Below are 57,671 nucleotides of genomic sequence, written 5' to 3' on the forward strand. Positions count from 1 at the left end.
TTGAGCCCAAGCTAAAAAATGTCAATATTGACGTAGAAAACACTGCTGAGCTTGTTGCATTTGCGAAAGAGAACGCCATTGCGCTGACCATCGTTGGCCCTGAAGCACCACTTGTTATCGGTGTTGTGGATGCGTTTAATGAAGCGGGTCTACCTATTTTTGGTCCAACTCAAGCAGCGGCTCAGTTGGAAGGCTCAAAGGCATTTACGAAAGACTTTTTGGCTCGCCACAAAATCCCAACAGGCGCCTACGCTAACTTTACCGAAATTGAGCCAGCGTTGGCTTATGTACGTGAGCAAGGCGCACCGATCGTAGTAAAAGCAGACGGTTTAGCCGCGGGTAAAGGCGTTATTGTCGCCATGACGCTAGAAGAAGCGGAAGACGCAATCAAAGACATGCTGGCAGGCAACGCTTTTGGTGACGCAGGGAGTCGCGTCGTTATCGAAGAATTCCTAGACGGAGAAGAAGCAAGCTTCATCGTTATGGTTGATGGTGAGAACGTATTGCCTATGGCTACTAGCCAAGACCACAAACGTGTCGGTGACCAAGATACAGGTCCAAACACGGGCGGCATGGGCGCATACTCTCCAGCTCCAGTCGTAACTCCAGAGATTCATAACCGTATCATGGATGAAGTCATCTATCCGACGGTACGTGGTATGGCGGCTGAAGGTCATCCATACACAGGTTTTCTTTACGCAGGTCTGATGATTGATAAAGATGGCACACCTAAAGTGATCGAATACAACTGTCGATTTGGTGACCCAGAGACTCAACCTATCATGATGCGAATGCAATCAGACTTGGTAGAACTTTGTCTGGCCGCTGTTGACAAGAAGCTGGATCAAATCGAATCGAAGTGGGATCCTCGTGCATCGATTGGCGTCGTTCTTGCTGCCGGTGGTTACCCAGCCGCGTACAACAAAGGTGATATTATTTCTGGCTTACCCCAAGCAGAAGTAGAAGGCGAAAAAATCTTCCATGCAGGTACGGAAAACAAAGAGGGCCATGTAGTAACGAATGGTGGCCGCGTACTTTGTGCAACAGCATTGGGTAACAGCGTTTCAGAAGCCCAGCAACGTGCCTATAAGCTTGCACAACAGATCAGCTGGGATGGTATGTTCCATCGCAACGATATCGGTTACCGTGCTATTGCTCGTGAAAAGCAGAAATAAAAACATCTGAGTAAATTAAGTTAAGAAGGCGCATCATGCGCCTTTTTTTATCGGTACATTCCCAATACCCAGATGCGTAGCTCGGCTGGAATGATGAAGCGAGCGCTAATCTAGGTATTATTCAGAAATGAACTTAGGACGCGGCAAACAATCAAAGTTTTCATCATGGAGCAACAATAGTTCATCTATCGTAGCTTGGTTCCGTGACTCTTTACCAATAAATGCCAAGTAGCTTTCTATTGACGACAAACGGTCAATGACCACTTTTGGTAAAGCTTGACTCACCTCTAGCCTTTCGAGTTTGTCTCCCGAACACGTTTCAAATACGTCTCCGTCCCAATGCCCCTGTATTAAATGTTGTCCATTACGAGACTGCTCTTTACTCAATGCGATGACATGATTTGCTTCAGATTTGTATTTTTCTAACTGCTCGCGCTGTAAAGGCAGCACTTTATTGTTGACACGATACTGTTGATATACGGCGTCACCATCTTTGTTAAAGCGAATGTGGACTTGAAAAGGCACCAAGTTATCCTGATGAAAGTCGGCTTGTTCACCCTTTCGAATCAACTCTCTTAACTCGCCTTGCTCCCAGCGATAATCGCTTTCATACCTGCCTTGCGCCCCCATAGAAACATGGTCAGCTGCCGAAATTGCTCGGTTAAATCGTTCGGTCGTCCAATATAAACTGCTGGTATCCCCCGCACTATTCCCACCAGAGAAATGAGTTAATGGTTCTAGGTTTTGTGTTTCAACAGATGAACAACCAAATAAGGAAAGACTAGAGAAAAGAACAGAAGTGAGTAGATGTTTTTTCATAAAATTGCACCGAGGCAGGATACCTCGGTGCATTTTAGCTTAGTTTACTGATTCTTTCAGTGCTTTACCTGCTACAAATGCAGGAACATTTGCTGCTGCAATTTGAATCTCATCGCCAGTCTTTGGATTACGACCAGTACGTGCAGCACGGTGGTTTACTTTGAATGTACCAAAACCAATTAGTTGAACTTGGTCACCCTCTTTTAGTGCGCCAGTTACACCTTCAAGAGTCGCTTCAAGAGCAGCTTTTGCTTGTGCTTTTGATAGGTCTGCTTTCTCTGCGATAAAGTCGATTAATTGGGTCTTGTTCATTAGGTTTCCCTTCTCATAGGTTATCGAATTCGTCTCACTCTAAAACATAAATGCCCCATCTGGCAAAGGTTTGTAGTCGATCTTTCGATTTTATGACGTACTTTTAGCCATAATATGAGTATTAACTCACAGTTTGTTACCAATTGAACTCCGAAACCCCTTGCTTTCCAAGCCTCTAGGACCAATTTATAAGACTGTTTTACAGCGATTATCGCGGTAAATTCATACTACATGAGGATATTCAAAGGCTACTATGCTGCTGCTATTTTTTTATATTTCGATTGCGATTGGCGTTTCGTTTATCTGTTCAGTATTGGAGGCTGTACTCCTCAGTATCAGCCCAAGCTATATTGCACAGCTCAAACAACAAGAGCACCCTGCGGCTGAACAACTGTCTAAGCTCAAGTCCGATATTGATCGGCCGCTCGCCTCAATTCTAACGCTCAACACTATTGCTCATACGATTGGAGCGGCAACAGCTGGTGCCCAAGCTGCTGCCGTTTTTGGTAGTCAAGCGCTCGGAATTTTCTCGGCTGTACTTACGTTTGCTATTTTAGTTTTTTCTGAAATCGTCCCTAAAACGATTGGTGCGACCTACTGGCGACAACTGGCTCCTACTGCCGCTATCTCATTACGCTGGATGGTATGGGCTTTAACTCCTTTCGTATGGTTTTCAGAACAAATAACCAAACGTCTGTCTCGCAATCACGAAGCACCGAAGATGCGTGATGAATTGTCCGCAATGGCTATTCTTGCTCGTGAAAGCGGTGAGTTTGCAGAAGGGGAATCTAAAATCCTTAGCAACCTTCTGGGAATTCAAAACGTACCCGTGACACAAGTTATGACTCCACGTCCCGTCGTATTTCGTGTCAATGCGACCAAAACGATTGATATGTTTTTAGAACAACATAAGGATACCCCGTTCTCGCGTCCACTGGTTTATAGTGAACAAAAAGATAACATCATCGGTTTTGTCCACCGCCTAGAACTGTTCAAGTTACAGCAGTCAGGTGAGGGGCATAAGCAGTTAGGTGCGGTCATGCGACCTATACAGGTGGTACTCAACAATACTTCACTACCAAAGGTTTTCGAGCAGATGATGACACATCGATTACAACTCACGCTTGTTGTCGATGAGTACGGTACGGTACAAGGGCTTGTCACGCTCGAAGATATCTTCGAGCACCTAGTGGGTGAGGAAATCATCGACGAAGCGGATAAGAGCACCGATATGCAAGAGCTAGCTTATCAACGCTGGGAAAAGTGGAAAGAGAAACACGGCGTCATAGAAAGTCGTGATGACGACGAGGAAAGCAACGTCGAGCCCGCCGAAAAAGAGCAAGACGAACAAGAGTCAATAAAGACAGGAACACAATAGTCGGAATCTATCTCGGCTAAGCGAACACAAAAAAGGCATCCAACCGGATGCCTTTTAACATTACAGCGCAACACCAATGTTGCTGACACCTTCCTCACGCAGTTCTTCACGCAAGTCTTTAATTAAATTGATGTCACGCTCCGTCGTTTCACGCAATGGACGGAAAATAGCCCACTGAATATCCCACTCGTCACACACTGCTTGGTTTTCTTTTTGGTTTTCGTTGGTGATCGGCTCACTGCCTTGCATCTGTTCGAGATCGACAACGGTTTGTATCGACTGCTGGCTCACTTTGAGCATTGAATCGAATAGGTAATCGCGATCCAACAGACCATGCAAGAGAGTAGATAGAGCTTGGCATGCATCCATTGCTGGATATACGCCATAAAAATCAAACTCATCAGCGCTAGGAAATAACTCTTCTAACTTTTCTAACTGACGTTCAAAGTTCACTTTTGCACTCTTAACTGTCAGAATTTCCCATACACTATCAAGAATCGCTCGGTAAGCACGCGGTTCAGCAAATTCTGTAGTGTCACAAAACATCGCATAATTCGGATACATGCGTTCACACAGACACGCCATAAAGGTAATTTGTTGCCAAGGTTCTAGTTTTTCCAAACGAACCTGAAGAGGATTCTTAAGCATAGTTACTCAATCATTGAAGAAAAAAAGCAGCGAAAGTGTACTTGATTCATCACAGGGAAAAAAGTTAATGCCGCAGCCAAATAAGATTTTCCTGCTCTCTGAGCATCGTGACACCTACGAAACATTACTGACAGAAAAAAAACTGCCAGATCTTTGTATTACAGACAAGCCGTATGAAGCTCAAATTATACTGGCCGATCCTCCTTTGCTATCACAAAGGTTAGACGAATTTTCGCAACTTGAGTGGGTACAATCCACTTTTGCTGGGGTTAATGCCCTCATGTCTCGGGACTTACGTCAAGATTACACGTTAACCAACGTAAGAGGTATTTTTGGTCCTTTGATCGCTGAGTATGTGCTTGGGTATAGTATTGCACATTATCGTCACTTTCATCGCTACCATCAGCAACAGCAGAATAAACAATGGCAACCACACCTCTACACTTCATTGCGCGGCAAAACCATGGTGATTCTGGGCACGGGCAGTATTGGTTGTTATCTCAGTACTGCTGTGCAGTCGATGGGGATAAACACTATTGGAATCAATAGCACCGGCATTCCCACTGCTGGAGCAGAGTTTGGGCAAACATTTCACATCAATGAACTGACAAGTGCATTTAAACAAGCAGATATCGTAGTCAATACATTACCCAGTACACCACATACTCACCACCTATTGAATGAATCCACGCTAAGTCATCTCGAGCGGGCGTTACTGTTTAATGTTGGTCGAGGCGATGTATTGAACAATGAGGAGCTGCTTCTTGCTCTTGACAACTGCTGGGTAAAGCATGCTTTTCTCGATGTATTTGAACAAGAGCCCCTCGCAGAAACCCACCCTTTCTGGAGCTCGCCACAAGTGACCATCACACCACACATTGCGGCCCTAAGTTTCCCAGAACAAGTGAGCGAGATATTTGCCGATAATTATCTCGCTTGGCGAGATGGCTTCTCACTAAAACACCAGGTTGATTTCAACAAAGGATATTAGACCCTACATGTCACTCGCAGCATTGCTAAAACAAGTTAGAGCCTGTCAGATTTGCGCCAACGAGTTACCGTTGGGGGCAAATCCGGTCATTCAAGCAGGAAAAGAAGCCCGTCTACTGATTATCGGTCAAGCCCCAGGAACTCGGGTACATAAAACATCAATACCTTGGAATGATCCCAGCGGTGATCGACTGCGTCAATGGCTGGATATGGATAGAGAAATCTTCTATGACAAAAATAAAGTTGCCATTATACCCATGGGCTTCTGCTACCCTGGCAAAGGCGGCTCGGGTGATCTACCGCCACGTAAAGAATGTGCACCAGCTTGGCATCAAAAACTTCTGGAGCAGTTGCCAAATATTGAACTGACACTATTGATTGGCCAATATGCGCAGCAGTATTACCTGCCAAACCGTCCCAAAACCCTTACTCAGACCGTTCAACAATGGAAAGACTGGGAGCCAGACTTTATTCCGCTTCCCCACCCCTCTCCACGCAATACGTTATGGCTGAAGAAGAATCCTTGGTTTGAAACCGATGTGGTTCCCTATCTTCGACAACGAGTCCATTCGATGTTTTAGGTCACCAATGATCCAATTGCATCTTTATCTGTACAGGATAAAAAACACATAAAACAAAACACATTAACCGATTGTTAAATATAAAGTTATTATAAAATCGTGCAGCTCTATAAGTAATTAGATCATGGTAGGCCAAATACTGTAAGAACTGTACACAAATAACTTTTAGGTAAAAAAATACCGACAATAAATGCCGGTATTGGATTTCGAATCATGTAAATTATTTGTGGTATGGTTTTGATAACTCGTGCACCGCTTCCACAAATACACCTGCATTTTCTGGTGGCACATCCAAATGAATCCCATGACCAAGATTAAATACATGGCCAGTGCCAGTATCGCCAAATCCTTCTAAAATACCCGCCACTTCTTCACGAATACGCTCAGGTGCAGCGTACAGCATGGATGGATCCATATTCCCCTGCAGAGCCACTTTATCACCGATACGTGCTTTAGCGTCGGCAATATTAATGGTCCAATCTAACCCAACCGCATCACAGCCTGTTGCGGCAATCTGCTCTAGCCACATACCACCATTCTTAGTAAATAGCGTCACAGGCACGCGGCGACCATCGTTTTCACGGATTAGACCATCAACAATTTTATGCATGTATTGCAGTGAGAATAGGTTGTAGTCACGAGGAGTCAGAACACCACCCCAAGTGTCAAATATCATGACAGATTGTGCACCTGCTTTAATTTGCGCATTGAGGTAATCAATCACGCTGTCTGCAAGCTTATCAAGCAAAAGGTGCAGAGTTTGCGGCTCAGCGTACATCATCTTCTTAATCTTAGTGAAGGCTTTGGAACTGCTCCCCTCTACCATATATGTGGCTAATGTCCATGGACTACCAGAAAAGCCGATCAATGGAACTTCACCTTGCAAGTCTTTACGAATTTGACGTACCGCATTCATAACATATTGCAACTCACCTTCAGGATCGGGCAAGCCAATTTTCTCTACGTCCGCCTTACAAGTGATTGGGTTGTCAAACACTGGCCCTTCACCTGCAGCAAAGCGCAAGCCAAGACCCATTGCATCTGGGATGGTTAAGATATCAGAGAACAAGATCGCAGCATCAAGCGGAAAACGGCGTAGTGGCTGAAGGGTTACTTCAGAAGCCAGTTCCGCGTTCTTACACAAAGACATGAAATCACCGGCTTGCGCACGTGTCGCTTTGTATTCAGGAAGGTAACGACCAGCCTGACGCATCATCCATACTGGCGTGTAATCCACAGGCTCTTTAAGCAGTGCGCGTAGATAACGATCATTTTTTAATTCAGTCATTCCGTATTTCCAACTAGTTAGGCTTTCTGAGAAAGCCACCATTCTATCACTGATTTAAGGTCAATAGCTGTGTGCTTTGCAACCTGGATCAAGTTATTAACTTTTAAATCAATGCTTAATTTGCACCCAATCCATAACAGTGTTAAAAATTTGTTCGCTAGCGAAAACTACAATTATAAACTGAGTACCCAGTACTCAGCATCTCATAACGACATCTTACTTACCCCCTCCCTCTCGGAGGGTTTTTTTTACTTATTTTCCAAGACACCCATTTCGATATCTTGCAAAGTTCGTTCGATCAGCGCGCGTGCAATGGTGCCCTCTGGCGCTACAGGAGGCATTTCTTCGGTGCTAAACCACTGAGCATCAGATAGCTCAGTATAATCAGGACTTAACTCTCCCGATTCATAGTCCGCTAAGAAAGCCATCATCATATTCGTTGGGAATGCCCACGGCTGACTACCAAAATAGCGTACGTTTTTTACCCTTACGCCCGTTTCTTCGTGGATTTCACGTGCAACGCACTCTTCCAGTGTTTCCCCAACCTCAAGAAAACCAGCGATAACCGTATACATCCCACTACGGTGCCTAGGGTGTTGAGCCAATAGGATTTTATTCTCTTTACGCACTGCAACAATGATGCATGGAAAGATCCGTGGGTAATGTAATGTACGACATTCTCCGCATTGCATCGCTAGCTGGTTATTATTGAGAAAATTTCGTCCCCCGCACAAGGGGCAAAAACGAAGACTTTGCGTCATATGCCCATATTGAACGGCTTTGCTCAATAAGAGGAACAATGGCTCAGGAAAATGTAAACACTCTCGCAGCGAGACCAAGGGCAGGTCATGTTCAAGATCAGAAACATTAACCCACATCACTGGATATTGTTGATATTCCCCAATTTTCTGTGCGCTTTTTTCCGGCAACGATAACTGGTTCGCAGAACCAAATGGCAAAGTGTCATCCACCAGCCACAGATCACTTCCCATCACAACACACCAGTAGGCATTCTCTACACGGTTTACATCACCTTTTCTTACCATGACACTATCCCTTTGCTTGAAGTTCATTCATTTTACTGGCAATCTAATTTCACACTAGATTTTATCGTTACTCAAATTAACAATGATAAATTCTCGTAAGGACAAGAGTTTGTAACTATTTTACTAACTTTGCGAAGCAAAGGACACGTTCGCCACAGGCGATGAGATCATGAGGGCATGGTCATGCTAAAAAAATTCAAACAAACACAAGACCAGTGGGGCGGCTCAAGTGACGTCATTGATCATTGGTTAGAAACTCGACAATCACTGATAGTCGAATACTGTAAGCTTGCAGCACTGCAACCTTGTTCGAAAACCAATGTAATTGAATTGCCGACGCCAGCAGAATTACAAAACTTCTGCCAACACTTAGTTGACTACATCTCTGAAGGGCATTTCAAAATATACGATATGGTCATGGATCGTTGGAAAGCCACTGGCTTTATCGTCACTGATGATATCAATCAAACTTATGGTCAAATCGTCTTAACTACAGACCCTCTACTGAACTTTAACGATAAGTACTCTGAAGTAAGTGAAGAGGATGAACTGGATGAATTCGATTCGGATATGTCGCTCATTGGAGAAATTCTAGAAACGCGATTTGAAGTGGAAGATCAATTGATCCAACAAATTGCTGAGAGTCTGTCGATGCCACCTGGGGCATAGTGATTCCCTATACGTGCGTATTGATATGAAATAGACTGACAGGTAACCGTCAGTCTTTTTTTTACCGTTAATCCGGTGAATATGGTTAACAAGATAACACTGGATCAAACGGTATTAAAAAAGGCACCCTAAGGTGCCTTTTTAGCTTTTCACGATAAACTCGTTCGACTTACTCTTCTGAAGAGAAGCCTGCGTTTAGAAGTGCAGCTAGGTTATCTGTTGCTTGTTCAGCAGAAGGACCTTCTTGCGCTTCAGAACGTTTCGCTTGACGCTCTTGGTGGTATGCGAAACCAGTACCAGCTGGGATCAGACGACCAACAATAACGTTCTCTTTCAGACCACGTAGATCATCACGCTTACCAGAAACCGCAGCTTCAGTTAGTACGCGAGTTGTCTCCTGGAACGATGCCGCAGAGATGAACGATTCAGTCGCTAGAGATGCTTTAGTGATACCTAGAAGCTCACGCTCGAAACGTGCAGGCTCTTTGCCTTCTGCTTCTAGATTACGGTTAGCAATCTTAACTTGTGAGTATTCAATTTGCTCACCTGGTAAGAACTCAGAATCACCAGAGAAAGTAATCGTACACTTACGTAGCATTTGACGAACGATAGTTTCAATGTGCTTATCGTTAATCTTAACGCCTTGCAGACGGTAAACTTCCTGTACTTCGTTTGCGATGTACTGAGTCACTGCGTGCACGCCACGTAGACGAAGAATGTCATGTGGAGACTCTGGACCATCAGCGATCACATCACCGCGCTCAACTTTTTCACCTTCGAAGACGTTAAGCTGACGATGTTTAGGGATCATCTCTTCGTATGCTTCACCGCTTTCGCGAGTGATCACTAGGCGACGCTTACCTTTCGTCTCTTTACCAAAGCTCACTGTACCAGTGTGCTCTGCAAGGATCGCAGGCTCTTTAGGTTTACGAGCTTCGAACAAGTCAGCAACGCGTGGAAGACCACCGGTGATATCTTTGTTACCGCCAGACTTCTGAGGAATACGTGCTAGTGTCGCACCTACGCCTACTGCTGCGCCATCTTCGATATTTACAATCGCTTTACCCGGTAGGAAGTAGTGAGCTGGCATATCAGTACCAGGGATCATTACATCGTTACCTTGCTCGTCAACAAGTTTGATAGCTGGACGCATATCTTTACCTGCTGATGGACGAGCGGCAGGGTCAGTTACTTCGCTTGAAGATAGACCTGTTAGGTCATCTGTTTGACGAGATACTGTTACGCCGTCGATCATGTCTACGAACTGGATACGACCTGCTACCTCAGTAATGATAGGTAGTGTGTGCGCTTCCCAGTTTGCAACTGTTTCGCCAGCTTGAACGGTATCACCATCGCCTTTGCTTAGTAACGTACCGTAAGGCAGTTTGTGTTTCTCTTTAGTACGACCAAACTCATCAATGATAGTTAGCTCTGTCGCACGAGAAGTGATAACAATCTTGCCGTCATCTGCCACTACTGACTTAGCGTTGTGTAGCTTGATAGAACCGTTGTTCTTAACTTGAACACTGTTCTCAGCCGCCGCTGTCGATGCTGCACCACCGATGTGGAACGTACGCATGGTAAGCTGTGTACCCGGTTCACCGATAGACTGAGCAGCGATAACACCTACAGCCTCACCTTGGTTCACTAGGTGACCACGTGCAAGGTCACGACCGTAACACTGTGCACAACAACCGAAGTCAGAATCACAAGTAACTACAGAACGCACTTTCATGCTGTCTACTGAGTTCTCTTCCATGATTTGACACCACTTCTCATCGATCAGGGTGTTACGTGGAATAAGAACATCGTCAGTACCAGGTTTTAGAACGTCTTCAGCAACAACACGGCCAAGTGCTAGCTCAGACAGTGCAACTTTAACATCACCACCCTCGATATGAGGCATCATGTCAACACCCTCATGAGTGCCACAGTCATGTTCAGTTACAACAACGTCTTGAGCAACGTCTACTAGACGACGAGTTAGGTAACCCGAGTTCGCTGTTTTCAGTGCCGTATCCGCAAGACCCTTACGAGCACCGTGCGTTGAGATAAAGTACTGAAGTACGTTTAGGCCTTCTTTAAAGTTCGCTGTGATCGGCGTTTCGATGATTGAACCATCTGGACGCGCCATCAGACCACGCATACCAGCAAGCTGACGAATCTGTGCTGCAGAACCACGAGCACCTGAGTCAGCCATCATGTAGATGCTGTTGAACGACTCTTGCTGTTCCTCTTCACCGTCACGGTTAACTACCGTTTCAGATGATAGGTTCTCCATCATTGCTTTCGCAACGCGGTCGTTGGTCGATGCCCAGATATCGATAACTTTGTTGTAGCGCTCGCCCGCAGTAACAAGACCTGATTGGTACTGTTCCTGGATTTCACGTACTTCTTCTTCCGCTTCAGCGATTTCAGTGTACTTAGCTGGCGGTACAACCATATCGTCGATACCAACAGATACACCAGATAGTGCCGCGTAAGCAAAACCTGCGTACATGATTTGGTCAGCGAAGATAACTGTGTCTTTAAGACCTAGCTTACGGTACGCCTCGTTAAGTAGGTTAGAGATTTGCTTCTTACCTAGCTTTTGGTTAACGATGCTGTACGGTAGGCCAGATGGGACGATTTGCCATAGCATTGCACGACCGATAGTGGTATCAACCATACCAGTATTTGTTGTGCTATTGCCGTCTTCGTCAACTACTGTTTCAGTAATACGTACTTTAACGCGTGCATGAAGTTCAGCTTGTTTAGTGCGGTATGCTTTCTCAGCCTCTGCTGGGCCAGAAAGGTACATGCCTTCACCTTTCACGTTGATCTTTTCACGAGTCATGTAGTACAGACCCAATACAACGTCCTGAGAAGGTACGATGATCGGATCACCTGACGCTGGCGACAGAATGTTGTTTGTCGACATCATCAGAGTACGAGCTTCAAGCTGTGCCTCTAGCGTTAGAGGTACGTGAACCGCCATTTGGTCACCATCGAAGTCCGCGTTGTACGCCGCACACACAAGTGGGTGTAGCTGAATCGCTTTACCTTCGATTAGTACTGGTTCAAACGCCTGGATACCGAGACGGTGAAGTGTCGGTGCACGGTTCAATAGTACTGGGTGTTCACGGATGACTTCGTCCAAGATATCCCAAACAACCGCTTCTTCACGCTCTACCATTTTCTTCGCAGCTTTGATTGTAGTCGCAAGACCACGAGTCTCTAGCTTGCTGTAGATGAATGGTTTGAATAGCTCAAGTGCCATCTTCTTAGGAAGACCACACTGGTGCAGACGAAGGTATGGACCTACTGTGATTACAGAACGGCCAGAGTAGTCTACACGTTTACCTAGAAGGTTCTGACGGAAACGACCTTGTTTACCCTTGATCATATCAGCAAGAGATTTCAGAGGACGCTTATTCGAACCTGTGATCGCACGACCACGACGACCGTTATCTAGTAGCGCATCAACAGACTCTTGCAGCATACGTTTTTCGTTACGTACGATGATGTCCGGAGCTGCTAGCTCTAGAAGACGCTTCAAACGGTTGTTACGGTTGATCACACGACGGTATAGATCGTTTAGATCAGATGTTGCAAAGCGACCGCCATCTAGAGGTACTAGAGGACGTAGATCTGGCGGAAGTACAGGCAGTACTGTCAGGATCATCCACTCAGGGTTGTTGCCCGAAGAGATGAACGCTTCTACCAGCTTAAGACGCTTAGTGACTTTCTTACGCTTAGTTTCAGAGTTTGTCGACTCTAGCTCTTCGCGCATTTGCTCTACTTCAGCGTGCATGTCCATAGAACCTAGTAGGTCCTTGATAGCTTCTGCACCCATCTTAGCAGTGAACTCGTCGCCCCACTCTTCTAGACGGTCTAGATACTCTTCTTCAGTTAGCATCTGACTTTTTTCTAGATCAGTCATACCTGGCTCAGTTACTACGTACATTTCGAAGTAAAGAACACGTTCGATATCACGTAGCGGGATATCCATTAGTAGACCGATACGAGACGGTAACGATTTTAGGAACCAGATGTGAGCTACTGGCGAAGCAAGTTCAATGTGGCCCATACGGTCACGACGAACTTTAGTTTGTGTAACTTCTACACCACACTTCTCACAGATAACACCACGGTGCTTCAGGCGCTTGTATTTACCACAAAGACACTCGTAGTCTTTAACTGGACCAAAAATACGCGCACAGAACAGACCATCGCGTTCAGGTTTGAACGTACGATAGTTGATCGTTTCAGGTTTTTTAACTTCACCGAAAGACCATGAACGAATCATGTCTGGTGAAGATAGACCGATTTTGATTGCATCAAACTCTTCGGTCTTATGCTGTGCTTTTAGAAAGTTTAATAAGTCTTTCACAATCAGCTCCTGTAAGGAGTTAAAAGCAGCCAGCCAAGCGCTAGCTGCTTTCTACCAGATAATCACTTTTCTCAAATGAGAAAGGGATTACTCTTCGTCTTCTAGCTCGATGTTGATACCTAGCGAGCGGATCTCTTTCAACAATACGTTGAACGATTCTGGCATGCCAGGTTCCATGCTGTGGCTTCCGTCTACGATGTTTTTGTACATCTTAGTACGGCCGTTAACGTCATCCGACTTAACAGTTAGCATTTCTTGTAGAGTGTAGGCAGCACCGTATGCTTCTAGTGCCCATACTTCCATCTCACCGAAACGCTGACCACCGAACTGAGCTTTACCACCAAGTGGTTGCTGAGTTACTAGGCTGTACGAACCAGTTGAACGAGCGTGCATCTTGTCATCAACAAGGTGGTTCAGTTTCAGCATGTACATGTAACCAACAGTTACAGGACGCTCAAACGCATCACCTGTGCGACCATCAAACAGCGTTAACTGACCTGATGTTGGTAGGTCTGCTAGCTCAAGAAGTGCTTTGATTGACTCTTCAGGAGCACCATCAAACACAGGCGTCGCAATTGGTAGACCGCCACGCAAGTTCTTAATCAGCGTACGCACTTCATCATCAGACAGAGAAGCAATATCTACTTTCTGGCGAGTATCGCCTAGATCGTAAACTTTCTGTAAGAACTCACGGAATTTCGCTAGCTCTTGCTGCTCTTTAACCATCTGGTTGATCTTGTCACCGATACCTTTCGCTGCCAGACCTAAGTGAACTTCTAGGATCTGACCGATGTTCATACGCGAAGGTACACCCAGTGGGTTAAGTACGATGTCTACAGGCTGACCTTTTTCATCGTATGGCATGTCTTCAACAGGGTTGATCTTAGAGATTACACCCTTGTTACCGTGACGACCCGCCATCTTATCACCAGGCTGAATGCGACGTTTAACCGCTAGGTAAACCTTAACGATCTTCAGTACGCCAGGTGCGAGATCATCACCTTGAGTGATCTTACGACGCTTAGTTTCGAACTTCTTATCGAAGTCAGCTTTTAGCTCGTCCCACTGCTCAGCAAGTTGCTCTAGCTGAGTTTGCAGTGCATCATCTTCAAGTGTTAGCTCTAGCCACTTCTTGCGCTCTGTAGACTCTAGCTTCGCTTCAGAGTAACCGCCGTCGATCAATACAGCTTTCACGCGGTTTAGAAGGCCACCCTCAAGAATCTGGAACTCTTCAGTTAGGTCTTTCTTCGCTTCTTTCAGCTGCATTTGCTCGATTTCAAGCGCACGCTTGTCTTTTTCTACGCCATCGCGAGTAAAGACTTGGACGTCGATAATCGTACCTGATACAGAGTTAGGTACACGCAGTGAAGTATCTTTAACATCCGATGCTTTTTCACCGAAGATCGCACGTAGTAGCTTCTCTTCAGGCGTTAGCTGAGTTTCACCTTTAGGCGTTACTTTACCAACTAGGATGTCACCACCCTTCACTTCAGCACCAATGTAAACGATACCTGACTCGTCTAGTTTAGACAGAGCAGACTCACCTACGTTTGGAATATCCGCTGTGATTTCTTCGGAACCCAGCTTCGTATCACGCGCCACACAAGTCAGTTCTTGAATGTGGATCGTCGTGAATCGGTCTTCTTGCACTACGCGCTCAGATACTAAGATCGAGTCTTCGAAGTTGTAACCGTTCCAAGGCATGAACGCGATACGCATGTTTTGACCAAGCGCTAGCTCTCCAAGGTCTGTTGAAGGACCATCAGCAAGTACGTCACCACGTGATACAGGTTCACCTGGCATCACACATGGGCGCTGGTTAATACATGTGTTCTGGTTAGAACGGGTGTACTTAGTCAGGTTGTAGATGTCGATACCTGCTTCACCAGGAACAAGCTCTTCTTCGTTGACTTTCACCACGATACGAGAAGCATCTACAGACTGGATGACACCACCACGTTTAGCAACGGCAGTTACACCTGAGTCAACCGCTACGTTACGTTCGATACCAGTACCTACAAGCGGCTTATCCGCTTTCAGTGTTGGAACGGCCTGACGTTGCATGTTCGCACCCATCAATGCACGGTTCGCATCATCGTGTTCTAGGAACGGGATAAGCGATGCAGCGATAGATACAACCTGGTTTGTCGCAACGTCCATGTACTGAGCGTGCTCACGAGGGTGTAGACCAGATTCACCTTTCTGACGAGCTGTGATCAGTTCATCGGCAAACGTGCCTTCTTCAGTCAACGCAGCGTTAGCCTGTGCGATAACGAATTGGCCTTCTTCGATTGCAGATAGGTAATCAACTTCGTCTGTTACAACGCCATCTACAACGCGACGGTATGGCGTCTCTAGGAAACCGTACTCGTTACAACGCGCAAACGCAGATAGAGAGTTGATCAGACCGATGTTTGGACCTTCAGGCGTTTCGATAGGACATAGACGGCCGTAGTGAGTTACGTGTACGTCTCGAACTTCGAAGCCAGCACGTTCACGAGTCAGACCACCAGGACCCAATGCAGAAATACGACGCTTGTGCGTAACTTCTGATAGCGGGTTGTTTTGGTCCATGAACTGTGAAAGTTGTGAAGAGCCAAAGAATTCTTTAACAGCTGCAGAAATTGGCTTCGCATTGATCAGATCTTGCGGCATAACAGCATCCAGATCGCCTAGACTTAGACGCTCTTTAACTGCACGCTCGACACGAACTAGACCGACACGGAATTGGTTCTCAGCCATTTCGCCTACAGAACGGATACGACGGTTGCCTAGGTGGTCGATATCATCAACTTCACCAATGCCGTTACGGATCGCGATCAGCTTCTTCATCACTTCGATGATGTCTGTTTCATCAAGTGTGCCTTGCTCTAGAGCATCTTCACGACCGATAGAGCTGTTAAACTTCATACGACCTACAGTCGATAGATCGTAACGCTCTTCAGAGAAGAATAGGCTTTCGAATAGTGCTTCTGCAGCTTCTTTTGTTGGCGGCTCACCAGGGCGCATCATGCGGTAGATTTCTACCAATGCAGAAATACGATCAACAGTGCTGTCAATGCGTAACGTTTCTGACATGAATGGACCGTGGTCTAGATCGTTCGTAAATAGAACTTCTAGCGCTTTGTGACCGGCCTGAGATAGGTTCGCTAGTGCCTCCAGGCTGATTTCCTGGTTAGCATTAACAATGATCTCGCCCGTTGCTTCGTTGATGTAATCTTTCGATGCAACTTTACCAACGATGTACTCAACGGGTACTTCGATGTGATCAACGCCATCTTTTTCTAGCTGACGAATATGACGAGCCGTTACACGACGACCTTGCTCAACGTAAACTTTACCGTCCGCTTCGATATCGAATGACGCAGTTTCACCACGTAGACGGTCTGGAACCAACTCCATCAGTAGAGTTTGGTCTTTCACTTCAAAGTTCACTTTTTCGAAGAAGAGCTCAAGGATTTCTTCAGTCGATTTACCTAGTGCACGAAGGATGATTGATGCTGGTAGCTTACGACGGCGGTCGATACGAACGTACAGGTTATCCTTAGGATCAAACTCGAAATCAAGCCATGAACCACGGTAAGGAATAACACGCGCGTTGTATAGAACTTTACCTGATGAGTGGGTCTTACCCTTATCGCTGTCGAAGAACACGCCTGGGCTTCGGTGCAGCTGGGATACGATAACCCTCTCGGTACCGTTGATTACGAAGGTACCATTGTCTGTCATGAGCGGAATTTCACCCATGTAGACTTCTTGTTCTTTAATGTCTTTTACAGTACCTGCTGGTGCGTCTTTATCAAAGATAACTAGACGTAGTTTTACGCGTAGTGGCTTTGAGTAAGTTACACCGCGGATTTGACATTCTTTAACGTCAAAAACTGGCTCACCAAGACGGTAGCTAACGTATTGCAGCTCAGAATTGCCGTTGTAGCTCTGAATTGGAAATACAGAACGGAAAGCAGCTTCAAGACCGTATTGACCTTCAGGATCCTGTTCGATGAATTTGTCGAACGAATCGAGCTGGATCGATAGCAGGTATGGAATGTCCAAAACTTGTGGACGAGTACCAAAGTCCTTACGGATGCGCTTTTTCTCGGTATAAGAGTAAACCATGGGGTTCCTCAGCTCGCTGATAAGTGACCCAAACTGTCCGCCCACACCTAGTTACTTAAGGGGGGTAAGGGACAGTGACTAATATAGCTGTTTACTGTAGTGACATTTCATTTCGTAAGAATGAAATGTTTTTTGCATGGGTAAAAGGCGCTTAAACAGCGGGAAAATTCGCCTATACCCTACAGCGCAAAAAGGCCGGTGGTTAAAAAACCACCAGCCAGTTAGCCGTTAGGCTAAGAAACTATGCAATAATTACTTAACAGCAACAGTTGCACCAGCTTCTTCTAGCTGAGCTTTAAGAGCTTCAGCTTCTGCTTTTTCAACACCTTCTTTAAGAGGTGCTGGAGCGCCGTCTACAAGAGCTTTAGCTTCTTTAAGACCTAGGCCAGTTGCGCCACGTACTGCTTTGATTACAGCAACTTTGTTACCGCCAGCAGCTTCTAGGATTACGTCAAATTCAGTTTGCTCAGCAGCAGCTTCGCCACCAGCAGCGCCGCCAGCTACAACAGCAGCTGCAGCAGAAACACCGAATTTCTCTTCCATTGCTTCGATTAGTTCAACAACTTGCATTACAGACATTTCTGCAACTGCGTCTAGGATTTGCTCGTTAGTAATAGACATAACAATTCTCTTTTAAGTCAACAATAAGTTTATTAAGCAACCAGTAAAAAGCAAGGCTTATGCCGCTGCTTCTTGTTTTTGATCGCGGATAGCTGCGATAGTACGCGCCAGCTTGCCAGCAGAAGCTTCTTTCATGCACATCATTAGGCGTGCAATTGCTTCGTCGTAAGTTGGTAGTGTTGCTAGTACTTCAGCGTCAGTTAGAGCGCCTTCAAATGCAGCAGCTTTGATCTCGAAATCTTTGTTCTCTTTAGCGAAGTCTTTAAAAAGACGCGCTGCGGCACCTGGGTGCTCATTAGAGAATGCGATTAGCGTAGGACCAGTGAAAGTGTCAGTTAGACACTCGTACTCAGTACCTTCAACCGCACGACGAGCAAGAGTGTTACGAACAACTCTCATGTAAACACCCGCTTCACGAGCTTGTTTACGTAGAGAAGTCATCGCGCCAACTTGAACGCCACGAGAATCAGCTACAACTGCAGAAAGTGCACCACTGGCAGCTTCGTTGACTTCAGCAACAATTGCTTTTTTGTCTTGAAGGTTTAAAGCCATCTTGGATTTACTCCTGGTTGTCGTTACACCACTCACTATCATCACGACAGTGAGAGCTATTGAGGTGCTTCCCCAGAAGAAAGTTAACTATATTACATAGAGCTTTCTGTCAGTTCGGGCACCATCTACGTAGGATAATTAAGCTTGTTTTTACACAAACACCTACGGTCTTGGACGGAGACTGGGTCTTAATTCATTTCGAACTAGGAGACAGTTCAAAGAACCAAAGTTCAGCCCCAACCACAAATATTAGGCGCAAAATTATACACAAATTTTGCGCCTAAGCAAATAAATTATGCTTGAGTGTTCAGGCTAGCCTGATCAACAGCAACACCAGCACCCATCGTAGTAGAGATGCTTACTTTCTTCAGGAAAGTACCTTTCGCAGAAGATGGCTTAGCTTTCTTCAGAGCAACTAGAAGTGATTCTAGGTTCTCTTTGATCTGCTCAGCAGAGAAGTTTGCTTTACCGATAGTAGTGTGGATGATGCCGTTTTTGTCGTTACGGTAACGAACCTGACCAGCTTTAGCGTTTTTAACTGCTTCAGCAACGTTAGGAGTTACAGTACCAACTTTAGGGTTTGGCATAAGACCGCGAGGACCTAGGATAGTACCTAGTTGACCTACAACGCGCATTGCATCTGGAGAAGCAACAACTACGTCAAAGTTCATTTCGCCTTTCTTAACTTGCTCAGCAAGATCTTCCATACCTACGATGTCTGCGCCAGCTTCTTTAGCTGCTTCAGCGTTAGCACCTTGAGTGAACACTGCAACGCGGATTTCGCGGCCAGTACCGTGAGGTAGTACAGTTGCACCACGCACGTTCTGGTCAGATTTACGAGCATCGATGCCTAGGTTAACAGCAACATCTACAGACTCAACAAATTTAGCAGTTGCAAGCTCTTGAAGAAGAGCAACAGCTTCGTTGATTTCGTATTCTTTAGTTACGTCAACTTTTTCGCGAATAACGCGCATACGCTTAGTTAGTTTTGCCATCTTATTAACCCTCTACCACTAGGCCCATTGAACGAGCAGTACCTGCGATAGAACGCTTCATCGCTTCGATATCAGCACCAGTCATATCGGCAGCTTTAGTTTCTGCGATTTCTTGGATTTGAGCGTCAGTTACAGTGCCCACTTTTTCAGTGTTTGGACGACCTGAACCAGACTTAACGCCAGCAGCTTTCTTAAGAAGAACAGCAGCAGGTGGAGTCTTAGTTACGAACGTGAAAGAACGGTCGCTGTATACAGTGATAACTACTGGAGTTGGTAGACCTTTTTCGATAGATTCTGTTTTTGCGTTGAACGCTTTACAGAATTCCATGATGTTCACACCGTGTTGACCTAGAGCAGGACCAACTGGTGGACTTGGGTTCGCAGCGCCAGCAGCAACTTGTAGCTTGATGTAAGCTTCAACTTTCTTAGCCATGATATTTCCTAAAGTTTGGGTTCTAACGCTAGTCTGCTGACCAGCTCCCCGTTTACGTAAAAACTTTTCACTTCACGATAAGCAAAAAGGCGCGAAATTATAGTCATAATCCGCGCCTTATACAACCCTAAAAAGGTGATTTTTTATACTCTTTAAACAAGAGTCTTAGTCCAGCTTTTCAACCTGACCAAATTCAAGCTCAACTGGCGTCGCACGACCAAAGATCGAGACAGACACTTTCAAGCGGCTCTTCTCATAATCCACTTCTTCAACGGTACCGTTGAAATCAGCGAACGGACCTTCGTTAACACGTACCACTTCACCCGCTTCGTACATAGTACGTGGACGAGGAGCTTCACTCGCTTTTTCAAGACGATTAAGAATCGCATCCGCTTCTTTATCGGTGATAGGTGCAGGGCGGTCTGAGGTACCACCAATGAAGCCCATGACACGCGGCACACTACGTACTAGGTGCCATGATTCATCGTTCATAATCATCTGAACAAGGACGTAGCCAGGGAAGAACTTACGCTCAGATTTGCGACGTTGGCCCGCACGCATTTCTACCACTTCTTCAGTCGGTACCAGTACTTCACCGAAGAACTCTTCCATGCCGTGCATTTTGATATGCTCGCGCAAAGATTGAGCCACACGACCTTCAAATCCAGAGAAGGCTTGAACCACATACCAGCGTTTTTTTGGAGCTTCACTCATGAATTAAAACCCTCTATACCCCAGTCGCTAGAGCTACTAGACGAACCATAATTCCGTCAATACCCCATAGCACTAGAGCCATTACAATACTTACAGCTAAAACGATCAGTGTTGTTTGCATGGTTTCTTGACGCGTAGGCCAAACAACTTTACGAACTTCCATACGAGATTCTTTTGCAAAACTGATCGCTGCTTTACCTTTAGTCGTTGTTGCTGCAACGCCAAGAGCGGCGGCAATCAAAACAACAACGCCTGCAGCACGAATTACTACAGACATTTCACCATACAGGTAATTACCCACAACAGCGGCAGCTGCCAATACGAAAGCGGCAATCCACTTAAACGTATCTGCTGCGTTTGAGCTATCAGGAGTTTCAGCATTATTCGCTTTCATAAACCAACCTGTTACAAGTCTTAATATAGACGACAACAACCCCGCTGTTGCAGGGCAAACTCCATATCGCTGAAAAAATCAGCGAACTCCTCTTAAGATTAAGCCGCTTTGGCTCATCTTGCTCTACACTCAACCCACTTATGAGTAATAAAACAGCAAAAATTATGTTGAGTGCAGAAAAAGGGCATCAAATGATGCCCTTTTTGCTACTGGTTCGTCAAATCTAATTCAAGATTTTCCGAAAGCATTCGCTAATTCGCTATGAATTAGTCGAAGATCTTAGCAACAACACCAGCACCTACTGTACGGCCACCTTCACGGATCGCGAAACGTAGACCTTCGTCCATTGCGATTGGTGCGATTAGCTCAACAGTCATCTGTACGTTGTCACCAGGCATTACCATTTCTACACCGTCTGGTAGCTGGATGTCACCAGTTACGTCAGTTGTACGGAAGTAGAATTGTGGACGGTAACCTTTGAAGAATGGAGTGTGACGACCACCTTCATCTTTAGACAGTACGTATACTTCTGATTCGAACTTAGTGTGTGGAGTGATTGAACCAGGCTTCGCTAGTACTTGACCACGTTCAACTTCATCACGCTTAGTACCACGTAGAAGTGCACCAACGTTCTCACCCGCACGACCTTCGTCTAGAAGCTTACGGAACATCTCAACACCAGTACATGTAGTCGTTGTAGTATCTTTGATACCTACGATTGCTACTTCATCACCTACTGATAGGATACCACGCTCGATACGGCCAGTTACTACTGTACCACGACCTTGGATTGAGAATACGTCTTCGATTGGCATCAGGAATGGTTGATCAACTGCACGCTCTGGCTCTGGGATGTAAGTATCTAGAGCTTCAGCTAGTTCAACAATTTTCGCTTCCCACTGCTCTTCGCCGTTTAGTGCGCCTAGTGCAGAACCTTGGATAACTGGTAGGTCATCACCTGGGAAGTCGTATTCAGAAAGAAGTTCACGAACTTCCATTTCTACTAGTTCTAGTAGTTCTTCATCATCAACCATGTCACATTTGTTCATGAATACGATGATGTATGGGATACCAACCTGACGGCCTAGTAGGATGTGCTCACGAGTTTGTGGCATTGGGCCATCTGTCGCAGCAACAACTAGGATACCACCGTCCATCTGTGCAGCACCAGTGATCATGTTCTTAACGTAGTCCGCGTGTCCTGGACAGTCAACGTGTGCGTAGTGACGAGATGGAGTATCGTACTCAACGTGAGAAGTTGCGATTGTGATACCGCGCTCACGCTCTTCTGGAGCGTTATCGATAGAAGCAAAGTCTTTTGCAACACCGCCGTATACTTTAGCAAGAGTAGTACAGATTGCAGCAGTTAGAGTTGTTTTACCGTGGTCAACGTGGCCGATAGTACCAACGTTAACGTGCGGTTTCGTACGTTCAAATTTTTCTTTAGACATGAGTGGTCCCTCTAGGTACGGATTTTGGTGGCCCAAGTTGACCACGCAACCAAAAAAGATTATTGGTAAATCTAATATCAAAAGGAAATGCGCTTGAGAGCTGGTGCTGATAGGCAGACTCGAACTGCCGACCTCATCCTTACCAAGGATGCGCTCTACCACCTGAGCTATATCAGCACTCAAATTAGAGTGGAGCGGGCAGCGGGAATCGAACCCGCATCATCAGCTTGGAAGGCTGAGGTAATAGCCATTATACGATGCCCGCAACACGTAACTCTGAGAGCTATTTCCTAAAGAATATGGTGGAGGGGGACGGATTCGAACCATCGAAGGCAGTGCCGGCAGATTTACAGTCTGCTCCCTTTGGCCACTCGGGAACCCCTCCAAAATTTCTAGTCATTCTCACTACTAATTGCTTCAAGAGAAACAGGAGAGAATGGTGCCGACTACCGGAATCGAACTGGTGACCTACTGATTACAAGTCAGTTGCTCTACCTACTGAGCTAAGTCGGCATAAGTGGTGCGCATTCTATTGAATGATTTTCTAGGTTGCAATAGTAATTTAAAAAAAAATCATAAAATTCGATTTTTTATATCTATTCGCTGAAAAAACATACAAACCTTACTTTTTTCAAACAAACTTCGACCTTGGTCGTTTGCTTTAACGCATCCTTGATGTATGTTCTTGCTCTTAATGCAACTAAGGATAAACGAGACCCATGAGTCCATTTTTGTCATTTGACCGTGCAAATTGGGCAGAATTACGTAACTCTGTGCCAATGACACTCTCTGAAGATGACTTGATAGCGCTTCAAGGCATTAATGAAAATCTAACTATGGAAGAAGCAGTAGAAATCTACCTTCCTTTGTCTCGCCTATTGAATTTATATGTGCAAGCCCGTCAGAGTCGCAATACTGTGCTGCAACAGTTTTTGAACACAGCAGAACATGCTCCCCCTTTTGTCATCGGGATCGCTGGTAGTGTTGCAGTAGGAAAAAGTACAACTGCGCGGATAATGGAAGCACTTCTCTCCCGATGGGAAAATCATCCTAAAGTATCGTTAGTAACTACAGATGGCTTTCTTTACCCTAAAAAAGTGTTAGAAAAAAAGGGAATTATGCATCGCAAAGGCTTTCCTGAATCGTATGACATGAAACGTTTGGTCGAATTTATGTCAGATGTGAAAGCCGGGAAACCCAACTTAGAGGTTCCTGTCTACTCTCATATTACCTACGATATAACCGATGAACTGAAAAAGGTGGATAGACCTGACGTGCTGATCATCGAAGGGTTAAATGTGCTGCAGAGTGGCATGGACTACCCACATGACCCACATCGCGTGTTTGTCTCCGATTTTTTAGACTTTTCCATTTATGTCGATGCGGAAACAGAAACAATACAACAATGGTATGTGGAACGGTTTTTAAAATTTCGTCGGGGTGCTTTTACAAAGCCAGGGTCTTATTTCAGCCACTATACGGAGCTCTCTGTTAGCGAAGCGAAAAACAAAGCAAAAGAGATTTGGGAAAAGATCAATGGACTCAATTTAGAACATAATATCCTACCTACGAGAGAAAGAGCCCATTTGATTTTACACAAAGGTGTTAACCACCTAGTTGATAGGGTATCTTTAAGAAAATGAGAAGGCGCTAGTCACTCTTGCGCAAGGAAATCTCACCGCCAATAAAAGTCTCTCCCCCTCTTTCTGTCTCGAGCAGTATACCGCCTTGTTGATCAATTCCCTGCACAACGCCATATACTTCTCTTGACCCAATTAATAACTTAACCTTACGGCTAATAAAGTTATCCAGTCGGTTCCAACGTTCAACAAACCCTGCAAGCCCCATGAATTCATAGTCAACAAGAGCTGCTTTCCAATGTTCAATAAACGTAAGAGCGAGCCGTGTTCTATCTATCCTCTGCTCTTTACAAACTTGGTTGAGACTTGTCCATGGCTGATCGATATTAGGCTGTTGCTCGGGCATACCTATATTTATCCCCATACCAATGACTAGGTTAGCCGCTCCTCCTGCCTGACCTGACATCTCAACTAAAATTCCGGCTAACTTTTTATCCTGATGATAGAGATCGTTTGGCCACTTAAGCTTCACTCCATCAATACCCATTTCTTCCAATGCTTCCACGGCAGCGATTCCAATCACCAAGCTGAGCCCCATCGCCGCAGCCATACCAGCATCTAAACGCCAGTACATGGATAAGTATAAGTTTGAGCCAAACGGTGAAATCCACTGCCGACCGCGACGACCACGGCCTTGGGCCTGATATTCAGCTAAACAGACACGACCCTTTTCAGATTCTGTAACCCTTTCAAGCAGGTATTGGTTGGTAGAATCAATTACAGGAATCAGCTCTATCGGAGTTGTTGACGCTGCTTTTAGTACAGCTTCATCTAAAAGCTGCAATGGATGAGCCAATTGATAACCTTTCCCTTGAAGTCGATGTATATCTATTCCCCAGTCACTGAGCCCTTGTATGTGCTTGGCAATAGCAGCTCTTGAGATATTGAGTTCTCGGCCCAAGGTTTCACCCGAATGGAAGTTACCATCACTGAGCGTTTTCAAAATATGAAACTTTGTAGAGTGCTCTTTCCTCATGATTTCGCCTCAATCTCTGTCAGGTTGGTTTCCCCCAGACGATTGATAAAACGCACTTCATGTTCTAGTTCAATTTGGTACTTATCCCAAACTGTTTTTTTTACTAATGAAGCTAATGCCAACACATCTTGGGCCGTACAATTATCTACGTTAGTAAGAACTAACGCTTGAAGTGGATTAACTTGAGCGCCATTGACTGAACGTCCTTTCAAGCCGCACTGATCTATCAACCAGCCTGCAGCGATTTTCATGCCCTCATCTACAGGATAAGCAACCAAGTTAGGGTGAGACACAACAAGGCGATCATAATGATCGTTTGAGATCACCGGATTTTTGAAAAAGCTGCCTGCGTTCCCTACTTTATTCGGGTCAGGGAGTTTCTCTGTACGTACCTGACACACGCGTTCAAAAATAGTCACCGGACTTAACTGTGCGTCAGGGATATCTCGGAGAGGCCCATATTGATTGATAGGCTGCCACTCTTTAGTTAAGCTCAACCCAATCGCGACGATAAAACACTTCTCGTACAAGTCATGTTTAAAAATCGAATCACGATAACCAAAGTTGCACTCTTCAGCGGTCATCCTTTTCACGGTAAGGGTTTGAAGATCCAGAATATCAACATAATCACATATATCTTTAAACTCTAAACCATAAGCTCCAATGTTCTGGATAGGAGCCGAACCTGCACAACCTGGGATTAAAGCTAAGTTCTCAACGCCTCCGATTCCTTGTTGAACACACCACTTAACCAGTTCAGGCCAGTCCTCACCTCCAGAAATATGCAGAGAATAATGATCAGTCGTCTCTTTGACTACTTTACCCGTTAGTCGATTTACAATGACAAGACCATCAAAATGCTCTGTAAACAGGACATTGCTCCCTTTACCAAGAAACAGCTTCGGTAGCTCGGCGAAAAATGGGTCTCGGAAAAGTTGAACAATATCATTCTCTGATTCGACAACCGCTAAGTAAGAACAGGTTTGTTCAATACCAAAAGTGTGATAGGCCTTAAGGCTTGCATTTTCTTTAATTTGCATAGTGTGTTTGCAACGCTAGGTAAAGTTCTCTTAAACTGACAACATTCTACATTAGATATCTATGAACCGCAGTGGCAATGACTCAATCATTAACCATCGAAGTGTTAAATCCTGTCAAGCTTCCATTAATAAAAAAGCTCTACAAGGAGCACTACCCCTCTGGGCGTGCCAAAAGTGATGAACTGATCATCACTGCCAACCGTTATGGGAACATCGTTGCTTTATTACGCCTAAAAAATGTCGATACCACACGCTTGTTGACAGGAATGTTGGTAATACCAGAGCTGAGAGGAACGGGAGTTGGACACACTTTACTTAAGCATTGTGAGAACAACGTTTTCACAGTTGACGATTATTGCTTCGCTTTTCGACATTTGGAAAGTTATTACTCAGACCACGGTTTTAAAACCATCAATAGTTCAGAGCTGCCCCATTGCTTAAAACAAGCATTCCAACGTTATGTACAAAGCGGCAAAGATCTCATTCCAATGCAATTCCTCTCTTCTGAAACGGTAAAGTGAGGACTTTTGTAGCCAGATAAATCATATCTTTGATAAAATATCAGGTTCGCAATATTGCATTAAAATAAGGTACTCACACCGATATGATAGTAAGTAGGAATCCATTCGAACGCTTGCCTACCCTCGCGGTTAATTCCGAGGACTTTGATGTTCTGTATTCTGCAGAAACATTCAGACTTCGCCTCCTAGATGCGATAAGCAAAGCAACGTCACGAATTTACCTAGTCGCTCTATATCTGGAAGATGATGAAGCCGGACGTGAAATACTCACTGCTCTTTATGAAGCAAAGCAGCGAAACCCTGGATTGGATATAAATATTTGTGTTGATTGGCATCGAGCGCAACGTGGGCTGATCGGAGCAGAAAGCTCAGAAGGCAATTCAGCATTATATAAAGCGTTTGCACATAAATATCAGTACTCAATCCCTGTTTACGGAATACCCGTAAGAGGAAAAGAAGTTTTTGGAGTTCTGCACCTTAAAGGCTTTATTATTGATGACTCTGTTATCTACAGTGGTGCTAGCCTAAACAATATCTATCTCCAATATAATGACCGTTATCGATTTGACCGTTACCATGTAATCCAGCATGAATCTCTCGCAGACTCCATGGTTAATTTTATTCAAAATGAAATGATTGCGCACCCAGCAGTTAATGATCTTACAGCTCAAGACAAGCCAGAAACCAAAGATATTAAATCTGCAATTAGGCAACTACGCGCCTCACTCGCTCAAGCCAACTATACGTTTACTCCAGAAGTAACAACCGAAGATAGTGTCAAAGTGACCCCACTTGTTGGCTTAGGTAAGCGCCGCAATCTCCTCAATCAGCAAATCGTACAACTTCTAGCAAGCGCTAAGAATGAAATCTTCATTTGCACCCCTTACTTTAACTTCCCCAAGGCAATACATCGTGAGGTAAAACGCGCCATGAGACGAGGTGCCAAGGTCACTATCGTCGTGGGAGACAAGACAGCGAATGACTTCTATATAGCGCCAGAGGAAGAATTTAAGACGATCGGCGGGTTGCCCTACCTTTATGAAGTTAACCTGCGCCGATTTGCTAAAGCAAACGAAGCTAATATCGCAGCACGTAAACTATCTATCTACTTATGGAAACATGCCAATAACAGCTTCCATCTAAAAGGTATCTGGGTGGATAAGCGATACATGCTACTCACAGGAAATAATCTAAATCCAAGAGCTTGGTCGCTCGACCTTGAAAATGGTCTGCTTATTCAAGATGATTACGCTAAATTAGTCGAAAAGTTTGAAGAAGAAATCACGAGAATTCTTGAACATACTCAACTGATCTGCACTTACAGGCAGCTAGAGAAAGTTGAAGATTATCCTGTTGGTGTTCAAAAGCTAGTAAGAAAGATTACTCGCTTAAAAGCCGATGGTGTTTTAAAGCGCATTCTTTAGTCACCTCATTTATATAAAATCCCAAGCCCAACATATGTTTGTTGGGCTTTTTGTTTTCTTGTTATTCTTCTGAGCACAAACCTACAGCTAACAACTTATATTGACGGATAAATGATATTTGGCATTGTAACCAGCTAGAATTGTCAATTTTTACTACAATTGGACTCATTCGTCCAAAGGACGAAACATGCTCATATAAACGCAAAAAAGCCCCTGTCTTTCGACTGAGGCTTCGTATAAGTGGCGGAGTGGCTGGGGTTGCACACAACCGGGACTCATTCGTCCAAAGGACGAAACATGCTCACATGAACGCAAAAAAGCCCCAGTCTTTCGACTGAGGCTTCGTATAAGTGGCGGAGTGGACGGGACTCGAACCCGCGACCCCCGGCGTGACAGGCCGGTATTCTAACCAACTGAACTACCACTCCGCAGTGGTATTTTTTACTAAATAAAGTCTTATGGTTAGCTCGCTTTATTTAGTTTTGCCTTTAGATTTTTCAAAATCTAAAAACAAGGAAGCAAGCCTGGCGATGTCCTACTCTCACATGGGGAAACCCCACACTACCATCGGCGCTATTTTGTTTCACTTCTGAGTTCGGAATGGAGTCAGGTGGGTCCAAAACGCTATGGTCGCCAAGCAAATTCGGTTTAAACTCGCTGCTTAAGCAAGTTTAATAATCTGGAAAGCTGTTTGTATTTCTCGTTATCACACATTCAATGTTCTTTCATTGAGCCCATCAAAACCCCTTGGGTGTTGTATGGTTAAGCCTCACGGGCAATTAGTATCAGTTAGCTCAACGCCTCACAACGCTTACACACCTGACCTATCAACGTCGTAGTCTACGACAACCCTTTAGGATACTTAAAGTATCAGGGAGAACTCATCTCAAGGCTCGCTTCCCGCTTAGATGCTTTCAGCGGTTATCAATTCCGAACTTAGCTACCGGGCAATGCGTCTGGCGACACAACCCGAACACCAGAGGTTCGTCCACTCCGGTCCTCTCGTACTAGGAGCAGCCCCTTTCAATTCTCCAACGCCCACGGCAGATAGGGACCGAACTGTCTCACGACGTTCTAAACCCAGCTCGCGTACCACTTTAAATGGCGAACAGCCATACCCTTGGGACCGACTTCAGCCCCAGGATGTGATGAGCCGACATCGAGGTGCCAAACACCGCCGTCGATATGAACTCTTGGGCGGTATCAGCCTGTTATCCCCGGAGTACCTTTTATCCGTTGAGCGATGGCCCTTCCATTCAGAACCACCGGATCACTATGACCTGCTTTCGCACCTGCTCGAATTGTCATTCTCGCAGTCAAGCGGGCTTATGCCATTGCACTAACCTCACGATGTCCAACCGTGATTAGCCCACCTTCGTGCTCCTCCGTTACTCTTTGGGAGGAGACCGCCCCAGTCAAACTACCCACCAGGCACTGTCCTCATCCCCGATAAGGGGACCAAGTTAGAACATCAACACTACAAGGGTGGTATTTCAAGGTCGGCTCCACCAACACTGGCGTGCTGGTTTCAAAGCCTCCCACCTATCCTACACATGTAGGGTCAATGTTCAGTGCCAAGCTGTAGTAAAGGTTCACGGGGTCTTTCCGTCTAGCCGCGGGTACACTGCATCTTCACAGCGATTTCAATTTCACTGAGTCTCGGGTGGAGACAGCGTGGCCATCATTACGCCATTCGTGCAGGTCGGAACTTACCCGACAAGGAATTTCGCTACCTTAGGACCGTTATAGTTACGGCCGCCGTTTACCGGGGCTTCGATCAAGAGCTTCGACCAAAGTCTAACCCCATCAATTAACCTTCCGGCACCGGGCAGGCGTCACACCGTATACGTCATCTTACGATTTTGCACAGTGCTGTGTTTTTAATAAACAGTTGCAGCCACCTGGTATCTGCGACTCCTAGTAGCTCCATCCGCAAGGGACTTCACCGCCAGGAGCGTACCTTCTCCCGAAGTTACGGTACCATTTTGCCTAGTTCCTTCACCCGAGTTCTCTCAAGCGCCTTGGTATTCTCTACCCGACCACCTGTGTCGGTTTGGGGTACGATTCCAACTTATCTGAAGCTTAGAGGCTTTTCCTGGAAGCATGGCATCAATGACTTCACATCCGTAGATGCTCGACGTCGTGTCTCAGCCTTAAAAAGAGCCGGATTTACCTAACTCTTAAGCCTACGCACTTGAACCTGGACAACCGTCGCCAGGCCCACCTAGCCTTCTCCGTCCCCCCATCGCAATAAGTTGAAGTACGGGAATATTAACCCGTTTCCCATCGACTACGCCTTTCGGCCTCGCCTTAGGGGTCGACTTACCCTGCCCCGATTAACGTTGGACAGGAACCCTTGGTCTTCCGGCGAGGGGGTTTTTCACCCCCTTTATCGTTACTCATGTCAGCATTCGCACTTCTGATACGTCCAGCATGCGTTACCACACACCTTCAACCGCTTACAGAACGCTCCCCTACCCAATATACAAAAGTATATTGCCGCAGCTTCGGTTTACTACTTAGCCCCGTTACATCTTCCGCGCAGGCCGACTCGACCAGTGAGCTATTACGCTTTCTTTAAATGATGGCTGCTTCTAAGCCAACATCCTGGCTGTCTGAGCCTTCCCACATCGTTTCCCACTTAGTAGTAATTTGGGACCTTAGCTGGCGGTCTGGGTTGTTTCCCTCTCCACGACGGACGTTAGCACCCGCCGTGTGTCTCCCGGATAGTACTTACTGGTATTCGGAGTTTGCAAAGGGTTGGTAAGTCGGGATGACCCCCTAGCCTTAACAGTGCTCTACCCCCAGTAGTATTCGTCCGAGGCGCTACCTAAATAGCTTTCGGGGAGAACCAGCTATCTCCAGGTTTGATTGGCCTTTCACCCCTAGCCACAAGTCATCCGCTAATTTTTCAACATTAGTCGGTTCGGTCCTCCAGTTGATGTTACTCAACCTTCAACCTGCCCATGGCTAGATCACCTGGTTTCGGGTCTATATCCAGAGACTGAACGCCCAGTTAAGACTCGGTTTCCCTACGGCTCCCCTAGATGGTTAACCTTGCCACTGAATATAAGTCGCTGACCCATTATACAAAAGGTACGCAGTCACACCACGAAGGTGCTCCTACTGCTTGTACGTACACGGTTTCAGGTTCTATTTCACTCCCCTCACAGGGGTTCTTTTCGCCTTTCCCTCACGGTACTGGTTCACTATCGGTCAGTCAGTAGTATTTAGCCTTGGAGGATGGTCCCCCCATATTCAGACAGGATATCACGTGTCCCGCCCTACTCGATTTCACTGAATGTGCGTTGTCAACTACGGGGCTATCACCCTGTATCGCCGGACTTTCCAGACCGTTCGTCTAACGCATATAAAGCTTAAGGGCTAGTCCAATTTCGCTCGCCGCTACTTTCGGAATCTCGGTTGATTTCTTTTCCTCGGGGTACTTAGATGTTTCAGTTCCCCCGGTTCGCCTCGTTATGCTATGTATTCACATAACGATACTTACTTATGTAAGTGGGTTTCCCCATTCGGAAATCCCAGACTCAAGTGGCTTTTACTGCCTAATCTGGGCTTATCGCAAGTTAATACGTCCTTCATCGCCTCTGACTGCCAAGGCATCCACCGTGTACGCTTAGTCACTTAACCATACAACCCGAAGAAGTTTCGAATTGACGTTAAACAACCAAAGTTTGTCTCTCATTATTTGAATGAGCGAGAGACATTTCGATTTTGCCGGACTCAAATATGAACAACATCTAAAGATGTTATTCCCAAGAACACTTGAATGTGTTTTTAGTTGTATTCCCTTAGGAATACTTTGAGAACTTTACAAACAACAATAAATTGTTGTTTTGTCAGCTTTCCAAATTGTTAAAGAGCATAGTTAGCCCCAAGCTTGCGCTTGTGAACTATCAATCTGTGTGGACACTCATCACGATAATCATCGTATAAGGAGGTGATCCAGCGCCAGGTTCCCCTAGCGCTACCTTGTTACGACTTCACCCCAGTCATGAACCACAAAGTGGTAAGCGTCCCCCCGAAGGTTAAACTACCTACTTCTTTTGCAGCCCACTCCCATGGTGTGACGGGCGGTGTGTACAAGGCCCGGGAACGTATTCACCGTGGCATTCTGATCCACGATTACTAGCGATTCCGACTTCATGGAGTCGAGTTGCAGACTCCAATCCGGACTACGACGCACTTTTTGGGATTCGCTCACTCTCGCAAGTTGGCTGCCCTCTGTATGCGCCATTGTAGCACGTGTGTAGCCCTACTCGTAAGGGCCATGATGACTTGACGTCGTCCCCACCTTCCTCCGGTTTATCACCGGCAGTCTCCCTGGAGTTCCCGACATGACTCGCTGGCAAACAAGGATAAGGGTTGCGCTCGTTGCGGGACTTAACCCAACATTTCACAACACGAGCTGACGACAGCCATGCAGCACCTGTCTCAGAGTTCCCGAAGGCACCAATCCATCTCTGGAAAGTTCTCTGGATGTCAAGAGTAGGTAAGGTTCTTCGCGTTGCATCGAATTAAACCACATGCTCCACCGCTTGTGCGGGCCCCCGTCAATTCATTTGAGTTTTAATCTTGCGACCGTACTCCCCAGGCGGTCTACTTAACGCGTTAGCTCCGAAAGCCACGGCTCAAGGCCACAACCTCCAAGTAGACATCGTTTACGGCGTGGACTACCAGGGTATCTAATCCTGTTTGCTCCCCACGCTTTCGCATCTGAGTGTCAGTATCTGTCCAGGGGGCCGCCTTCGCCACCGGTATTCCTTCAGATCTCTACGCATTTCACCGCTACACCTGAAATTCTACCCCCCTCTACAGTACTCTAGTCTGCCAGTTTCAAATGCTATTCCGAGGTTGAGCCCCGGGCTTTCACATCTGACTTAACAAACCACCTGCATGCGCTTTACGCCCAGTAATTCCGATTAACGCTCGCACCCTCCGTATTACCGCGGCTGCTGGCACGGAGTTAGCCGGTGCTTCTTCTGCAGCTAACGTCAAAGATATGCGCTATTAACACACACCCCTTCCTCACTGCTGAAAGTACTTTACAACCCGAAGGCCTTCTTCATACACGCGGCATGGCTGCATCAGGCTTGCGCCCATTGTGCAATATTCCCCACTGCTGCCTCCCGTAGGAGTCTGGACCGTGTCTCAGTTCCAGTGTGGCTGATCATCCTCTCAGACCAGCTAGGGATCGTCGCCTTGGTGAGCCCTTACCTCACCAACTAGCTAATCCCACCTAGGCATATCCTGACGCGAGAGGCCCGAAGGTCCCCCTCTTTGGCCCGAAGGCATCATGCGGTATTAGCCATCGTTTCCAATGGTTATCCCCCACATCAGGGCAATTTCCTAGGCATTACTCACCCGTCCGCCGCTCGACGCCGTTCACGTCCCCCGAAGGTTCAGTTAACTCGTTTCCGCTCGACTTGCATGTGTTAGGCCTGCCGCCAGCGTTCAATCTGAGCCATGATCAAACTCTTCAATTTAAAGTTTTGTTCGGCTCAATGAATACTGACTTCAAAACTACTAATGTAATTTTAAAGCTATTATCGTTCCAACAGAACGATAATGAATTGACTGTGCTGAATCCGAAGATTCAATGGTCACTTCGTATCATTGAAACCTAATTTGAAACCGAAGTTTCTAATTGGATTATCATCAACGAGTGCCCACACAGATTGATAGGTTCTTATTTTTAAAGAGCTATTCTGACTTACTCGATGCTTTCGCATCTCGCTGTCAGGGGTGCGTATCTTACGCTTCCCGTTTTAAGAGTCAAGGTTTATTTTAAATAATCTTTTTCTCTCATTCCGACTCGCTATGTGACTCTCGTCTCACTCCGTGTCGGTGATGCGGCATTATAGGGAGATGCGTTAAGAGAGCAACTCTTTTTTTATAAAACCAGCTCAACCGGTCACTAATCAACCAAAAGAAGAGAAATAGCATATTTCTTCAACACATTTGAGACATATCACAGCAATTGGTTGGAAAAACGCCAACCATAGACGTAAGATTCATGTGTCTATTCTGTTAAATAGACACACTTTTTCTTTATCATCTATGTGTAGTAATCAAAATGACTTCAAATAAAAATCTGATCTTATGCTCCGGATTAGCGGTAATTGGAGGAGTAGTCTTCTCTCAATGGGCCATTCATCCTGCATTGAGCTTTATCATCGGTGTTGCCGCTACTGCTTTTCTATTTTCATTTTCTGGCCAAGCACCCATCACCCAATCTAACGACAACGATCCATCAACGAAGACCTTGTATGTTGGCAATCTCCCTTACAAAGCAAACGAGAGTCACGTCCGTGATCTGTTTTCAGAGTATGGTCAAGTCTATGCTGTCCGCTTAATGAAAGACAAACGCACGGGTAAACGGAGGGGCTTTGGTTTTGTGGTAATGGCAGCTTCAGATGTTAAACCAGCCATCTCCAGTTTAAATGAAAAGGAATATATGGAAAGGACATTGAAGGTTCGTATTGCCAACGATCCTAAACATCCGGACAACGGAAAATTTGAACAGGACTAAATCCCAACGTCGTTAAACAACGATTCAGTGCATCTTCTTGCCAAGGAGATGCACTGGCATAAATCGACTTCGTCCCCTCACTTTTCTTCTCTCCAACAGAATCCTCAAAGAGTAATGTTTTGACTCTACGCGCGATTGCCGCTCCCGAATCAACGAGTGTCACTTCACCACCCAACGCTTTGTGAATTTCTTCTTTAATCAAAGGAAAGTGCGTGCAGCCGAGCACAGCGACATCAACTTTATCTTTCAGCGGCAGGAGAATATGCTCTAACTCGTTGAGCGAAACACATTTACCCCGTAATTTCTCTTCTGCCATATCAACCAACCGAGTCGAACCCAAAAGCTCGACGGGCTTGCCCTGAGCAAAATCCCGAATCAATTCGTGGGTATATTGGCGTGTAACTGTCGCCGGTGTTGCAATAAGGCCGACCCCTTTTGATGCTAAAAGAGAAGCTGGTTTAATCGCAGGAACAACACCAACGACTGGAATCGATAAGCTCTCACGCAAAGAAGGAAGCACTATGGTACTTGCCGTATTACAGGCGATGACCACTATGTCTGCTTGATGCTCTTTCGCCAATGTAGCCACAAGCTTATTAACGCGAGTGATCAGCACATCCTGTTCTAGCTCACCATATGGATAAGCTTCGTTGTCAAATAGATACAAGTAATCCATGTGTGGTAACAATCGGTGTATTTCTTGGAATACGGATAAACCACCAACGCCAGAGTCAAATACTAGAACTTTTTTCTTACTTGCTACTCGCACGAGCTTTACCTACAGAATAGAAACGTTGCGATCATACTGCTTAGATTTGTTTTGGCAATGTTTTGGCAATGTTTTGGCATGGTATCTTTGATGACTAAACCGCTCTCCAGTTTCTACATTAAGCGTTATCAGCTCGATATGTCCTTGAAAAGATGGCGCAGATGTGACCAATGTATGGAATTCCCCATTCTCACCACAAGGGTCAACATTTCTCGGTAATGAATCAATGAGTGATTTGTCATACCAACGACCACACCAATCCGACTCCAGAATATTACCATCGGTGGTAATTAGCATCGTTTGAATACCACGTTCGATGATTTCGAGAGCCAATGTTTTACTTTCTTCGCCTAATAAGGGGAATACGCACTCCCAGCCAGCTGGCTCGATATAACTGCGTCGATAATCAGCAATGCCATTGCAAAACATGTCGCCAAACGCGACCGCTTCCACATTCAACCCACTGTTTTGTAATCCGTTGACGATAGTCGATTGATAAATGTCGTTGCTCGGGAAGGTTTCAGGAAGCTCGATCGTGATCAATGGAAGACCAAGTAAGTCCGCTTGCATTTCTACCACTTCAAGTGGCGTAGCTTGAAAGGGAACCTCACTACCAACGTAAGTCGTGTAGAGGCCGACAACTTGATAGTTTGGGTCTTCTTTCAACCTTTCTAGCGTCAATGTGGAATCTTTTCCGCTCGACCAACTGATGACTACGCGTTTAAGTTTACTCATGATAATTCCATTTAACTCGTAAAAACAAAAACCGCCCGGAGGCGGTTTAATGCTCAGCTAACAATTAGAATTGGTAACCAACACTGAGATAATAAGCTCGCTCTGCTGCTGGATAACCTAACGCTGTTTCATATTCTTCGTCCAATAAGTTATCTACACGCGCACTAATGGTCGTGGACTCATTTGGATAGTAACTTATCGCCGTATCGATCAATGAGTAAGAAGATAGGTAGACATCTTGAGATGGCCATGAGTTGTAGTCAACATCGGGGCGTTTACCGATATATTGATAGCTGATGCTCCAATCGACTTGATCAAAATTCACCAACGCGTTCCACTTATACATTTCCTTCGCACGGCGCTGAAGTTGGTGTCCCTGATCATCTTCTGCATCTTTGTAATCTGCGCTTAATTGATGCTGAACTATTCCAGTATCAAACTCAGCAACTAATTCAACGCCTTGAATATGCGTTTCCCCATCGACATTCATGTATTTATACGTTGTTGGATGATAATCGATAAGATTAGTGATCTTGTAGTCGTAACCTGTTAACGACCAGAATACACCTTGGACATCACCGCTAAAGCTGATCTCCCATGCATCAGACTCTTCAGGCTTTAGATTTTTCTCTCCATAGGTTGGGTCATATTGCTGATAAAGGTTCGGAGCTTTAAAAGCAGTACCAAAAGAGGCCTTCGCACCAAGCTCTGGAATAAACTGGTATCCTGCCCCTAAGCTGTAGGTGAACTCACTGCCATACTCTTCATTGTCATCAACACGAGCACTACCTTCTAACGTCGCTTTATCTATACTTGTCGTGACCAACCCAAACACGGCGCCATTGGTGCGATCAAAAGTTTTATTCGCATTCTTATCTAGATACGACTCATTACGCCAATCAACACCGCCAGCAAGAGTAGTATTGCTGTTTAACAAGTAACTATTTGTCCATTGAACATTTTGCTGCTCTAACTCGTCCTCTCGGCCTGAATGTTTACCAGCAGACTTCTCATAGTCCCATGATTTTTGCTTCTGAGCTGTCACTTGCAGTTCTGATATCAAGTTGCCCGAGTGGTATTTCCCTCCCACCGTAGCAGAAAAATCATCTTTTTCAGCCTCATAATATGCACGACTACCATAACTGTTGTCGTATTGGTACACATTTTCGTAGGCACGAAAGTTACCAAACGCTGACCACTGATCATCAAAATTATGTACGTAGCCAATCAAACCATTCTTTGTTTCAAAACCATGGCGATCACCATCGTTAACACCAGCAACGGGACGAACATTGTAGCCATCATCACTTTCAGTGCCTAAAGCTAGATTCACCTGCCCGCTCTCTCCGACTTTAATACCAGACGCGACACTTAACTCCTGATAATCAAGACTGCCTAAGCCTGCACTCAGCTTGGTGCTTTCGTCCTCGGCGCGCGCCACTGTAATGATATTAATAACACCACCGATAGCTTCTGAGCCATAAAGGGATGCGCGCGCTCCACGTACGTACTCAATACGTTGGACATAAGTTAATGGGATTTGATTAAAATCCACTGCGCCTTTCGCAGCACGAGCAAAACGGACGCCATCTACCAGCACCAGCACTTGGTCTGAACTCGTTCCACGAACAAACAGAGAGGCGAGTTGACCACGACCACCATTTTGGGTGACTTGGATACCCGTAAGGCGACGCAGTACATCAGGTAGAGTCTTTGCTTGAATGCGCTCAATATCTTGACGTGTAACAACTTCAACATCAGCAAGAGTATTACTTTGTGCTTGCTCAAATCGATTCGCTGTCACTATCATCGTTTCGTCAGCGGAAATTTCTTGGGCCTGTAGAGAAGACACAGGTAAAAGCAGCGATGCCAGAGTGATCGCCAGTGCAGATTTTTTCATTATGTTGTCCTAAGTCGCGTAATTCCTTCGAGCCCTGCCCTTAGTCAGTAATTGGCATTCTAGTGTCATGGCTCGCTTACTGGCAGGTATTCGGACTTAAGAGCAAAATAATCATGTTTCCTACTCACTCGACTTCCCACATAAACTCATGCAGTGTCTTATTGAGCTTTCGTTCTCTTTTACCGCTGCGCGTCAGTTCTGGACTTTCACCAGATTCCCTTTTCAGCCGTCTAGATTTCTAAACAGCACCAGCTTGAGGCAGATACTATTCAGCAATCGATTATTTGTCCAGTCTATATTGATGGTGAGTATTGAAATGAATGATGCAATTTTCCATTCAATTTAGCTTGTACATACGATGTTTCGGACAATTCAGGCACAAAACTGGACATAACGTAGAGATTGACTAAAATCTGCGCTCTTAAATTGAATGCACCACACAAAGGTAAGAACATGGCTACTCTTGATGTCAATCCACAACGCTACCCAGAACAACTGGCTGAAAAAGTCGAACGTCTCACTGATATGTTCGCGCCGTACAATGTGCCAGAACTGGAAGTGTTTGAATCACCAGAGCAGCATTACCGTATGCGTGCTGAGTTTCGCGTATGGCATGAGGGGGATGACCTCTACTACATCATGTTCAACCAAGAAACTCGTGAAAAATACCGTGTGGACCAATTCCCAGCGGCCAGCCGTCTGATTAACGACTTAATGCCACTGTTAATTGATGCAATGAAAGACAATGACTCACTGCGCCGTAAACTGTTCCAAGTGGATTTCCTATCAACACTAAGTGGTGAGATCCTGGTTTCGCTGCTTTACCACCGCCAGCTTGATGATGAATGGATTGAAAACGCGAAAGCACTGAAACAACGTCTAAATGATGAAGGTTTTAACCTAAACATCATTGGGCGTGCACGTAAGATGAAAATCGTCCTAGATCGTGACTACGTAATTGAGAAGCTAGACGTGAATGGCCAAAGCTACATATACCAACAAGTCGAAAACAGCTTCACACAGCCAAACGGTAAAGTGGCAGAAAAGATGCTGGAATGGGCCGTTGATTGTACTCAAGAGAGCACAGGCGACCTACTAGAACTTTACTGTGGTAACGGTAACTTCTCTCTGGCGCTAGCACAAAACTTTGACCGTGTTCTGGCAACAGAACTGGCGAAGCCTTCTGTGGTATCTGCGCAATACAATATCACCGCAAACGAGATTAAGAACGTGCAGATCCTACGCCTATCTGCAGAAGAGTTTACGCAAGCAATCGAAGGTAAACGTGAATTCCGTCGTCTACAAGATGCAGGTGTGAACCTGAAGAGCTACAACTGCAACACCATCTTTGTCGATCCACCACGCTCAGGTATGGATGTCGATACATGCAAAATGGTTCAAGGTTACGAGCGCATCATGTACATCTCGTGTAACCCAGAAACACTCAAAGAGAATTTAGATATTTTGAGCGAAACACACCATATCACTCGTTTTGCTTTGTTTGACCAATTCCCTTATACCCACCATATGGAAGCGGGTGTTTTACTAGAACGTAAAGCATAAGCCACCAGCGTCAGGCATAAAAAAAGCGAGCTGTATTTAGCTCGCTTTTTACATCATGCTGAATTTACTCTGCTTCTGGAGAAGCTTTCTTCTCCATAAAGCCAAGCTTCTTACCAATCCATGCAAGCAAAACCATCGAGACTAATATGGCAAAGAAGTTGGAGCCTGCTTCTGGGTACTGCGCCTTAACAAAAGCGGAGTGGCCGAACGCCCCAACAAAGAAACATGCCAAGCCAACCAAAGGGATGTCCTCTGATACTGGATTGTTCAAATATTCTTGGTAAAGCGCCTGTACTGCTAGCACAAGCGCAATCAGTGGAAAAATGGAGAACGACACTTCACTCATGGTCAACCATGACAATAAAGCATCACCACAAACACCGGCAACCACAGCTAAAATCAGCGTTTTCTTTTCAGATTTATTTCCATTCGTCATTACTCTATTCCGCCCTTCAATCGGTTACGTTCACGTTCTTTGCGATACCAAAAAGCACCTTTGGCTATCATTCGCAACTGCATGATCAATCGCTCGGCAAGTTCATCGCGCTCACGTCGATCTAAATCTAAAGCTTCAGCTCCCGAACTAAAAACCAAAGTCACCGACGCTTCTGCTTGAGTAAACGCCTCTTCTTTGGTTGTTCCGGTACTCATCAAATATTCGGTTAATTCTGCTGCAAAATGTTGTATCTCTCGAGCAACTGCGGTACGAAATTCAGAAGAGGTACCAGAACGCTCACGCAGTAATAGGCGAAAAACGTTAGGGCTACTCTCAATGAACTCCATAAAGGTTTCAACCGAAGTGCGTATCACACTGCCTTCTTTGACTATACGTTGACGCGCTTGCCGCATCAACTGTCTCAGCAACAACCCACCTTCATCAACCATGGTCAGGCCTAGCTCATCCATATCTTTGAAGTGGCGATAAAAAGAAGTAGGAGCAATACCCGCTTCTCGGGCAACCTCGCGTAAACTGAGGTTAGAGAAACTGCGATCCGCACTAAGTTGGTTAAAGGCCGCATCAATTAATGATCGACGTGTTTTTTCTTTTTGCTGTGCGCGGATTCCCATCGACTTCATTCTTAAACTGCTCATTGATTCTATTAAGTGAGAAGGCCTAAATATAACGCATATCCTCACCGCATATAAAGCGACGTTATTCGTCGACAGACCTACATAACGTTACTACTGGCATGCCTCTGATTGCAATCGAATCACATCAATTTATAGACATTCAACGTCGCAATTAGTTCTTTCAAAGAATTCTACGTGATCACATCCACTCTCTCACTGCTGCAGCATGTTCCCACTTCCATTAATGAGTTAACATTGCGCTAAAGCAATGTTAAGTATTTATAACAAGGAAGGCATCATGGCGGATGTTAATCACTATGACGTGATCGTAATTGGTAGTGGCCCTGGCGGAGAAGGGGCGGCAATGGGATTAACTAAAGCGGGACTGAACGTCGCCATCGTTGAAAAGGAAAGCAGCGTCGGTGGTGGATGCACCCACTGGGGAACCATACCATCCAAAGCACTTCGCCATGCTGTTAGTCGCATTATTGAGTTCAATAGCAACCCTCTTTTTTGTGGTAATAACACCAGCCTGCATGCGACATTTTCTGACATTCTAGGTCATGCAAAGTCCGTCACCGACAAGCAAACGCGCCTGCGTCAAGGTTTCTACGACCGCAATCAATGCACGCTACTTTTTGGTACGGCCCGCTTTATCGACAATTACTCTATTGCCGTAATGCAAAAAGACGGCACGGAAGAAGTTTATTCCGCAGACAAGTTTGTGATTGCAACAGGATCTCGTCCCTACCAACCTAACGATGTGGACTTCTTACACGAACGCATTTACGACAGCGACTCTATCCTAAGCCTGAAACATGACCCTCGTCATATCATCATTTATGGTGCGGGCGTGATTGGTTGTGAATACGCCTCGATCTTCCGTGGTCTAGGGGTCAAAACCGATTTGATTAACACCCGAGATCGCTTGCTGTCTTTCTTAGATAACGAAGTTTCTGATGCTCTGTCATACCATTTCTGGAACAGCGGCGTCGTCATTCGTAATGATGAGACTTACGAGAAAATTGAAGGTACAGAAGATGGAGTGATCATTCACTTACAGTCTGGCAAGAAAATGCGTGCTGACTGTCTACTATATGCAAACGGACGGACTGGCAACACAGACAAACTCAACCTAGGGGCTGTAGGCCTAGAATCGGACTCTCGTGGACAATTAAAGGTAAACCGCAACTACCAAACTGATGCGGAGCACATCTATGCTGTTGGAGATGTGATTGGCTACCCTAGCCTAGCAAGCGCTGCATACGACCAAGGACGCTTTGTCGCTCAAGCCATTACCAAAGGTCAGGCGGAAAATTACCTCATCGATGATATTCCAACGGGTATTTACACCATCCCAGAAATAAGCTCGGTGGGGAAGACAGAGCAAGAGCTCACCGCGGCGAAAGTGCCTTATGAAGTTGGGCGCTCTTCGTTCAAACATTTGGCAAGAGCACAGATAGCGGGTAAAGATATCGGCAGTTTGAAAATCCTGTTCCACCGTGAAACCAAAGCAATCCTTGGCATTCATTGTTTCGGTGAGCGAGCAGCAGAAATCATTCACATCGGTCAAGCAATCATGGAGCAAAAAGGCGAAGCGAACACGATTGAATATTTCGTCAATACCACGTTTAACTACCCTACCATGGCAGAAGCTTATCGTGTCGCCGCTTTAAACGGCTTGAACCGCTTGTTTTAATCTGAAAGACAACCAGCACATAAACAACAGCAGACGTTGAGTCTGCTGTTGTTTTATCTCGAAAGTTAAGCCAGAAACGTGTCCTTGCGCCACTGATAAATAAAGATCAAACCTAACCCGATACCACGCATTAGCATAAAGCTGGTCATCGCCAACCAAAGTGCGTGGTTTTCCCAACCAGAAAACAAATAGAAAACCACAAAAAAGACACTGGTCGCGACAAACATGCTGTTGCGCATATCTTTTCCCTTAGTCGCTCCCACAAATACCCCATCTAACAAAAAACACCACATAGAAACGAGGGGCATTGCGACCAACCAAGGTAAATACTCTTCAGCTTGCTGTTGAACTTGAACTATCGAGGTGATCATGGCGATCAACTGCGATCCGGCCAAACTAAATACCACCGTCAGTCCCAAACAAATAATGAAACTCCAGAAGAAAGTGCCCACCAGCGAGGCGCTCAACTGTTGCCTATCTTTGGCACCAATGGCTTTACCAACCATCGCTTCCATCGCATAGGCAAAACCATCCATCCCGTAAGAAATGATCATCAGAAAGCTCATCAACACCGCATTGGCGGCAACGACATCATCGCCAAAACTCGCGCCCTGAAAGGTCATAAAGCTAAAGGCAGCTTGCAGGCACAATGAGCGTAAGAAAATATCTCGGTTGAGTTTAACAAAGCGCCCCAACCCATTCTGGGTTTCCACGAGTAACGTTTTCGGTGATGGTAACTGCTTTTCCTGCCATGTTTTCCACACACAAACCAAGCCAAACCCCATGCCCGAATAGTCTGCGATCACGGACGCCAATGCCGCCCCTTCGACCTTCCAGCCCAAGCCCATCACAAATAAGACATCAAGCGCGATATTAATGAGGTTAGTGATGATCACCATCCACATCGGTGCTTTGGAATTCTGCGTTCCCAACAACCAACCTAATAATACAAAGTTCAAGAGCGCCGCAGGCGCACTCCAGACTCGCACAGAAAAATACTGCATGCCGTAATGTTTTACTTCAGGGCTGGCATCACTCCAGGTAAAAATCACATCAGCAATCGGATTATGAGCAATCAAAAACAACAGTGCAAAAAGCAGTGCCATCAATGTGCCTTGCATGAACACTAACGCCAATTGTTTACCATCGTCACGTCCATATGACTGGGCAGCCAGCCCTGTTGTGGACATGCGTAAAAAACCCAGCAACCAGAAAGTCACACTGATCATAGTACTGCCTAAAGCAACACCGCCTAAGTACCAAGCATGTTCGAGATGACCAATCACCGCCGCATCAACTAATCCAAGCAACGGGACGGTAATATTTGATAGCACCATAGGGATAGCCAGTGCTAACACCTGACGGTGTACCAAAGGATTAGATAAAGGAGAGAAAATGGAATTTGTCACAGGCACCTCATATTGATTAGATAGCGAGTGTACCTGAGGGATGAATAATTAAACAATCACCATTTTAAATGCACCAATATTGGAGTGAGACGATACTTCAACATCGGAATTTTGTTCAACCAACGCTGCCATATTTTCCAACGCGAACAAAATCGGTCGAATGGTGAAAACACATGTACCCACTGCGCCCAAGGTAACCACTTAAGTACTTGTTCACTCGGTGCTTCCAGCCCATGAGCATAATGATCAGAACCAAGCTTTTGTCCCCACTTACTCCCAGTCCGATCGCCAGCGAGAACCATGCACGCTTCCGCGGAAACAAAATGATGCCCTAAGGTTTGAATAAACCTCGCAATAAGCTGTTTAGGACAATCCAGCAACGCCATTTCGCATACCACCAATACTGGTGCATTGTCTGGAATATCTATTGATTCAAGCCATGACATTTCTTCCACACTGCCAATACGGTGTTGGTAGCGTTCATTGTTATGAAAAAGCCTTTGACGCCACACCAGATTTTCCGTCACGTCCAGCTCAATCCAATGACAACGTCCGTTATCTAACCGATAAAACCGAGTATCTAGGCCCGCACCAACGTTGATCACCCAAGCATCTGGATACTGCTGTAAAAAATGCGTAACTCGAGCATCACACAGTTGAGTCAAAGTGACGTGTAACAGCTGCTTTTGCGCCACATCGCCGCTGAGGCAGTCTGGCGCCATTTTACAACTTAAACAGGCTTTCGCTGCGATCGGGTCATACACTAAGCCATCATCGATCATGCTTTCACGGCTACGCAGCAATAATGGTTTCAATAGATGATTGGGGACTTGATGCTTAGGTTGAGACATGGGCACTTCCTGCGCCAATAATAAGTCATGACAATACTTAATGATAATAAATATCAATTGCATTATCAAGAGAAAGGAAGTGACAAGATTTGAGCGAAATACCAGTAGAGAATGAGTGCGTAAAAATCAAAAGCCATCAGAAAGTGAATACATAATAGCCCAGAAAAATTGGGCTATTATGGCTGACTTACATTACATCCAATCGGTATTGCGGATAATACCTACCGCTAAGCCTTCAATCGTTAAGTGTTGAGAAGTTAAATCGACTTGGATTGGGGCAAACTCTTCGTTCTCAGCATGCAACAATACTGTGGAGCCTTTACGCTCTAAACGCTTCACTGTCACATCATCATCTACGCGAGCAACAACCACTTGACCATCACGCACATCTTGAGTCTTGTGCACCGCCAGTAAGTCACCATCCATAATGCCGATATCTTTCATACTTTCACCATTTACACGGAGAAGAAAATCAGCTTGTGGTTTAAACATTCCCGGGTCGACTTGGTAATGCGCTTCTACATGTTCTTGCGCTAAAATGGGTTCACCTGCAGCAACCTGACCGATCAGAGGTAAGCCTTCATCGTCATTGGCAGCGTCTTCGAGCAGAATTCGAATCCCTCGAGATGCACCTGGAATAATCTCAATTGCTTGCTTACGCGCAAGCGCTTTTAGGTGTTCCTCTGCAGCATTTGCAGAGCGGAAGCCAAGCTCACGCGCAATCTCTGCACGAGTGGGTGGCATTCCGGTGTCATCGATTTTACTTTTAATCAAATCGAAAACTTGTTGTTGGCGTGGCGTTAACGGCTTCATGTCTCACCTGTCTTTTTATACAGTTAACTGTGAGTATATCCAGTAAATGGTCAAATGAAAACCCAATTGATTGTTTTTTAGTTTATTTGCTTTGAGTAGTGAAAGTCTGCACTCATCAAATGACAAAATTGCTTAAAACAGTCGTCTCATGCCACTAACCAAGGAACAAATGCAACCGAACACTCAATCCACAATTTAAGATTGCGCCTTATTGATGTTCAATAAAATTAAAAGGTTTGACCAGTTTCTGGTATCCTTGCCGCGCTTAAATTTTATCGCCTAGGCTTATTTCTACTGCCGTGCTTATTTTGGCTCTGAGAAGATGAGCCTTCCGGACACTGAAATAAGGTTAGGCTTGTTTGAATATCTACGAGGCTGTGAACTTTATGTCTTCTGGACAATCATTTTCACGTTCATTACTAAAACTACCGCTATCGGTATTGGTAAAGAGCACCGCAATCCCATCCAAACCGATTGATGATCTCGACATCGATCCAACGAAACCGATTGTATATGCCTTACCATTTCGTTCGAACGTGGATTTGCTGACACTGCAAAAACAAGCCATGAGCCTTGGCCTGCCGGACCCGCTCAGCCCACTGGAAATCAATGGCAAAACATTAAACCGATTCGTATTCATTGCCGCACGCCCCACCGTCGTTGGCAATGACAACCACATACCCAGTGAATCTATTTCTCTGTTTAGTGAGTTATTAGAACAGCATAACACTGACAAAGAACTTGATGTACAAATGCTGCCAGCGACCGTACTCTGGGGGCGCAAACCAGGTAAAGAAGAGCATCACAAACCCTACCTACAACCGATGAACGGTCCAAAAAAAGCCAAAGCTGTCATGCTGGCTGGTCGTGATTGTTTGGTGCGTTTTAGCCCCGTGGTGTCACTGCGCTATATGGCCGATTCTCATGGTACAGACAATGCAATCGCGCACAAACTTGCTCGTGTCGCTCGTATCCATTTTTCGCGTCAAAAACTAGCGGCATCGGGACCAAACTTGCCACAGCGACAAGTTTTATTTGCACGCCTACTAAAATCACCCGCAATTGAACTCGCCATCGCAGATACAGCAAAAAGCAAAAACATTTCCATCGATAAAGCACGTAAAGAAGCCCATGACATCATGGATGAAATCGCGGCTGATTTTTCTTACAGCCTAGTCAAAAACGGCGACCGTGTACTTGGCTGGTTGTGGAACAAGCTCTACCAAGGTTTGCACATCAATAATGCATCAACGGTACGTCGCTTGGCACAAGATGGTCACGAAATTGTTTACGTGCCTTGCCATCGCAGCCACATGGATTACTTACTGCTTTCCTACGTTTTATATAATGAAGGCATGGTGCCTCCGCATATTGCCGCAGGGATAAATCTGAACTTTTTCCCTGCAGGACCAATTTTCCGTCGCGGGGGAGCCTTCTTTATTCGCCGTAGCTTTAAAGGCAACAAACTGTACTCAACCATATTCCGTGAATACTTGGCAGAGTTGTTTGCTAAAGGTTATTCGGTTGAATATTTTAGTGAAGGGGGGCGTTCGCGCACAGGTCGTTTACTGCCCGCGAAAACTGGCATGCTCGCCATGACCATTCAAGCGATGCTGCGCGGCCTTAACCGGCCAGTAACGTTAGTGCCCGTTTACATTGGGTATGAACACGTCATGGAAGTAAGTACTTACGCTAAAGAACTGCGCGGTAAACGTAAAGAAAAAGAAAATGCAGGGCTGGTACTGCGCACGTTGCGTAAACTACGCAACTTTGGCTTGGGCTACGTGAACTTTGGTGAGCCGATTCAGCTCAATCAGTATCTTAACGAAAACGCGCCAGAATGGACCAAAGACATCAACCCGATGGGCAGCAATAAACCACAATGGATGAATCCTGTGGTTAACCAGCTTGCGGATAAGATGATGACGCACATTAACGATGCAGCAGCAGCGAACGCTCTCACTTTATGTGCAACCGCACTCCTTTCATCTCGTCAACGGGCTCTATCTCGTGACTCTTTGATTCAGCAAATCGAATGCTATTTAAAACTACTTAAGAACAACCCGTACTCAAGCACCTCTACTATTCCGAACGAAAGTGCGGAAGAGCTCGTTGAGCACGCGCTGTCACTTGACAAGTTTGTTACCGAAACCGATAGCATGGGCGATATTATTTCTTTAGACCGTAGTCAGTCGATTCTAATGACTTATTACCGCAATAATATAATCCATCTGTTTGCGATACCGTCTTTGATTGCCCAAATGATTGTACGCCAGCGAAACCTCTCGGTGGAAGACGTCCAGGAACACGTTGCATTGGCTTATCCGTTTTTACAAAAAGAGCTTTTCTTAAGCTATCAAGTTGACGACTTGAATGCGCTGGTTGTAAAAACGCTTCACGAGTTCGCAGATCAGAAAATGATTTGTCTGGAAGGCAACAGAATGGAGATCAATCAATCAAATATCCTGCCACTTGTCTTGCTAGGTAGAACCATCAGCGAAACATTACAACGCTACGCGATTACAATGAACCTTTTAGTTGCTTACCCTGAACTGGGCAAGTCCGATCTGGAACAGAAAAGCCAAGACATCGCTCAGCGCCTAGGCCGTTTACACGGTATTAATGCGCCAGAGTTCTTCGACAAAGCCGTGTTCAGTTCGATGTTCAATACGTTGAAACAGCAAGCGTACTTAGACAACGATGGCAACTGTGATGGTCAAAAAACACAGTACTTCGCTAGCTTGCTCTATTCCTTACTCTATCCAGAAGTGAAGCTGACCATCGAGGCAAGTATTTACCAGTTGCAAGAGAAAGACTGAGTCAATGACTCATACAGAAAAGGCATCCTCATATGGATGCCTTTTTATTTTTACTCTTATAACGCAGTTTACCAAAATGCGATTAATAGACCGACAGCAATGATCATTCCCACATAGTTATTATTGAGGAAAGCTTTAAAACATAGGTCGCGCTCTCGATGACGAATCAAGTGTTGTTGATACACAAACAAAGATGCCGCAAGAAGAATCATCCAGTAGTAACTCTGCCCTAACTGATAAAACTGCCCCAACCCAACCAGCATCGCTAGGGTCACCAGTTGCAAAATGCCAATAATCAGCTTGTCGTGGCGACCAAATAGAATGGCCGTCGACTTAATGCCTATTTTTAAGTCATCATCGCGATCCACCATCGCATACTGAGTATCGTAAGCGACTGTCCATAACGCGTTGATTAAAAATACAAACCATACAATGAGAGGCAACTCCCCGGTCTGCGCCGCCCACGCCATAGGAATAGCCCAACTAAAAGCAAGACCTAAAAACAACTGAGGAATATGGGTATAGCGCTTCATAAAAGGGTAGATAAAGGCCAGAACAATACCAGCAAATGACAGCTGTACGGTAAGCGGATTCATGGTAAGCACTAATAAAAATGAGCTCATGGCCAAAACAACAAACAGTCCTATCGCCTCTTTCGCCGTGACTTTACCAGATGGCAGAGGGCGCTGTTTGGTGCGCTTTACATGACCGTCGACCTTGCGATCGGCAAAGTCATTGATCACGCAACCCGCGCTACGCATTAAAAAAACCCCTAAAACAAACACAACTAGGACATTCCAATTCGGCATACCCTGAGCCGAAATAACCAGAGCCCAAATGGTTGGCCACATCAGTAGCAGTGAGCCTATCGGGCGATCCATTCTCATCAGTTGCCAATAGGCTTTCACTTTATCAGCAGACATTTACACCGTCTCCTTCACGTAAATAGGAGCATTAGATAAAAATAACTCTGCGACTAACATCGGTTTATGATTCATCCATAATCTTGACCGCCTTGCTAACAATCGACCTTGTGGTAACACCACCCAGCCAATTTCAAGTGAGTCTCGTTCTACATTATTCGCACTGAATACCGTTAATCCCAAAGGAATGTCACCTTGCTGAGCTAAGTCATAGGGCTGATCCACCAAAGTCGTGCATGGGATCAGCGTGCGTCCGATCACCCACTCCTCACTATCACCACGTAATATGACCTCTCTTAACAAGCAATCCTGTTCAGACAATAGCTGACTTTCATCTTGTTTAAGTGTCCTGGCAGTGACAATCTGATTTTGTAAGAGCTCCACAGTGAGCTCTTGGCAGTGCTGTTGTAAACGGCGCGACAAAGATCCTTGTTCCTCTAGCCAATGCTTGGCTGATTCGCTCGGAAATTCAAATTGTTCGGGCTTAAACCATTTAACTTCTAACAAAGAAGCGAAATAGCGTGATGTTGGCTGATTCATACTAGTATTCAATTGGAAGCTTTACACGTACAATAAAGCGACAACTTATCGTCTTGTTGAAAGCGTAAGTACCGTTATGTGTTTTAGTCGCTCTATTGTATCAAGACTGAAGCGATTCGAATATCGCGATCCAGAGAAAGAAAAGCCAGAAATATGTATAAACGTTATGTAACCCCAGTATTCTTTGCACTTACCTTGTTGGCATCAGCATCGACTTGGGCGGCAGAGGAACAACAAACGGAACCAAAGCTGGCGTACTTCACGCTTGAACCGGACTTAACGACTAACTTTTATACTAAAGGTAAAAAGCTCGGTTATGTACAAGTGCGCATCGATATCATGGTAATGAGCCAGCAAGACTTGACCATTGTTGAGCACCATCAACCCTTAATTCGAGATGCCGTGGTCGAAATGTTGGGAAAACAAACAGAAGAGACAATTAAATCACTCTCTGGTCGAGAAGAGTTACGTAAAAGCCTAGTAAAACAACTCAACGATGCTCTACTACCAGAAACTGGTAAAACCATCATTTCAGATCTGTTGTTTACTAAATACCTCTATCAGTAATGGCCACAAATCACGCCAGATACAAAACCATCTGTCTATTTACGCTCCAATTATTGGACACCGATCATCGGGGCGTACGTTTAGTGGCTACGCTTTCTGCTGATATTTCTGTTTTCCAGAATCAAACAGCGCAATCGCCATACCTGTAAGCAATCCCACTAAATGCGCCGTATTGGCGATCGCCATAAAAGGCTGGACAAAACCAAGTACTAACCAAACCAACATAAATACGACAATCGATTTTGGCACCGTTAGCCCTAAATGTGGCAGGCGATAACCAAGTATCCACAAGTAGCCAAGTAACGCATAAACAACACCTGACAACCCACCAAAGTTTGCCCCTTCAACGTGAAACTGCCCGGCACCAGACAGAGCTGCAGAGACAACAAACAGCTGCAGTAACTTCTTAGCGCCAAGACGACGCTCGATGTCACCACCGAACTGCCACCACCACAATAAATTAAATATGATATGAGTTATCGAGAAATGAAGAACGGCATGACTCACCCAGCGCCATAATTGCCACTGTTGGCCTTCAAATGCAGGAAAGTGCAGTAATTCAAATACACCGCGGCCAAAGCCAAACATCAGTAGCAAGTAAATAGCGATGCTTATCGTCATGATCAGTAACGTTACAGGACCAGCTTTAGCTTTGACCATACTCATTATACTTGGGCTAGCATAATGGAATCGACTTGTACGAGTATCGGCAACGCTCCACGAGGCAGCACTGTATTTTGAGTCCGCAGGATTTGCCAAGAAAAGCTTCAGCTCAGCTTCCGCTTCAACTTCATGCTGACTATCCGTCAACCATAGTGCAAACTGCCCCTGACCTTCTGGCATCAGTTGGATCTCTATCTGACGAGAGGCCATATAATCAATAAAGGCTTGCGCCATTCGTGGGTTATTTAACGTTACCAATTTCTTCATTAACTTCTCACTATCGGTAGTTCTGCTCGTTGCCAGGCTTCAAAGCCACCGTCCACACTGTACACCCGTTCGAAGCCTTGGTTAACTAAATATTGGGCCGCTCCTTGACTGCTAATGCCGTGATAGCACATCACTAGGATCGCTTGTTCAAATTCCACATCTTCCATAAAAGAGACGATAGAATCATTCGTTAGGTGAAATGCGGAATCGGCATGCGCAACGGCAAACGATTGGGGATCACGGATATCGACAAGCGTTGCCTCACCGTTTTCAAGCAGTGCTTGCGCACCTTGTACATCAATATGCTGAAACTGGTCCATTTACTTTCTCATTTTGTTGTTATGAATACACACAAATGACCTCCTCAAGCGCAGAAGCAATGACTCATTTTTTCATTCATCGAAGTCACTTGTGCATGTTGATGTCATTGTAACCTATCCAACGCCAAACTTAGACACAAGGATTATCAGGGTTTTAAATGGCGTACGTTTTGCCATCAACTGTGGATAAAACTGTGAATTGCGGTGATAAAGTATTTTCAGGTCTTTTGATCCACAACATGTAGTAATGATCCTGATCTAGTTGTGTGTATATTTATAACTATCCCCATAGAAGAATCTGCCTAAAAGCCTTATTAAGACACGCTTTCGAACAGCTGATAAATAATTAACACACAGACTTATACACAGGTAGCATATAAAATTCAGATCGCAATTCTATTTAGGTTTCGATCCAAATAAAAAAGCCGAGATCACATGATCTCGGCTTTCTATGAAAAACTTTCTTAAAATAAGAGCGAAGCGTTAAAACTCACCAACCGCAAGTTTAAGCTTCTTCATCGCGTTCTTCTCTAGCTGACGAATACGCTCTGCAGACACACCAAACTCATCCGCCAAATCTTGTAACGTTGCTTTCTCATCATCCAACCAGCGAGAGCGAACGATACGTTGACTACGGTCATCTAAACTTGCTAGTGCGAGACCCAAACGGTTGTTGGTATGTGTCTCCCAGTTTGCTGCTTCAACATTTTCAGCCACGTCAGACGACTTGTCTTCCAAATACAGCATTGGTGCCGTGTAATTGTTTGCGTTGTCGTCGTCATCAGTTGGCATATCGAATGTCGAGTCGATAGCCGCAAGGCGTGATTCCATCTCACGAACCTCCGAAGGTTCAACGCCAAGCTCACGAGCAACCGTCTCTACTTCCCCGTTATTGAACCAACCCAAACGTTTTTTAGACTTACGTAGGTTAAAGAACAATTTACGTTGTGCTTTGGTCGTTGCAATTTTCACAATACGCCAGTTACGCAATACGTATTCGTGAATCTCTGCTTTGATCCAGTGAACCGCGAAAGACACCAAACGCACCCCGACTTCAGGATTAAAACGCTTAACAGCTTTCATCAGACCTATATTGCCCTCTTGTACAAGATCTGCCATTGGCAGTCCGTAACCTGAGTAGCCACGTGCAACATGAACAACGAACCTTAGGTGCGACAAGATCAACCCTTTTGCTGCCTCAATTTCACCTTTGTAGTGTAATCGTTCAGCCAAATCACGCTCTTCGTCTACAGTCAGCATTGGGTAGCTGTTCACAGAACGAATATAGCTATCAAGACTATCTTGCGTGACGAGAGCCATCGGATACGCTTCTTTTGTCATTCAATTCCTCATCAATCTCTGATCTGGAGTATTACATTGCAATTTAGCTTCGGTATCTTGAACCTAAAATGAACAAGTTTCAAGAAGGGCTAATAATTATCCATAAACAATGCGTCTATACAAGGGGTAAGCATTAGCTTATACGAATAAAGTCCTATGCTATGGGCTATAGGCCCTAAAGTAAGACCACAATCACTTAAACTGGTTCAATTTCTTTTAAATGGCGCTGTGCAGAAATACGTGCCGCGATACAGCCCAATAAACTACCCGTTATGATCAGTAGCAGAGATTCGTCCCAGTTCAACCCAATTAGGCGAAACTGACTGTCATAAAGTGCCGCCAAATCTTCTACAGCACTGTTCATAACAATGGTAACGAGTGCTGTTAATAACCAAGCTATCGTCGCACCAAGAACACCGAACCACATGCCAGTATATAAGTATGGACGTAATATGAAGCCATCGGTTGCACCAATCAACTTCATGGTTTGAATTTCTTCTTTATTGGCTAATACGTTAAAACGCAGCGTATTGCCCACAATTAAAAATACTGCACCTAGCATCAGCACAGTGAGTGTAATCACAATAATACCAGCCAGCGTCTTAATCGCATCAAGACGAGCTAACCAGTCTTCATCCAACCTGACATCCGTGACGTCTTGCTGGCGTCGCAGGTCTGCAGCCAAACTTTGCACATCACTTTTTAATTCCGTATCCGGAATAACCACCAATACTCCAGGCAATGCGTAACCAGTCAACAGACTCAGCGCCTGATCGAAGCCTGCATATTGGCTTAAATCAGAAATTCCTTGTTGAGGTGAAATATATTCGACCTCTTTGACTAGCGGCCAAGTCTCAATTTCATCTTTAAGCACCATAACACGTGCATCTGGCATACCTTCGACTAAATACGCGCTCACTTGTGACGGTGAGGCGACATCTTCGGCTGCATTTGCGACATTTTTCCCCAACAAGTACAAGCAAGCAGGCATGGCAAGCGCCATAGAGACAACAGCTAAAGTCAGAATGTTGCCCAGAGGACGATGCCACAGTGCGGAAAAGGAGCCTTTCGCTTGTTTCCAATGGATCGAAAAAAAACCATCGGTATTTGCACGCTTGGCACTACGGCCTTTCCCTTTTTTTGGGGAGGGTTTATGCCCTGCCATAGTCTTCTACCTCACTAAGAAAGCCTTGATTCAATTCAAAATGACGATACTGTGGGCGAGTGTTGACTAACCCGAGATCATGCGTCGCAAGGAGAATACTTACTCCAGCTCGATTAAACTCTTCAAACAATCGCAATACTCGACTCGATAAATCTGGATCCAGATTACCAGTCGGCTCATCTGCGACTAATAACGTAGGTCGGTTCACGACTGCCCGAGCGATTCCAACTCGCTGTTGCTCACCACCTGACAACTGACTTGGCAAACAACGCGCTTTATCAAGCAAACCAGTTTTATCCAGTGCAGCAGACACTCGACGTTTAATTTCATTTTCAGAAATCGATTCGATACGCATCGGCAACGCAACATTGTCGTATACACTGCGGTCCATTAGCAGGCGGTGATCTTGAAACACAATGCCAATATTGCGACGCAAAAATGGAATATCTTTATTTGGGATCCGCGTGATGTCATGACCATTGAAATGGATTTTTCCATCTGTTGGGCGCTCTATCGCACAGATCAACTTCAACAAGGTACTTTTACCAGCCCCGGAATGTCCGCCTAAAAATGCCATTTCTCCGCGCCTGAGATGAAAGTCGACTTTTTGCAGAGCTTGTCGACCACCTCGGTAAGCTTTACTGACTTGCTGAAATTTGATCACCCTAGATTTCCTCTAATTTAAATTACTCTTCACGACTAAATAGAGCGTCAATGAACTCTTGAGTTTCAAAAGGACGCAAGTCTTCAATGCCTTCACCCACACCAATGTAACGAATTGGGATACCAAATTGGTCAGCAATCGCGAATATCACACCGCCTTTTGCCGTGCCGTCTAGCTTGGTCAATGTTATTCCCGTAATCGGCGCAACGTCACTGAAAAGTTTCGCTTGGCTGATGGCATTTTGTCCAGTTCCTGCGTCCAGAGTTAACATGATCTCGTGCGGAGCAGAGTCATCTATTTTTCTCATCACGCGGACGATCTTACGCAACTCTTCCATTAGGTTGGCTTTATTTTGTAAACGACCAGCAGTATCTGCGATAACGACATCGACACCGCGCGCTTTTGCCGCTTCAATCGCATCATAAATGACCGAAGCGCTGTCTGCGCCAGTGTGTTGTGCAATCACTGGGACATTATTGCGATCACCCCAGACCTGCAATTGCTCAACTGCAGCTGCGCGGAATGTATCACCCGCTGCCAGCATGACTTTCTTACCTTGGTTTTGGAACTGTTTTGCCAACTTACCAATGGTGGTGGTTTTGCCAACGCCATTCACCCCGACCATTAAAATGACATAGGGTGTTTTGCTGGTATCGATTTCCAATGGCTGCTCAACCTGAACGAGAATTTCCGCCATCTCTTCTTTTAACAGTCCATACAATGCTTCACCGTCTTTTAGATCGCCGCGAGAAGCCTTCTCAGTTAAGTTGGTGATGATTTTGGTCGTGGTCTCCATACCAACATCGGCAATCAGTAATTGCTCTTCGAGCTCTTCAAACAGGTCATCATCAATTTTTTTACCGCTGAATAGGCCGAAGAAGCCCGCGCCAATATTGGCTTTAGTACGACTTAAACTGCGCTTAAGACGCGCAAAGAAGCTTTCGGTTGGCTTTTCTTGTTCTTGAACACGAGGGGCAACAGGCTGTTCTAATTCTTCTGCTTCTGCTTCTGCTTCTGCTTCTGCTTCTGCTTCTGCTTCTGCTTCTGCTTCTGCTTCTGCTAGGACAGCCTCGACTTTTTCAGGCTCTTGCTCAAGAGCCTTATGCTCTTTTTGTTCAACAGCGTCTTCGCTTGGCGGCAGCTCTTCCGTATCGGCTTGCTTCGCTTGTTGTGCTGTTTCCTCATCGGTTGGTTTTGGGCTTTGCTCTTCGTCACCAAAACCTAGCCACGAAAGTAATCCGCGCTTCTTTTTATCCGTCATCTGGGGCTATCCTAGATTGTCTTTATATCTATTAATGACTCTTTTTTAACAGGATTATTATCTGTCTAAAAAAGGTGAATGACAAAGTTGTGAAAACTTTCCAATTAGATGATTCTAACCTCAATAGTGTTACACTCTGTCATCTTGAATTTATGGGTTGTATCCAAATGCCAAGCTCATTGATCACTCAATGCTTGGACAACTGGATATAGTATCACTTTATTAGCGGTCAAAAAATCTATGGTAAGACGTCGCCAGCAAAACTCATCACAAAAAAAGCCGACATTGGGCTTTGTTCGCATTATTAGTGGCTTATGGAGAGGTCGAAAACTCCCTGTCCATGACGCAGAGGGCTTACGTCCTACCACAGATCGCGTTAAAGAAACCCTATTTAACTGGCTTGCGCAAGAGATACCGCAAGCAAAATGCCTAGATTTATTTGCTGGCTCAGGCGGATTGGGCTTTGAATCCGCTTCCCGTCAAGCAGAGCGGGTCACCATGGTGGAGCTTAACCCTCAAGCGTTTCAGCAATTACAGAAAAACGTCACGTCGTTAAACGCGACCAATATCGACGTCGTCAATACAGATGCACTGAGTTATTTGAAACAGCCCGGCACGCCTTATCACGTCGTTTTTATTGACCCTCCATTTCGCAAAGGGTTATTGGACGAAACCGTGAACTTGCTGGAACAAAACGGCTGGCTTGCTGACGATGCGATGATTTATATTGAGACGGAGAAAGAACTCAACATTGCGCAGCTTCCGGAGCATTGGCAGTTGTACCGTGAAAAGACAGCGGGTCAGGTCACCTACCGTCTCTACGAACGCGCCTCAGTCTAATATGTAAAAGGATACTAAAATGAAAACTCTCCTCATCCTTGCCAAAGCGGCCATCGCCTTTGTTTGGTTCATCTTAATCCTCAACATATTTATGCCGTTTCCCGGTAATGCGGCCATTGCGCTCTATATCATGGCGGCTTTCCTGTTCATCATGCATGGCTTGCAGATGGCGATTTTTATTGGCGCATTTGGTGACAAAATAAAGATGAGCAGTTGGGAAAAATACTCCATTCTAATTTTCGGTATCTTTGCTCTACTCGATATTCGACGTAAGCACATGATGTAAAAAACAGCCGCTCAAACGAGCGGCTGTTTTAGTTTCATGTCATCGAACATACTGACTGTTTTTTTGCTTCAAATCAGTGGTTACAAACACGTTCCATGTTCGCGACAAACTTACCATTTTCTTCACGAATTTTGCCGCGTTTAAGTAGAAATATGATTAGAGACTCTAAATCCAGGTCATTCAGTTTACAGGTGTGGAAACGCACATTATCACCAAAATGCGCAGTCAGCTCTGCGCGATCCATTGGGGTTTCATTAACTAGGTTTAATAGGTTATGGGCATGAACGGAACTCATCATCAACTCCAATCTTCAATTTGAATTCGATAAGTATACGTATTCACCTCAAAGTTACTTTGATTTGAGCTAGTAAATGATAGAAGCGACAATCAAAGCATGCGCTAAAAGATAACTTCCATTGGCCCAAGAATGAGAAAATCTTTTGGGCTTACGATAACTTAACACCGCATACGATAACGCTGAATAGATCATGACAAGTGTG

Annotated in this window: 49 protein-coding genes, 5 tRNA genes, 3 rRNA genes and 1 riboswitch (2 of these 58 cut by a window edge); of the genes, 15 read left to right on the plus strand and 42 right to left on the minus strand. The window is 45.3% G+C overall.

What is annotated here, in order from left to right; translation table 11 throughout:
• On the plus strand, nt 1-1,175 hold the 3' portion of the coding sequence (gene purD / locus ONE56_RS12750) for a phosphoribosylamine--glycine ligase (RefSeq protein WP_331439257.1). It extends 115 nt beyond the left edge of the window; 1,175 of the gene's 1,290 nt are visible here — the last part of the coding sequence; its start codon lies off the left edge, out of view; it ends in the stop codon at nt 1,173-1,175.
• Nucleotides 1,176-1,292: 117 nt separating this feature from the next.
• Here purD and ONE56_RS12755 read toward each other — a convergent pair whose 3' ends face one another.
• Both ONE56_RS12755 and hupA read right to left on the minus strand, forming a co-directional pair.
• Complete coding sequence (locus ONE56_RS12755; RefSeq protein WP_423839963.1) at nt 1,293-1,994, minus strand: DUF1481 domain-containing protein; 702 nt, start codon at nt 1,992-1,994, stop codon at nt 1,293-1,295.
• Nucleotides 1,995-2,033: 39 nt separating this feature from the next.
• Nucleotides 2,034-2,306, minus strand: coding sequence for a nucleoid-associated protein HU-alpha (gene hupA / locus ONE56_RS12760; RefSeq protein WP_005433627.1), 273 nt, complete (start codon nt 2,304-2,306; stop codon nt 2,034-2,036).
• Nucleotides 2,307-2,559: 253 nt separating this feature from the next.
• Here hupA and ONE56_RS12765 point away from each other — a divergent pair, with 253 nt between their 5' ends.
• Nucleotides 2,560-3,684, plus strand: a complete 1,125-nt coding sequence (locus ONE56_RS12765; protein ID WP_415679561.1) for a CNNM domain-containing protein — start codon at nt 2,560-2,562, stop codon at nt 3,682-3,684.
• 60 nt (nt 3,685-3,744) lie between these two features.
• Here ONE56_RS12765 and ONE56_RS12770 read toward each other — a convergent pair whose 3' ends face one another.
• Nucleotides 3,745-4,332: a YjaG family protein gene (locus ONE56_RS12770; RefSeq protein WP_041155702.1), complete on the minus strand. Its 588-nt coding sequence runs from the start codon at nt 4,330-4,332 to the stop codon at nt 3,745-3,747.
• Nucleotides 4,333-4,399: 67 nt separating this feature from the next.
• Here ONE56_RS12770 and ONE56_RS12775 point away from each other — a divergent pair, with 67 nt between their 5' ends.
• Both ONE56_RS12775 and ONE56_RS12780 read left to right on the plus strand, forming a co-directional pair.
• Nucleotides 4,400-5,323, plus strand: coding sequence for a D-2-hydroxyacid dehydrogenase (locus ONE56_RS12775; RefSeq protein WP_423839964.1), 924 nt, complete (start codon nt 4,400-4,402; stop codon nt 5,321-5,323).
• Nucleotides 5,324-5,330: 7 nt separating this feature from the next.
• The gene (locus ONE56_RS12780; protein WP_423839965.1) at nt 5,331-5,903 is read left to right on the plus strand and encodes a uracil-DNA glycosylase family protein; all 573 of its coding nucleotides are present in this window, start codon (nt 5,331-5,333) and stop codon (nt 5,901-5,903) included.
• Nucleotides 5,904-6,123: 220 nt separating this feature from the next.
• Here ONE56_RS12780 and hemE read toward each other — a convergent pair whose 3' ends face one another.
• Nucleotides 6,124-7,191, minus strand: coding sequence for a uroporphyrinogen decarboxylase (gene hemE, locus ONE56_RS12785; protein ID WP_041155705.1), 1,068 nt, complete (start codon nt 7,189-7,191; stop codon nt 6,124-6,126).
• A 248-nt stretch (nt 7,192-7,439) separates the two neighbouring features.
• Nucleotides 7,440-8,237 carry an NAD(+) diphosphatase gene (gene nudC / locus ONE56_RS12790; RefSeq protein WP_423839966.1) on the minus strand — a complete coding sequence of 266 codons (798 nt, stop codon included), beginning with the start codon at nt 8,235-8,237 and terminating at the stop codon, nt 7,440-7,442.
• Nucleotides 8,238-8,414: 177 nt separating this feature from the next.
• On the opposite strand from nudC, the gene ONE56_RS12795 reads away from it, so the two are divergent.
• On the plus strand, nt 8,415-8,906 hold the full coding sequence (locus ONE56_RS12795; protein WP_041155707.1) for an Rsd/AlgQ family anti-sigma factor: 492 nt from the start codon (nt 8,415-8,417) through the stop codon (nt 8,904-8,906).
• Between the two features lie 169 nt (nt 8,907-9,075).
• On the opposite strand, the gene rpoC is transcribed toward ONE56_RS12795, so the two are convergent.
• The 13 genes from rpoC to ONE56_RS12860 all read right to left on the minus strand — a co-directional run bounded on the left by rpoC (nt 9,076) and on the right by ONE56_RS12860 (nt 23,067).
• Nucleotides 9,076-13,278 (minus strand): DNA-directed RNA polymerase subunit beta', encoded by a 4,203-nt coding sequence (gene rpoC, locus ONE56_RS12800; RefSeq protein ID WP_041155708.1) that lies wholly within the window; start codon nt 13,276-13,278, stop codon nt 9,076-9,078.
• Between the two features lie 87 nt (nt 13,279-13,365).
• Nucleotides 13,366-17,394, minus strand: coding sequence for a DNA-directed RNA polymerase subunit beta (gene rpoB / locus ONE56_RS12805; RefSeq protein WP_331439262.1), 4,029 nt, complete (start codon nt 17,392-17,394; stop codon nt 13,366-13,368).
• A 252-nt stretch (nt 17,395-17,646) separates the two neighbouring features.
• Nucleotides 17,647-18,015: a 50S ribosomal protein L7/L12 gene (rplL, locus tag ONE56_RS12810; RefSeq protein WP_005397273.1), complete on the minus strand. Its 369-nt coding sequence runs from the start codon at nt 18,013-18,015 to the stop codon at nt 17,647-17,649.
• 57 nt (nt 18,016-18,072) lie between these two features.
• Complete coding sequence (gene rplJ / locus ONE56_RS12815) at nt 18,073-18,567, minus strand: 50S ribosomal protein L10 (RefSeq protein WP_005382538.1); 495 nt, start codon at nt 18,565-18,567, stop codon at nt 18,073-18,075.
• A 293-nt stretch (nt 18,568-18,860) separates the two neighbouring features.
• The gene (rplA, locus tag ONE56_RS12820) at nt 18,861-19,562 is read right to left on the minus strand and encodes a 50S ribosomal protein L1 (protein ID WP_005440557.1); all 702 of its coding nucleotides are present in this window, start codon (nt 19,560-19,562) and stop codon (nt 18,861-18,863) included.
• Nucleotides 19,563-19,566: 4 nt separating this feature from the next.
• The gene (gene rplK / locus ONE56_RS12825) at nt 19,567-19,995 is read right to left on the minus strand and encodes a 50S ribosomal protein L11 (RefSeq protein WP_005440554.1); all 429 of its coding nucleotides are present in this window, start codon (nt 19,993-19,995) and stop codon (nt 19,567-19,569) included.
• A gap of 165 nt (nt 19,996-20,160) precedes the next feature.
• Nucleotides 20,161-20,709, minus strand: coding sequence for a transcription termination/antitermination protein NusG (nusG, locus tag ONE56_RS12830; protein WP_331439263.1), 549 nt, complete (start codon nt 20,707-20,709; stop codon nt 20,161-20,163).
• Nucleotides 20,710-20,722: 13 nt separating this feature from the next.
• Nucleotides 20,723-21,103, minus strand: a complete 381-nt coding sequence (secE, locus tag ONE56_RS12835; RefSeq protein WP_041155709.1) for a preprotein translocase subunit SecE — start codon at nt 21,101-21,103, stop codon at nt 20,723-20,725.
• A gap of 266 nt (nt 21,104-21,369) precedes the next feature.
• Complete coding sequence (gene tuf / locus ONE56_RS12840; protein ID WP_423839934.1) at nt 21,370-22,554, minus strand: elongation factor Tu; 1,185 nt, start codon at nt 22,552-22,554, stop codon at nt 21,370-21,372.
• 101 nt (nt 22,555-22,655) lie between these two features.
• A tRNA-Thr gene (locus ONE56_RS12845) sits at nt 22,656-22,731 on the minus strand.
• Nucleotides 22,732-22,744: 13 nt separating this feature from the next.
• Nucleotides 22,745-22,819, minus strand: a tRNA-Gly gene (locus ONE56_RS12850).
• A 35-nt stretch (nt 22,820-22,854) separates the two neighbouring features.
• Nucleotides 22,855-22,939 (minus strand) — tRNA-Tyr (locus tag ONE56_RS12855).
• A 52-nt stretch (nt 22,940-22,991) separates the two neighbouring features.
• A tRNA-Thr gene (locus tag ONE56_RS12860) sits at nt 22,992-23,067 on the minus strand.
• A gap of 206 nt (nt 23,068-23,273) precedes the next feature.
• On the opposite strand from ONE56_RS12860, the gene coaA reads away from it, so the two are divergent.
• Nucleotides 23,274-24,197, plus strand: coding sequence for a type I pantothenate kinase (gene coaA, locus ONE56_RS12865; RefSeq protein ID WP_041155565.1), 924 nt, complete (start codon nt 23,274-23,276; stop codon nt 24,195-24,197).
• 7 nt (nt 24,198-24,204) lie between these two features.
• Here coaA and birA read toward each other — a convergent pair whose 3' ends face one another.
• Nucleotides 24,205-25,170, minus strand: a complete 966-nt coding sequence (birA, locus tag ONE56_RS12870) for a bifunctional biotin--[acetyl-CoA-carboxylase] ligase/biotin operon repressor BirA (protein WP_423839967.1) — start codon at nt 25,168-25,170, stop codon at nt 24,205-24,207.
• Nucleotides 25,167-26,210 (minus strand): UDP-N-acetylmuramate dehydrogenase, encoded by a 1,044-nt coding sequence (gene murB, locus ONE56_RS12875; RefSeq protein WP_041155563.1) that lies wholly within the window; start codon nt 26,208-26,210, stop codon nt 25,167-25,169. The genes birA and murB overlap by 4 nt, the downstream gene beginning before the upstream one ends.
• Nucleotides 26,211-26,287: 77 nt before the next feature.
• Here murB and ONE56_RS12880 point away from each other — a divergent pair, with 77 nt between their 5' ends.
• Both ONE56_RS12880 and pssA read left to right on the plus strand, forming a co-directional pair.
• Nucleotides 26,288-26,731: a GNAT family N-acetyltransferase gene (locus tag ONE56_RS12880; RefSeq protein WP_423839968.1), complete on the plus strand. Its 444-nt coding sequence runs from the start codon at nt 26,288-26,290 to the stop codon at nt 26,729-26,731.
• Nucleotides 26,732-26,814: 83 nt separating this feature from the next.
• Entirely contained in the window at nt 26,815-28,155 is a 1,341-nt protein-coding gene (gene pssA, locus ONE56_RS12885; RefSeq protein ID WP_423839969.1) for a CDP-diacylglycerol--serine O-phosphatidyltransferase, read from the plus strand.
• A gap of 351 nt (nt 28,156-28,506) precedes the next feature.
• Here pssA and ONE56_RS12890 read toward each other — a convergent pair.
• The 4 genes from ONE56_RS12890 to ONE56_RS12905 all read right to left on the minus strand — a co-directional run bounded on the left by ONE56_RS12890 (nt 28,507) and on the right by ONE56_RS12905 (nt 33,659).
• Nucleotides 28,507-28,583 (minus strand) — tRNA-Asp (locus ONE56_RS12890).
• Between the two features lie 94 nt (nt 28,584-28,677).
• Nucleotides 28,678-28,793 (minus strand): 5S ribosomal RNA (gene rrf, locus ONE56_RS12895).
• A 120-nt stretch (nt 28,794-28,913) separates the two neighbouring features.
• Nucleotides 28,914-31,803, minus strand: a 23S ribosomal RNA gene (locus ONE56_RS12900).
• A gap of 303 nt (nt 31,804-32,106) precedes the next feature.
• Nucleotides 32,107-33,659, minus strand: a 16S ribosomal RNA gene (locus ONE56_RS12905).
• Together the 16S, 23S and 5S rRNA genes with 1 tRNA gene alongside form the textbook arrangement of a ribosomal RNA operon.
• A gap of 590 nt (nt 33,660-34,249) precedes the next feature.
• Between ONE56_RS12905 and ONE56_RS12910 the strand changes: the two genes are divergently transcribed.
• Nucleotides 34,250-34,705 (plus strand): RNA recognition motif domain-containing protein, encoded by a 456-nt coding sequence (locus tag ONE56_RS12910; RefSeq protein WP_423839970.1) that lies wholly within the window; start codon nt 34,250-34,252, stop codon nt 34,703-34,705.
• Here ONE56_RS12910 and murI read toward each other — a convergent pair.
• The 3 genes from murI to btuB all read right to left on the minus strand — a co-directional run bounded on the left by murI (nt 34,668) and on the right by btuB (nt 38,109).
• Complete coding sequence (gene murI / locus ONE56_RS12915) at nt 34,668-35,474, minus strand: glutamate racemase (RefSeq protein ID WP_041155296.1); 807 nt, start codon at nt 35,472-35,474, stop codon at nt 34,668-34,670. The genes ONE56_RS12910 and murI overlap by 38 nt on opposite strands.
• 9 nt (nt 35,475-35,483) lie before the next feature.
• The gene (locus ONE56_RS12920) at nt 35,484-36,209 is read right to left on the minus strand and encodes an ATPase (RefSeq protein WP_423839971.1); all 726 of its coding nucleotides are present in this window, start codon (nt 36,207-36,209) and stop codon (nt 35,484-35,486) included.
• A gap of 64 nt (nt 36,210-36,273) precedes the next feature.
• On the minus strand, nt 36,274-38,109 hold the full coding sequence (gene btuB, locus ONE56_RS12925; protein WP_423839972.1) for a TonB-dependent vitamin B12 receptor: 1,836 nt from the start codon (nt 38,107-38,109) through the stop codon (nt 36,274-36,276).
• A gap of 64 nt (nt 38,110-38,173) precedes the next feature.
• Nucleotides 38,174-38,377, minus strand: a riboswitch (cobalamin riboswitch).
• A 185-nt stretch (nt 38,378-38,562) separates the two neighbouring features.
• Here btuB and trmA point away from each other — a divergent pair.
• Nucleotides 38,563-39,672 (plus strand): tRNA (uridine(54)-C5)-methyltransferase TrmA, encoded by a 1,110-nt coding sequence (gene trmA, locus ONE56_RS12930; RefSeq protein WP_423839973.1) that lies wholly within the window; start codon nt 38,563-38,565, stop codon nt 39,670-39,672.
• Between the two features lie 64 nt (nt 39,673-39,736).
• On the opposite strand, the gene ONE56_RS12935 is transcribed toward trmA, so the two are convergent.
• Together ONE56_RS12935 and fabR are read right to left on the minus strand one after the other, a co-directional pair.
• Nucleotides 39,737-40,108: a YijD family membrane protein gene (locus ONE56_RS12935; protein ID WP_041155292.1), complete on the minus strand. Its 372-nt coding sequence runs from the start codon at nt 40,106-40,108 to the stop codon at nt 39,737-39,739.
• On the minus strand, nt 40,108-40,749 hold the full coding sequence (gene fabR, locus ONE56_RS12940) for an HTH-type transcriptional repressor FabR (protein ID WP_041155291.1): 642 nt from the start codon (nt 40,747-40,749) through the stop codon (nt 40,108-40,110). Before fabR ends, ONE56_RS12935 begins: the two co-directional genes overlap by 1 nt.
• Nucleotides 40,750-41,011: 262 nt before the next feature.
• On the opposite strand from fabR, the gene sthA reads away from it, so the two are divergent.
• Entirely contained in the window at nt 41,012-42,442 is a 1,431-nt protein-coding gene (gene sthA, locus ONE56_RS12945) for a Si-specific NAD(P)(+) transhydrogenase (RefSeq protein WP_084735744.1), read from the plus strand.
• A gap of 65 nt (nt 42,443-42,507) precedes the next feature.
• Here the strand turns inward: sthA and dinF are convergent, their stop codons facing one another.
• From dinF to lexA, 3 genes are all read right to left on the minus strand, one after another.
• Complete coding sequence (dinF, locus tag ONE56_RS12950; RefSeq protein ID WP_423839974.1) at nt 42,508-43,851, minus strand: MATE family efflux transporter DinF; 1,344 nt, start codon at nt 43,849-43,851, stop codon at nt 42,508-42,510.
• A gap of 56 nt (nt 43,852-43,907) precedes the next feature.
• Entirely contained in the window at nt 43,908-44,702 is a 795-nt protein-coding gene (locus ONE56_RS12955) for a class I SAM-dependent methyltransferase (protein ID WP_415679542.1), read from the minus strand.
• A gap of 192 nt (nt 44,703-44,894) precedes the next feature.
• Entirely contained in the window at nt 44,895-45,515 is a 621-nt protein-coding gene (gene lexA / locus ONE56_RS12960; protein ID WP_423839975.1) for a transcriptional repressor LexA, read from the minus strand.
• A gap of 386 nt (nt 45,516-45,901) precedes the next feature.
• Here lexA and plsB point away from each other — a divergent pair, with 386 nt between their 5' ends.
• Complete coding sequence (plsB, locus tag ONE56_RS12965; RefSeq protein WP_041155299.1) at nt 45,902-48,334, plus strand: glycerol-3-phosphate 1-O-acyltransferase PlsB; 2,433 nt, start codon at nt 45,902-45,904, stop codon at nt 48,332-48,334.
• A 68-nt stretch (nt 48,335-48,402) separates the two neighbouring features.
• On the opposite strand, the gene ubiA is transcribed toward plsB, so the two are convergent.
• A complete protein-coding gene (ubiA, locus tag ONE56_RS12970) occupies nt 48,403-49,257 on the minus strand; it encodes a 4-hydroxybenzoate octaprenyltransferase (protein WP_331439221.1) in 855 nt (284 codons plus the stop codon).
• Nucleotides 49,258-49,797, minus strand: a complete 540-nt coding sequence (locus tag ONE56_RS12975; RefSeq protein ID WP_423839976.1) for a chorismate lyase — start codon at nt 49,795-49,797, stop codon at nt 49,258-49,260. It lies immediately after the preceding gene.
• A 153-nt stretch (nt 49,798-49,950) separates the two neighbouring features.
• On the opposite strand from ONE56_RS12975, the gene ONE56_RS12980 reads away from it, so the two are divergent.
• The gene (locus tag ONE56_RS12980; RefSeq protein ID WP_041155287.1) at nt 49,951-50,364 is read left to right on the plus strand and encodes a flagellar basal body-associated protein FliL; all 414 of its coding nucleotides are present in this window, start codon (nt 49,951-49,953) and stop codon (nt 50,362-50,364) included.
• An 87-nt stretch (nt 50,365-50,451) separates the two neighbouring features.
• On the opposite strand, the gene glpG is transcribed toward ONE56_RS12980, so the two are convergent.
• From glpG to ftsY, 6 genes are all read right to left on the minus strand, one after another.
• Nucleotides 50,452-51,294 carry a rhomboid family intramembrane serine protease GlpG gene (gene glpG, locus ONE56_RS12985; protein WP_331439219.1) on the minus strand — a complete coding sequence of 281 codons (843 nt, stop codon included), beginning with the start codon at nt 51,292-51,294 and terminating at the stop codon, nt 50,452-50,454.
• Nucleotides 51,294-51,614 (minus strand): thiosulfate sulfurtransferase GlpE, encoded by a 321-nt coding sequence (glpE, locus tag ONE56_RS12990; protein WP_041155286.1) that lies wholly within the window; start codon nt 51,612-51,614, stop codon nt 51,294-51,296. The genes glpG and glpE overlap by 1 nt, the downstream gene beginning before the upstream one ends.
• A gap of 483 nt (nt 51,615-52,097) precedes the next feature.
• A complete protein-coding gene (gene rpoH, locus ONE56_RS12995; protein ID WP_041155285.1) occupies nt 52,098-52,955 on the minus strand; it encodes an RNA polymerase sigma factor RpoH in 858 nt (285 codons plus the stop codon).
• 196 nt (nt 52,956-53,151) lie between these two features.
• Nucleotides 53,152-54,120, minus strand: a complete 969-nt coding sequence (ftsX, locus tag ONE56_RS13000; protein ID WP_423839977.1) for a permease-like cell division protein FtsX — start codon at nt 54,118-54,120, stop codon at nt 53,152-53,154.
• Nucleotides 54,107-54,784: a cell division ATP-binding protein FtsE gene (ftsE, locus tag ONE56_RS13005; protein WP_041155283.1), complete on the minus strand. Its 678-nt coding sequence runs from the start codon at nt 54,782-54,784 to the stop codon at nt 54,107-54,109. Before ftsE ends, ftsX begins: the two co-directional genes overlap by 14 nt.
• A 22-nt stretch (nt 54,785-54,806) precedes the next feature.
• Nucleotides 54,807-56,045, minus strand: a complete 1,239-nt coding sequence (gene ftsY, locus ONE56_RS13010; RefSeq protein ID WP_423839978.1) for a signal recognition particle-docking protein FtsY — start codon at nt 56,043-56,045, stop codon at nt 54,807-54,809.
• A gap of 240 nt (nt 56,046-56,285) precedes the next feature.
• Between ftsY and rsmD the strand changes: the two genes are divergently transcribed.
• Both rsmD and ONE56_RS13020 read left to right on the plus strand, forming a co-directional pair.
• Nucleotides 56,286-56,885 (plus strand): 16S rRNA (guanine(966)-N(2))-methyltransferase RsmD, encoded by a 600-nt coding sequence (gene rsmD / locus ONE56_RS13015; RefSeq protein WP_423839979.1) that lies wholly within the window; start codon nt 56,286-56,288, stop codon nt 56,883-56,885.
• Nucleotides 56,886-56,904: 19 nt separating this feature from the next.
• Nucleotides 56,905-57,171, plus strand: coding sequence for a DUF1145 domain-containing protein (locus tag ONE56_RS13020; RefSeq protein WP_041155280.1), 267 nt, complete (start codon nt 56,905-56,907; stop codon nt 57,169-57,171).
• Between the two features lie 73 nt (nt 57,172-57,244).
• Here the strand turns inward: ONE56_RS13020 and ONE56_RS13025 are convergent, their stop codons facing one another.
• Together ONE56_RS13025 and ONE56_RS13030 are read right to left on the minus strand one after the other, a co-directional pair.
• Nucleotides 57,245-57,466: a YecH family metal-binding protein gene (locus ONE56_RS13025; RefSeq protein WP_423839980.1), complete on the minus strand. Its 222-nt coding sequence runs from the start codon at nt 57,464-57,466 to the stop codon at nt 57,245-57,247.
• Between the two features lie 69 nt (nt 57,467-57,535).
• Nucleotides 57,536-57,671, minus strand: partial view of a lysoplasmalogenase gene (locus ONE56_RS13030; protein WP_423839981.1) — the 3' end only. It continues 485 nt past the right edge of the window; 136 of the gene's 621 nt are visible here — the last part of the coding sequence; the start codon falls outside the window, past its right edge; it ends in the stop codon at nt 57,536-57,538.

It is taken from the genome of Vibrio mytili (assembly GCF_049563345.1).
Lineage (GTDB): Bacteria > Pseudomonadota > Gammaproteobacteria > Enterobacterales > Vibrionaceae > Vibrio > Vibrio mytili.

Excerpts from the sequence above, each read along its gene's own strand:
- ONE56_RS12755 (WP_423839963.1), bottom strand. The coding sequence starts at position 1,994 with ATGAAAAAACATCTACTCACTTCTGTTCTTTTCTCTAGTCTTTCCTTA.
- hupA (WP_005433627.1), bottom strand. The coding sequence starts at position 2,306 with ATGAACAAGACCCAATTAATCGACTTTATCGCAGAGAAAGCAGACCTA.
- ONE56_RS12765 (WP_415679561.1), top strand. The coding sequence starts at position 2,560 with ATGCTGCTGCTATTTTTTTATATTTCGATTGCGATTGGCGTTTCGTTT.
- ONE56_RS12770 (WP_041155702.1), bottom strand. The coding sequence starts at position 4,332 with ATGCTTAAGAATCCTCTTCAGGTTCGTTTGGAAAAACTAGAACCTTGG.
- ONE56_RS12775 (WP_423839964.1), top strand. The coding sequence starts at position 4,400 with ATGCCGCAGCCAAATAAGATTTTCCTGCTCTCTGAGCATCGTGACACC.
- ONE56_RS12780 (WP_423839965.1), top strand. The coding sequence starts at position 5,331 with ATGTCACTCGCAGCATTGCTAAAACAAGTTAGAGCCTGTCAGATTTGC.
- hemE (WP_041155705.1), bottom strand. The coding sequence starts at position 7,191 with ATGACTGAATTAAAAAATGATCGTTATCTACGCGCACTGCTTAAAGAG.
- nudC (WP_423839966.1), bottom strand. The coding sequence starts at position 8,237 with ATGGTAAGAAAAGGTGATGTAAACCGTGTAGAGAATGCCTACTGGTGT.
- ONE56_RS12795 (WP_041155707.1), top strand. The coding sequence starts at position 8,415 with ATGGTCATGCTAAAAAAATTCAAACAAACACAAGACCAGTGGGGCGGC.
- rpoB (WP_331439262.1), bottom strand. The coding sequence starts at position 17,394 with ATGGTTTACTCTTATACCGAGAAAAAGCGCATCCGTAAGGACTTTGGT.
- rplL (WP_005397273.1), bottom strand. The coding sequence starts at position 18,015 with ATGTCTATTACTAACGAGCAAATCCTAGACGCAGTTGCAGAAATGTCT.
- rplJ (WP_005382538.1), bottom strand. The coding sequence starts at position 18,567 with ATGGCTTTAAACCTTCAAGACAAAAAAGCAATTGTTGCTGAAGTCAAC.
- rplA (WP_005440557.1), bottom strand. The coding sequence starts at position 19,562 with ATGGCAAAACTAACTAAGCGTATGCGCGTTATTCGCGAAAAAGTTGAC.
- rplK (WP_005440554.1), bottom strand. The coding sequence starts at position 19,995 with ATGGCTAAGAAAGTTGAAGCTTACATCAAGCTACAAGTTGCTGCTGGC.
- nusG (WP_331439263.1), bottom strand. The coding sequence starts at position 20,709 with ATGAGTGAAGCTCCAAAAAAACGCTGGTATGTGGTTCAAGCCTTCTCT.
- secE (WP_041155709.1), bottom strand. The coding sequence starts at position 21,103 with ATGAAAGCGAATAATGCTGAAACTCCTGATAGCTCAAACGCAGCAGAT.
- tuf (WP_423839934.1), bottom strand. The coding sequence starts at position 22,554 with ATGTCTAAAGAAAAATTTGAACGTACGAAACCGCACGTTAACGTTGGT.
- coaA (WP_041155565.1), top strand. The coding sequence starts at position 23,274 with ATGAGTCCATTTTTGTCATTTGACCGTGCAAATTGGGCAGAATTACGT.
- birA (WP_423839967.1), bottom strand. The coding sequence starts at position 25,170 with ATGAGGAAAGAGCACTCTACAAAGTTTCATATTTTGAAAACGCTCAGT.
- murB (WP_041155563.1), bottom strand. The coding sequence starts at position 26,210 with ATGCAAATTAAAGAAAATGCAAGCCTTAAGGCCTATCACACTTTTGGT.
- ONE56_RS12880 (WP_423839968.1), top strand. The coding sequence starts at position 26,288 with ATGACTCAATCATTAACCATCGAAGTGTTAAATCCTGTCAAGCTTCCA.
- pssA (WP_423839969.1), top strand. The coding sequence starts at position 26,815 with ATGATAGTAAGTAGGAATCCATTCGAACGCTTGCCTACCCTCGCGGTT.
- ONE56_RS12910 (WP_423839970.1), top strand. The coding sequence starts at position 34,250 with ATGACTTCAAATAAAAATCTGATCTTATGCTCCGGATTAGCGGTAATT.
- ONE56_RS12920 (WP_423839971.1), bottom strand. The coding sequence starts at position 36,209 with ATGAGTAAACTTAAACGCGTAGTCATCAGTTGGTCGAGCGGAAAAGAT.
- btuB (WP_423839972.1), bottom strand. The coding sequence starts at position 38,109 with ATGAAAAAATCTGCACTGGCGATCACTCTGGCATCGCTGCTTTTACCT.
- trmA (WP_423839973.1), top strand. The coding sequence starts at position 38,563 with ATGGCTACTCTTGATGTCAATCCACAACGCTACCCAGAACAACTGGCT.
- ONE56_RS12935 (WP_041155292.1), bottom strand. The coding sequence starts at position 40,108 with ATGACGAATGGAAATAAATCTGAAAAGAAAACGCTGATTTTAGCTGTG.
- fabR (WP_041155291.1), bottom strand. The coding sequence starts at position 40,749 with ATGAAGTCGATGGGAATCCGCGCACAGCAAAAAGAAAAAACACGTCGA.
- sthA (WP_084735744.1), top strand. The coding sequence starts at position 41,012 with ATGTTAAGTATTTATAACAAGGAAGGCATCATGGCGGATGTTAATCAC.
- ONE56_RS12955 (WP_415679542.1), bottom strand. The coding sequence starts at position 44,702 with ATGTCTCAACCTAAGCATCAAGTCCCCAATCATCTATTGAAACCATTA.
- lexA (WP_423839975.1), bottom strand. The coding sequence starts at position 45,515 with ATGAAGCCGTTAACGCCACGCCAACAACAAGTTTTCGATTTGATTAAA.
- plsB (WP_041155299.1), top strand. The coding sequence starts at position 45,902 with ATGTCTTCTGGACAATCATTTTCACGTTCATTACTAAAACTACCGCTA.
- ubiA (WP_331439221.1), bottom strand. The coding sequence starts at position 49,257 with ATGTCTGCTGATAAAGTGAAAGCCTATTGGCAACTGATGAGAATGGAT.
- ONE56_RS12975 (WP_423839976.1), bottom strand. The coding sequence starts at position 49,797 with ATGAATCAGCCAACATCACGCTATTTCGCTTCTTTGTTAGAAGTTAAA.
- ONE56_RS12980 (WP_041155287.1), top strand. The coding sequence starts at position 49,951 with ATGTATAAACGTTATGTAACCCCAGTATTCTTTGCACTTACCTTGTTG.
- glpG (WP_331439219.1), bottom strand. The coding sequence starts at position 51,294 with ATGAAGAAATTGGTAACGTTAAATAACCCACGAATGGCGCAAGCCTTT.
- glpE (WP_041155286.1), bottom strand. The coding sequence starts at position 51,614 with ATGGACCAGTTTCAGCATATTGATGTACAAGGTGCGCAAGCACTGCTT.
- rpoH (WP_041155285.1), bottom strand. The coding sequence starts at position 52,955 with ATGACAAAAGAAGCGTATCCGATGGCTCTCGTCACGCAAGATAGTCTT.
- ftsX (WP_423839977.1), bottom strand. The coding sequence starts at position 54,120 with ATGGCAGGGCATAAACCCTCCCCAAAAAAAGGGAAAGGCCGTAGTGCC.
- ftsY (WP_423839978.1), bottom strand. The coding sequence starts at position 56,045 with ATGACGGATAAAAAGAAGCGCGGATTACTTTCGTGGCTAGGTTTTGGT.
- rsmD (WP_423839979.1), top strand. The coding sequence starts at position 56,286 with ATGGTAAGACGTCGCCAGCAAAACTCATCACAAAAAAAGCCGACATTG.
- ONE56_RS13020 (WP_041155280.1), top strand. The coding sequence starts at position 56,905 with ATGAAAACTCTCCTCATCCTTGCCAAAGCGGCCATCGCCTTTGTTTGG.
- ONE56_RS13025 (WP_423839980.1), bottom strand. The coding sequence starts at position 57,466 with ATGAGTTCCGTTCATGCCCATAACCTATTAAACCTAGTTAATGAAACC.